Raw genomic sequence first — 56,823 nt, forward strand, 5'->3', positions numbered from 1 at the left:
GAGGACACCTATTTTCATTGCACTCTCTACTGTCATTCACTGTGGGAGACAGCACTTTAGGCACTCGAATAATTTTGTTAAATAGCAAAAATATCCAAATACTGTTGTCTTAAAAAACAACAATAAAAAAGCAATAAATACAGGCTAAAAGTTGCCGCAAGCCAAGACTTGCGGAGAGGTTGGCGGATACTGGTGTAGAAGATGCGCCACCCAGATCAGGTGCTTGGCCAGTAAAAGATGGGGAAATAAGACAGTGCAAGATGATATGAGCCTGGGCACCTTAAGAGGTGCCCAGGCTGGAAAGGCTACTGCTTGACTGTATCGGCGCTGGCCTGCTCGAGGAACAGATCGATATGAACCTGAGGCATACCGTCTAGGGTTCCACCAATCGGGGACGGACGCACTGCATTGCCAACAAGCACCAGGGCCTCTTCGACAGATACAGGCTCGCCCGGTTGCTGATAGATACGCTTGGCTTCATCGCTGCTCACGCCATCCGGAACGACGGGAGCGTAGCGCCAGAAGTAAATTGGTGTACCTGGCTCGATGCGCCAGCTTTCTGCGAGCGAACCCGCGTCGGCTACGTCGTAGCCGATCGCCTCGATGAAACGCGCCACAGTTTTCTTCGCCAGCGCGTCGTCGCCAGCGATTGGCAAAGCAGTTCGATCGATGCTGCCTTTGGGGCGGGCATTGCTCTGCATGTGGATCCAGCTGAGGTTATGCAACCCCTTGATCAGCTTCGCCCCGCGAAGGTGGCGCTGCATCAATTCACTAGAGGTAAGCTGAGCATCGTCGAGATCCTCCCGACGGAAACCACCCATACCCGGGTAATAGTTGGTCTGATCGAGTACAACCTTACCGACAAACTTGTCGGACGGCAGATTTTCGAAGGCCGCCAAAGGGATGGCGATAGAGACAATGTCTGCCGCCGCAATCGCTTCGTCGACCGTTCCTGCGCGTGCCAGTGGGCCGAGTTGCTTGACCAGTTCCAAGAGTGATTCAGGCCCGCGCGAGTTACTGATCACCACCTCGTATCCTGCAGCCACAGCAAGACGTGCGACGGCCTTACCTACCAGGCCAGAGCCGATGATTCCGATTGTTTCTGTCATTTCATGTCCTTCGTCGATGGTGAGCGACTGTCTGTTTCGAGACCTTGCATACAGCGCCCTTGGTGCATGAGGCAGAGCCGATGAGCGATTGCCGGCACAGGCGCAATAGCCGCATCACTCCTCCCTGCGACAGCCCCAATGGAAATTGGGTAGCCGTTGCGTGAGGGGCACTGTAAAGTTGCTCAATAGATCGATAAACCCCGCAAACAGACACAAACTGTTGTCCATGACCACATCAATTGACTTGCCAGAAATGAAGGTTTTCGCAGCCGTTGTCACTGACGGCTCATTCACGGCGGCAGCGGAGCGACTTGGCACTGACAAGGCCCGTATCAGCCGTATCGTCCGGCGCATGGAGGAAAAGCTCGGTGCCAGGCTGCTGACCCGATCGACACGGCGCCTGAGCGTGACCGAGGTGGGTCGCGACTATTTTGAGCGTGCCGTCAGTATCCTGACGGCTGCAGAAGCAGCAGAAGCGGCGGTTGCGCAGCAATCCAGAGAGCCCAAAGGGCTGCTCAAGATCACAGCGGGCTCAGAATTCGGGCCGATGGTAGTGGACAAATGGATCGCAGCATTTCTGCGCGTAGCCCCCAAGGTCACCGTCGAGGTGGAATACACCAATCGACTGGTGGACATCATTCATGAAGGATTCGACGTCGCGATTCGCGTAGGGACGCTGGAGGACTCGGGGCTCTCAGCACGAAAACTGGGCGAAGTCGTCTATGGGCTCTATGCCAGTGTTGATTACTTGGAAGAGAAACCCGCTCCGTCCGCTGTTAGTGATTTGAAACGTCATGATCTGATCATGAAAACCACTCGCGGCCGCGCCAACTGGTCTCTCGTCAACAGCTCCCAGACGGAGAAGATCGCAGTGCCTCCTCGCTGCGCGGTCAACAGCATGATCGCCGCGAAGAATCTGGTACTCGAAGGCCTTGGAATCGCCCAGCTACCTCGATTCATGGCTGAGCCTTACGTGACGGATGGGGCCTTGTCACCCGTGTTACCCGAGTGGGCAGAGATTCCAGCGCCGGTACATGCCGTATTCGCATCCAGCCGCTACATGGATCCCAAGGTGCGCCGCTTTGTGGATCTCTGTGTGAGTATGTTTGCCAGCAATATAAGCAGTACCAAGTAACAATGATCTACGGATCAGCGTGCCTGACCATCCATCCTTCTAGTGATCTGACGGCCAGGTAGCCAGCGCCTGCTCGATAACCATCTCCAGCATCTCCCGACTGAAGCCTGCCTTGGCCTGTACTGCCATGCCGTGGAGGACTGCACATATATACGCTGCCAATACCGCGCAGTTGGCCGTTGCAGGAAGGTCTCCCTCTCGCTGAGCTCGCTCGAAGCGCTCACGCAGAGCTGCTTCACCTGCGGCACGGGCGTCGATGAGCGCCTGGCGGATAGGCTCCGCATCGTCAGAGCCGGCGATCGCACCATGAATGCCTAGACATCCAGTGTGCTCTGGGTAACGGGTATTCAACTCGACCGCACTACGCAGGATGTGTTGCGCCACTCGGCGCGAACTCGGCTGTTCCAACGCTGCAGGGAAGAAAGCTAGGTAATGCGCGTAGTAGCGCTCGAGAGCGCGCAGGAAAAGCGCTTCCTTGTTGCCGAAGGCTGAGTAGAGCGCAGGCCGCTCAACGCCTGTCGCCTGCGTCAGGTCGGTATATGACGCACCTTCATACCCCTTGCGCCAGAAAACGGTAAGCGCAGCGTCAAGTGCCTGATCCACGTCGAACTCGCGATGACGTCCCATTTTCTGCCACCTCAGCCATTTCATAACGGTCAATATTAAATCTCTTGACGCACCAAGTCCAAAAACATAACGTTCGTTACCGTAACAACCATTACACAACCTAGAACATCACTAATCGATACGAGGTTTCATATGCAAAAGCCATTGTCAGGTAAGGTCGCGCTGGTTACTGGCGGCTCTCGCGGCCTGGGTGCTGTCACGGCCCAAGCGCTTGCTGAGCAGGGGGCAGATGTTGCAATCAGCTACGTGACCTCTGCCGACAAGGCAGAAGCAGTAGTGGCAAAGCTCAAAGCCAAAGGCGTTCGTGCCCTGGCGATCAAGAGTGATCAAGCCGATATGTCCGCTGCGAAGCCACTGATCGATGAGGTGCTCGCTCACTTCGGCAAACTCGACATCCTCGTCAACAACGCCGCTATCGCCGTACAGGGCAAGACCGTTGACGACCCAGCCCTGGACATCGAGAACCTCGACCGGCAATGGCAGATCAACGTCATGGGCTCGGTGGCGGTTACCCGCGCGGCCGCTCCTGCTCTTTCGAATGGCGGGCGGATCGTCTTCATCGGTTCCCTGCTCGGTACTCATGTGCCCTTCCAGGGTGCTGCCGATTACGCAGGTTCCAAAGCCGCTCTCATTGGCTATGCCAAGGGCGTCGCACGAGACCTGGGTGGTCGTGACATCACTGTGAACGTCGTCCAACCCGGCGTCATGCCCACCGACATGGCCTCAGAGGTGCTAGGCGATGATGGCGCGCCCGCCGCATTGCTTGACCTGCATCCAATACGCCGCATCGCTACGCTTGAGGAAGTATCAGCCGTGGTCTGCTTCCTGGCTGGCCCCAATGGCAGTTACATGACTGGCGGCGTGATTGATGTGGCGGGCGGACTGAGTATCTGACCCTCTAACCCGTCATCGGATGAACCTGGGCGATAGCGGCGCTTAATTCCGCCGCTGTCTCCCCATACCTGAAATGAAGCATATGACCACAATTGGCATCATCGGCGCTGGCGAAGTCGGCAGTCAGATTGCACGTGCCGCCATCGCGAGCGGCTACCAGATTGTCATCGCCAACTCACGCGGCCCAGAAACGCTCAAGGATCTGATCGACGAGCTAGGGCCATCCGCGCGCGCAGCGACGGCAGCCGAAGCCGCGGCACAGGGCGACTTCATCGTCATTGCCGTACCGCTCAAGCGAGTCAATGACATGCCGACAGCGGAGCTGGCCGGCAAGGTTGTGATCGACACCAATAATTATATGATCTGGCGAGACGGCCATTACCCACAGATAGACTCTGGCGAGAAAACTGCTCACGGACTGCGGCAGGAGCAGCTTTCAGAGTCCAAGGTGGTGAAAGCTTTCACCCATATCCAGGCACCTCGCATCACCCTATGGAGTCGTCCCAAGGGTTCACCGGATCGCCTTGCCTTGGCGCTTTCCAGCGACTTCCCCGAGGCAGCACAGTGGGTAGCGCACCTGTACGATCAATTTGGTTTCGACGCCGTTGATCACAGCCCGCTGAGCGAATCCTGGCGCAATGCACCCGGTCAACCGGCCTGGCGGCAAGACCGGCAGACCTTGGCCGAGCTGAGCGCCAATCTCGCCAAGGCAGATCCGGCGCTTACCACCAATGGTGGTTGACGCCTTCATTGTCCGTCTCTGCTGTTGCTACAGGTTGACTGGAGGTAGGCCAAGTCGGCGCAACCTCCAGCATTTACATACAAGTCTTAAGTGCCCTGCTTCTTGCGCTGGTATGCACGCCAGGTCATTGCCCAATGCTGCGGGTCGTCGATCGAGGCGCCTTTGAGTCGATGAATGGCCTGGTTATGCGGCGCGGTCTTGACGATCTCTGGGTTGTTGTAGGCTTCCTCGACGACATGCGCGAGTACCGCGATCCAGGTGTCTAGAGCCTCCTTGCCATACATCTCACCCGCCTCCGGCGTGAACGGCTCCGGTATCAACCAGGGGTGGTGACTGCTCCACATCGGGTCTATGCCGAAATCACTCATGCGGTTCTGTACATCGTGAACGTCTACCCCAGTGTCTTCCTTGAGTTGCTGGAGGCTGTAACGCGTCATCTCCAACCGCGGCGTGGTGGCGTCGGGGTGTGAACGGGTCACGCCACGAATGGCTAGCAGCCCTCGCTCCATGTAGTTGTTGGCCAACACCGAGATATCGGAGGCTTCGGCCATACCCTCGGCGCCCATGGCGCGAGACCAGGCGTAGGCCTTGAGGATCACCGGCACGTTGCCCCAGAACTCGCGAATCTTGCCGCTGCTTAGCGGACGATCGTAATCCAGGCTGTAGCGTTCCCCATCGAAGGCGACCACCGGTGCAGGCAAGAAGGGAGCGAGTTCTGCCGAGCAGCCATAGGCGCCGACTGCCGGCCCCCCTACTCCGCTCTTGGGCGCACCGAAGGTCTTGTGCAGCATGAACATGCAGGCATCGAAGCCGAGCTCACGTGCGCGAATCTTGGTCATCGCGCCATTGAAGTTGGCATGGTCGTAAAAACACAGGCCACCCGCCTCGTGCACGATACGCACCCACTCACGGATTTCCGGGTTGTACACGCCCATGTCGTCGGGATTGTTCAACATCAGCGCAGCGGTGCGCTCGGATACTGCGGCCTTGAGCGACTCGAGCGACGGATAGCCGTTCTCTTCGAGCATGAGGGTGATGACCTTGAACCCGGCAGCTGCTGCAGTTGCCGCGCTGCTGGGGTGGGTCTGGATAGTGGTGATGATCTCATTACGCTGCGCCAGCTCACCACGCGAAGCGTGATAGGCACGGGTGACGGCACAGCTGGTGTAAGCCGCGTCAGCACCACCACCGGCCTGGAAGATGAACTGATCCATGCCGGACAACTCTCGCAGGATGGTGTCCATGCCGTGCACGATCTCGAGAGAGCCCTGCAGGGTGTCTTCGTCCTGATAGGGATGTACCTCGGTCATCTCCGGGCGCCAGGCCATCGCCTCGTTGATCTGCGCGTTGTACTTCATGGTGCATGTGCCAAACAGGCTGATATTCATCATGCCCAGGGTCTGCTGCGACAGACGCAGGTAGTGGTACAGCACCTCAGGCTCGGACATTTCCGGAAGTGCCGGTTTCTTCGCACGGCGCATATTCGCCGGGATCAGACCATCGATGCTGCCGGAAACGGCCTGCACGTCCTTCTCGACCTCTGCGAAGACGATGCCACGCCGGCCGGGGTAGCCCATTTCCAAGATGACGGGTTCGTTCCAGACCGGAGCGTGGTATTCCCTCAGTGCAGTGTTCATTGTGCGATTACCTTTTTCAGTGCGTCTGTCAGACGCTCGATATCTGCCTGTGTATGGATTTCAGTGACGCAATACAGCGCGCTCTGCCCCAGCTCGGGGAAGTCTTGAGAGAGGTTGTTGGCGCTGATGGAAAATTGACCCACCCTGCCGATTGAAATTTGACCCAGGGCGGATTGCTGATTTTGTTACCAGCAACTGTGGATAAGTCTACCAGCGCAGCTGCTTTTGAACCCACTCCCTCGCTGTCCCAGTTCAGCTGTTGAAGACCTGCCACATGCAGCCATGCAGCAGGCCGTCGTCACCATGAAATCAGAACGACTCATCGTCCTCCGGTTCCTGGCCGCCCTTACGCTTTCGCTCCCGTGATTTGATCTTGGCCTGGGCCGCCAAGCTACTGTGTTGCAGGCGATAGGACTCGTTACCGGTTTCGACGATGTGGCAGTGGTGGGTCAGCCGATCCAGCAGGGCGGTGGTCATCTTGGCGTCGCCGAACACGCTCGACCATTCGGCGAAGCTCAGGTTGGTGGTGATCACCACGCTGGTGTGTTCGTACAGCTTGGACAGCAGGTGAAACAGCAACGCACCGCCAGCCTGGCTGAACGGCAGATAACCCAGTTCGTCGAGGATGACCAGATCCATGCGCAGCAGTGCCTGGGCGATCCGCCCGGCTTTGCCGTCGTGTTTTTCGCGCTCCAGCAGATTGACTAGATCGACCGTGGAGTAGAAGCGCACGCGCTTGCCATGCCGGGTGATGCCGGACACGGCCAGCGCGGTGGCTAGGTGGGTTTTACCGGTGCCTGGCCCACCGATCAGCACCACGTTCTGCGCGGTGTCGGTAAAGGCCAGGCTGGCCAGCTCGCTGATCAGGCGTGCGTCGGCGCTAGAGGCGTTGAAATCGAAGCTGGCCAGATCGCGGTGCATCGGCAGCTTGGCCATGTTCATCTGGTGGCTCACCGAGCGCATGGCGCGATCTGTGTGCTCTTGTTCCAGCAGGTGTTCGAGCAGCCACTTGGACGAGGCTGTGTTCGACTCACCCTGTGCAGTTAACTCCGCCCAGGCCGTGGCCATGCCGTGCAGGCGCAGCTCCTTGAGTTCCGCCATCAAATCACGCATGACCGACCTCCTCGGCCTGGCCACGCAGGCGGTCGTAGCGCGCCGTGTTAGCGACGGGGGCTTCCTTGAGCGACAAGTGGCTTTCGACGCTGGGTGGTGGTTCGGTCGCGGCCAGGCGCGCCACGACATTGAGGATGTGTTCGGCGCTCAGGCTGCCGCTTTCCAGTACCAGCTCAACAGCCACCAGCACCGCATCGAGCCCGGCGACCGGTACGGCAGCCAGAACTTGCGCCATGATCCGGTCACCGCCGGCATGACGCCCCAGACCGTGCTTAAGCTGACGCAGCGGCGCCGGCAGATCAGCAAAGGGCGCGCCGTTGCGCAGCGCACCGGGCTTGCGTTCGATCAGCGGGAGGTAGTGCTGCCAGTCATAGCTGACCTGGTCGCGATCCAGCAAGCGGACATGGCTGGCGATCAGCGCGTCGTCAGCCACCACCTCGATTCGCGTCGGATACAAACGGCTGCTGACCCACTTACCCGCGTACTCACACGGCACCGAGTAGCGGTTGCGCCCGACGCTGACCAAGCAGGTGCTGGAGACCCGCGCAGGCCGCTCGACGTAACCGTCGAATGGCGCTGGCACAGGCATCAGTTCAGCGCGCTCCAACTCCAGCACTTCGGCCACACTCAGACCGCTGTATTGAGGGTGCGTCAGCTCGTTCCAAAGCGCGCGGCAGCGCTGGCCCAGCCAGGCATTGAGTTCCTCGAAGGAGTGAAACTGGCAGTCCTGGGCGTCTAGCCAGATACGCCTGCGGCTGTCTTGCACGTTCTTTTCAACGATGCCCTTTTCCCAACCAGCGGCGACGTTGCAGAAGTCCGGATCGAACAGGTAATGCGCGCACATCACCGCAAAGCGTGCATTCACCGCCCGGCCTTTGCCCTTATTGACCTTGTCGACGGCGGTCTTCATGTTGTCGTAGATGCCCCGGCGCGGCACGCCGCCCAAGGCGCCGAACGAGCGTGTATGGGCGTCAAATAACATCTCATGGCCCTGGCTCGGATACGCCACAAGCCAGAACGCACGGCTGGCACACAGCTTCAGATGTGCCACCTGCATACGCCGGTAAATGCCGCCGACCAGCAAGCCTTCCTCGCTCCAGTCAAACTGAAACGCCTCGCCAAGAGCAAAGGTCAGCGGCACAAAGGCCTGCGACGCCTTGCCCTGTCCCCCTCGCCAGGCACGGATAAACGCGGTGAGCTGGCTGTAGCCACCGTCATAACCATCGGCTTTGATTTGCGCCAACAGCGCCTTGGCACTGCGCCGCTGTTGCTTGGGGCGCAGCGAATCGGCTTTTAGCGCCTGCTCTAGCGTGACGTGAAAAGGGCTGAGTTTGTTAAAGATCGCGCGGCGTTGGTACACCGGCTGCTTGGCCTCAGGTGCTCTGACCCACTTGCGAATCGTGTTGCGCGCCAGCCCGGTGCGCTTGGCTATCTCATGCAGCGACAGCTTGTCGCGGAAATACATCCGGCGGATTTTGCCCATCATTTCCATACTGATCACCCTGTGTTCTCCTGCTCAAAAATTGAGCAGAAGCAGTTGAACACCTGGGTCAGTTTTCAGTCGGCAGAACAGCCTCTACTGGGTCAGTTTTCGGTCAGCGGCAACAAGCGTGTGTTTACCCTTGGGTTTTAGGGTGAGCACACTCAACTCGTCCGGGCTGAAGGTACGGTCAACCGTGCTCTTCTGAACCACCTCGGCGAAGCTGATATTTCCGTTTGGCGTCAGCACGTAGCTGTTTTCGGTATCGCACAGTGCAGGCTCGACACCTTTGAGTTTTGCCGCAGCTTCAATGAGCGACTTACGCCCTGCAGCACCGGCCTGAGAAAGCGTTTTGAACGAGGTATTTACCGACCACGACCCACCCGTGATCATGACGCCCCATTTGGGATCCGTGTCCACGTGAACAATACTCACGTCTTCCCAACTGGCTCCCAGTTCGTCCGCAATGACACGGGCCAATGCCGTACCCACGTGCTGACCCATTTCTGCCTTGGTGATATTTACGACAACCTTACCGTTGGCCTCTATCTGAAACCAGATAGTGGGCGAGAACAGCTTCTGCTCCAAAGCTTCCTGCGCAGGCGCCGCCAGTACCGACAAGCCCGAACTGAATGCCATGACCAATGTGCCAGCCACCGTACCTACCAAAAAACTACGGCGCGACAACCCTCCAAGGTCAACGGCGGACTCTTTTTTATTGGTCATCATTTTTTCGCCTCCGCAACTTTCAGCGAATCCTCGGAGACAGCGTTAGATACTTGCGCCGAAGCCGCATGCTTAATGGCTTCTTTTATGCGACGGTAAGTCATGCAACGGCAAAAGTTGGAGCTCATGTGATTGACGATATCCTCATCACTTGGGTTGGGCGTGCGGCTCAGGAGCGTGGCAGCCTGCATGATCTGGCCTGACTGGCAGTAACCACACTGCGGCACTTGCTTTTCCACCCACGCCTGTTGCAACGGATGATTATCGGCAAGCCCCTCAATGGTCGTGACATTCCGCCCACGCGCCATTCCAGCAGGATATGAACATGATCTGACGGCAACGCCGTCAATGTGCACTGTGCATGCACCACACATTGCAACGCCGCAGCCATATTTGGTTCCCGTGAGCTTGAACTCGTCACGGATAATCCATAGCAAGGGCGTATCATCCTCGCCCTGCGAACTGACTTTCTCGCTATTCAGATAAAATTCAATCACTGCAACCTCCATGAGGGCACTAGAAAATGACAGCATCAAAATTATCCGGATTCTCCGTAGCTGGCGGATACACGAGAAACCTTATTTGATACAACCTCTATACAGACAAATACAAAACGCCCGCCAAACCAACAGCACAAGACCGGCAGGTCGAAAATAAAAAAGCCACCAGACAGGATACAAGAATACAGCAGAAGAAGATGACTACAGGCTCATTGCGCCGCAGCGCTATCTATAATTACACCTACACACACCAAAACTTTACACATAAGACTGAATTTCAATCTTGACCTGCATCGCCCTATTAACCATTCGCAGCGATGAGAAACTTGATTAGCATGCAGCCTTATTAAGAAGTTTAGTATTTCATTTTAATAAAAGTACCACACGCCGCACTCATGACAATGCCATATCTGCAATGATTTCGGACATACTGCCAGCTGGAGTTCGTGCAGCGATATGCACCTCAGCGGCACGGCCGACGGGCACCACGTGTCCTGCACATTGCCTTATGGTCGATCCGTAATCCGGCCACAGGCAACCGACTCATGCCAGACAGCACTCTTACGGCGAGTACTCGCTCGATCATGGCTAGCGGATACCTGTCAGTCAGCCAAATCGCCTACCACACCAAGTTGCCGGGGTAGCGCTCTCTAGCCCACTCCCGGATAACGTCGTCCACTTCAAAGGCTGCCATGCAACTCCAACACTCTTCGTGCATCGCTTCATCCAAGCGAGAAGCTGCATGGCGGGAACGCCGCTACCTGATGCTCTTGTCCAGGAATTCACGGATGACTGGGATGATTTCATCGCCATGAGTTTCCAGCGCGAAATGGCCCGTGTCATAGAAGCGAATATCTGCCTCGGGTATATCGCGCGTCCAGGCTTGTGCGCCTGCCGGCAGGAAGAAGGGATCGTTTTTCCCCCAGACGGCCAACAGCGGCGGCTGATACTCGCGGAAGAACTTCTGGAAGTCGGGGTACATCGCTACGTTGTTTGCGTAATCCAGCACCAGGTCGAGCTGGATTTCGGCATTTCCTGGCCGGGTAATCTGGAGCCCTTCCAGCGTGTAGCCATCCGGTGATACCGAACTCTTATCGGAGACCCCTTCCAGGTACTGCCATTTGATCGACTCAGGTGTTGGGAAGTCTCGCAGCGCCTCTCGGTTCTGTTGAGTAGGCTCACGCCAGTATTTCTGGATAGGCGCCCAACCGTCCCCAAGACCTTCCTCATAGGCGTTGCCGTTCTGGGAAATAATGGCGCTAACCCGCTCGGGGTGAGCAGCAGCCAGGCGCCACCCTACGGGAGCACCGTAGTCATGCACCACGAGAGCGTATTTATCGAGCTTGAGCTGCTCAGTGAACGCTCCGATAGTCTTCGCCAACTGGCTGAAGGTGTAGGAATACTCTTCCCTGCCCGGCGCTTCGGTGAAACCGAACGCGGGCAGGTCTGGCGCAATCACATGGTAGCGGTCGGCCAGCGCAGGAATCAGGTCACGGTACATGAAGGACGACGCCGCGAAACCGTGCAGCATCAGCACTTTTGGCGCGGCCGGATTACCGGCCTCACGGTAGAAGACCTTCACATTGCCCACCTGCTCATAGCGGTAGTGAACCTGCGTCTGTACATCATCGGCGTGCGCGACGCCCATCAGCAAAGCGGCCGCAAGGCCGGCAGCTGCAATGACTCTGGTATACATGATAACGAACCTCCGTAACCCTTAAAAATTGAATTTGAAGGTTACAAACTATTTGAGTAACCTGTAAACAGCCATTTATCAGTTACAGAACTTTTTCCCATGAACACAACGACGTCCCCCTCTACCGGCGCACTCTTCCTGGCCGACAACCTCGCCCTGGACTTCATCAACAGCGAGTACGGAATGAGCGAACAGCATCAAGACCACCTCGCCGATGACCACAGCGTGATGAGTTGGCTGCAGGAAGCAGGACTCTTACCCGAAGGCAAGCTACCGCCCCCGCCCTCAGGCTTGTTGACACTTGCCCGGCAACTACGGGCATGCGCCAGAACGGTGGTACACGCAGCGATGCAAGGGGCCGAGACAGACCTCCAGATAATCAACCAGATTCTGGAAACCGGCCGCCCCATCAAAGAGTTGACCTGGGACAAACAGGCGAAGGCGCTGCGAATCACTACCCGTCGCCGCGACCACAGCCCTGCAAGCCTCCTGGAGCCAGTGGCCGACGCGCTGGCGACTCTGGTCACCCACGATAAATTCGAATACGTCCGCCAGTGCGAAGCGCATGACTGCGTCCTGTTGTTCCATGACCTGACCAAGTCACACCGACGCCGGTGGTGCAGTATGGCGACCTGCGGAAACCGCATGAAGGTCGCCGCCTTCCGCTCCCGGAACAAGGTCTGACATCAACGGCGACAGCGGTAGGGTTGCAAGAACGGAGTCACCAGCAACATAAGCGCCCCTACAGCCACCAACAGCCACAAGGCCGACTGGAAGTGCCCCGCGCTGTCACGCAGATATCCCATGAGTAGCGGACCGGCAGCGCCGACCAGGTAGCTCTGCAACATCACAAAGGCAGTCCAGGCGCCCGCTTCTTCAGGTGTCGAAGCATTGTCCAGCGGCAAGGTCATACCCAGGGTAAAGGCACCTCCGGTACCAAAAGCCGCAATCGCAGCAGTCACCAGCGGCATGGTATCAGGCGCAACGGCCATCGCCAGGCTGCCCAGCAAGGCGATGCTGGAACTCGCGGCAAGCAACAGACGTCGATCATCGCTACGGCTGAGCAAGCCAAACACCGGGTTGGCCAGCATGAACCCCAGGGTATAACTGGCCAAGATCAAGCCTGCCGAACTGGCGCTCTCGCCACGCTCGATATACATCGGTGCCAACCAGGCAATCAGGGCGTAGAACACCAGGTTGTTGCAGGCGAAGAACAGTGCGATCAGCCAGGCCGTGGGATTGCGCAGCGGCATCCTGGGCATCTGGGTCGAAGCGGTAGAGACCGGCGCTCTCAGGCTCCGATGCTCGATGCCCACCCAGGCCATGATCGCCAGCAGTGCCGGCAGTACCCAGAAACCGCCCGCCCAACGCCAATCACCAATTAACTGATCGATCGGCCCGGTCGCCACCGCAGCGACTGTGCTGCCCAGACCGATGGCCGTTGCATAAATACCCATGAACAACGCGATACGATTCGGCGAGCGCGCCTTCACGTAACTGGAAAACAGCGTTCCGGCGACCGCGATACCCGCCCCGACTGCCGCAGTACTGGCAAAAAACTGCCCAATGGAGCCAGCCAGCGCACGCAAGATGATCGCGGCGCCCAGCACGATCAGCGCCAGCAGGATGATCCGGTCACGCCCAAATCGATGCGCCAGCCAGGGTGCGGGCAATGCCAGCAATCCCATCAGCAAGGTAGGAATCGCGGTCAGCAGCGAGGCCTGGGTATGAGTCAATCCCAGCTCATCGATGATGGCGGTCAGCAATGGCCCCATGGAAACGATGCCCGGGCGCAGCGTGAGCGCGACGAGCAGGATACACACGACCACTGCTGCGACTGACGGAGCACGAACGTCGCTGCCAGCCAAGGCCGGATACGCCAGACCCGGCGTAACATCGCGTTTGATCGGTACGGATTTGACAGACATGACGAAGACTTCCTACGCAGTGAGCAGTTACGCAGGCGTGTCCCCGTCCATTCGCGTCGAGGCCACGCCGGCAAATGTGAACGTCAGTCCGAATAGGTCGGGTAGTCCGTCAGGCCCTTCTCCGCGCCACCATAGACAGTGGCAGGATCCAGCGGGTTGAGCGGCCAGCCATTGGCGATGCGTTCGGGCAGATCGGGGTTGGCGATGAAGGGACGGCCGAATGCGATCAGGTCGGCCAGCCCCGCTTCGATCAGCCGCTCACCACGCTCGGCGGTATAACGACCGGCGTAGAGAATCTTCCCGCTGAAGTTCGCGCGTACGTCGCGGCGGAAGCTCTCGGGCAGATCCGGCGCGTTGTCCCAGTCCGCCTCGGCGATCGACACATAGGCCACACCTGCTGCCTCCAGCACCTTGATGGCTTCGATATAGGTGGTGTGCGGGTCCTCTTCGACCAGACCGATGTACACCCGATCCTGATCGGTGCCGGTGAACAATGGGGTGAAGCGCACACCAAGGCGATCCGCGCCTACGGCAGCGGCCACGGCGTCTACGATCTCGCGCAGGAAGCGCAGGCGGTTTTCCAGGGAGCCACCGTAAGCATCATCGCGCTGGTTGGAATGTGCGGAGATGAACTGGTTGACCAGATAACCGTTGGCTGCGTGAATTTCCACGCCATCGAAACCGGCGTCGATGGCATTGCGCGCCGCCTGGGCGTACTGCCCGACCAGATCGCGGATTTCAGCCAGCTCCAGTGCGCGTGGAAGCGACGGCTGAACCAGCTCGCCGACACCAGGGCCGGTCTGAATGAACGCCTTGACCTTCTGCGCCTGAATGGCGGATGGCGCCACGGGCGCCTGCCCGTCAGGCTGAAGCGCGTTATGGGAAACGCGACCGACGTGCCAGAGCTGGGCGAAGATCACGCCACCTTCGGCATGCACCGCTTCGGTCACCTTGCGCCAGCCATCGATCTGCGCCTGGCTGTAGATACCGGGCGTCCAGGCATAGCCCTGGCCACGCGGTTCGATCTGGGTGCCCTCACTGACCATGAAACCGGCACCGGCACGCTGGCGGTAATAAGTGGCCATCAGATCAGTCGCGATATCGCCTGGCTGGGCGCTGCGCTGACGAGTCAACGGCGGCAGCACGATGCGGTTCTTGAGAGTGATACGTCCCATGTCGATGGGGGTAAACAGAGCAGCGTGTTTCATGATTTCTATCCTGCTGTTAAGGCGACTGCACCTATCGACAGGCGCACGGCGCGAATGGACGCACCTGGCGCCCAATAGGCTTGATGAGTGGGAGTGCGGCCCCTCTGCTGGAGAGGCCGCTCAGGCGTTACTTCTTGATCAACACGGTTTTCGGGTTGGTGAACAGCAGGCGGCCCTCATGGCCGTGTTCAGTGCCGATACCCGATTGCTTGTGGCCACCGAAAGGAATATCGATGCCCTGGGTGTGGATCTCGTTGACCCAGACCATCCCGGTTTCCAGGCGATTGGCCACGGCCACCGCTGCCTGGGTATCACGCCCCCAGACCGAACCACCCAGGCCGAACGGACTGTCGTTCGCGCGGGCCACGACATCGTCGACGTCGTCGTAAGCGATGATCGGCACGATCGGCCCGAACTGCTCCTGCTGCACGATCATCGAGCTCTCTGGCGGGTTGTCGACCACGGTTACCGGGATGAAATAGCCAGGACGGCTCTCGTCTACCTCACCGCCCAGTGCCACCTTGTAGCCATTGGCCTTGATGTCATCCAGGAAGCTACGAACCTTGTCGTACTGCATCTTGTTCTGCACGGGGCCAACGGTCACAGCCGGGTCGAGACCATCACCCATGACCTGTTGCTGCGCATACTCGACGAACGCTGCCACGAACTCAGCGCGATAACTGCTGTGCACGTAGAGGCGCTTGATGCCCACGCACCACTGGCCCGAGTTACCGATAGCGCCCCAGTACAGCTGCGGGATGATCGCTTGCCAGTCGGCATCAGGCATGACGATTGCCGCGTCGTTGCCGCCCATCTCCATGGTCAGCCGCTTGACGGTGCCGGCAGCCGAACGGATGACATGCTTGCCGGTCTCGGTGGAGCCGGTGAAGCTGATCTTGGCGATATCCGGGTGAGCGGTCATTTGCGGGCCCAGTTCATTGCCACCTGAAACCACTGAAAGCACACCAGCAGGCAGCACGGACTGGGCAATCTGCCCAAAGCGCAAGGTGGTGAGGGGGGTGAATGGCGACGGTTTGATGACCATGGTGTTGCCGGTGATCAGCGCGGGCGCCACTTTCCACAGCGCCAGCAGCACCGGGAAATTCCATGGAGTGATCGCACCGACCACACCCAGCGGCGTGTGATGCAACTCCACGATGTGGCTGTCGTTTTCCTCGACGATTTCCACCGGGATACGCCGCGCAGCAATCTGGCGAATCCACGAGATCGCCTGGTCGACCTCCGGCTCGGCCATGGTGGTCAGCGGCTTGCCCTGTTCCAACGTCAGCAAGCGAGCCAGTTCATCGCGGTGCTCCAAAAGCGCATCGGCATAGGCATCCAGATAGCGCTGGCGCTGGTCATAGCTCAAGACCGACCAGGTCTTGAAGGCGCCCTTGGCAGCAGCGATCGCCGCCTCCAGTTGCTCAGGCGAACCCGACGGAGCCTTGGCGAATACCTCGCCAGTCGCCGGATTGAACACATCGAAATGCGCATCGGTAGCGACCAACTCACCGGCGATGGACAGGTAGTACGGGCCGTCGAAGACGCTGCTGGAGTGGGAATCTTTCATGACAGTAGACATAAGCCTATCTCCTTGAATCAAAATGAAAATTTATTGACTGAAATGATCAAGACAACTTTCTTCAGGCAGCAGAAATCCCGTCACCCAAAAGGCGACTGCTGCTGCGGTGTGGTTATGCGGTAGCGGGCGCGAAGGCGCTCAGAGCGGGCGCACAGTGCGCCCGCTCATTACTTGCACGGGTTCGTCTGAACCCTGCAGATTGCGCGAATCAAGCCAGCAGCTTGAGCAAGGCGTTGGCCGCGGACTCGGAACTGGCGGGGTTCTGACCAGTGACCAAGCGCCCGTCGACGACAGTGAACGGCTGCCAGTCGCCGGCTTTCTCATAGCGTGCGCCCAGTGCCTGGAACTCGTCCTCGATGAGGAAAGGCACCACGTCAGTCAGTTCTACAGCGGCCTCTTCGCTGTTGGTGAAACCCGTCACCCGGCGCCCCTTGACCAGCGGCTCGCCATCCACAGCCTTGACGTGGCGCAGCACGCCCGGAGCATGGCAGACGAAACCGATTGGCTTGCCGGCGCGCTCGAAGCTTTCGATCAGGGCGATGGATGTATCCGACTCCGCCAGATCCCACAGAGGGCCATGGCCGCCTGGGTAGAACACCGTGTCGAAATCCTCAGCCTTCACCTCACTGAGTTTCACCGTGCTGGCCAGGGCTTGCTGCGCGGCCGGATCGGCAGCGAAACGGTGGGTCGCCTCGGTCTGGAAATCCGGCAGATCACTCTTGGGATCCAGAGGCGGCTGGCCACCGGCTGGCGAGGCCAGCACGATATCGGCACCGGCGTCCTTGAAGACGTAGTAAGGCGCGGCGAACTCTTCCAGCCAGAAGCCGGTTTTATTGCCGGTGTTACCCAGCTTGTCATGGGATGTCAGAACCATCAGAACTTTCATGATCATTGCCTCATAGTGGGTATTGCATTGGTTTCGACCGACCCTTGCCGGTCATGGGTTCACTGGTTACCGAGAAGGTGTTGCGTCTGCTGCAGCGCCTCTTCGAACGCGTGGTGGGTACGGGTGATCTTGGTCAACACACTGGCCCCCAACCACAGGGCATAGAGCCTCAGTGCCAGCTGAGCGGGCGTAGCAACGATGGTTACCGTGCCCTCCTCCACGCCTCTGCTGATCGCAGCCTCCAGCCTCTCGACGATCTGCGCAGTACCGCGCTGAAGTGCCAATCGCATCGGTTCGGAAAGATCGGCGACTTCAGCACCCAACTTGACGGCCAGGCATTTACCGCACTCGACCTGACTGGTCTGGTTGGAGATCCACAGTTGCCAGTAACGCATCAGCGCGTCATGTGCGCTGGTTGCCGGATCCTGAAAAATACGATCCATGTCAGCCAAATAGGTCTCGAAGTAGTGCTCCAGCAGTGCCGTGCCGAACGCGTCCTTCGAAGCGAAGTAGTGGTAGAAGGACCCCTTCGGCACGCCCGCGGCATTCAGCACCTCATTCAGCCCAACAGCAGAAAAACCTTTACGGGCGATGATCGATTGGGCGGCGTCGAAAATGCGTTGCCGGGTCTGATTACTGTCAGTGGTTGTCATGGCTGCTTGTCTCAGTAGACCAGTCGTCTAGTTCGTTGGGGTCATGTTAGGAATCGCCACCGACAGCAGCAATGTCATATCCGCAAGGATTTAGGACATGCACGGCAAGCCGATTGCGCAAACCACTTAGCCCTCCGACAATCGACGCATGCCCGCAGAAAGGAAGTGATCGATGCATACCGTGGCGTTGGTGGTTTACCCGCAATTCCAAGCGCTGAGCCTGTCGGTCGGTTCTGTATTCGAGTGCGCCAACCTCCTGCATGGCGAGCCGGTCTACGGATTCGCTCTGGTATCCGAGACAGGTGGACCCGTGCTGTCGTCTCAGGGCTTCTCGGTCAATACCGAGGCGCTCAGCTTAGCTGGATACGACACCATCATCGTCAGCGGCTACCTGGAATTGGGTGAGCCCAGTCCCGAGCTGCTGACCTGCCTATCCAGTGTCAGCCCACAATCGCGGCGTATTGCATCACTGTGTACAGGCGTCTTCGTACTCGCCGAAGCCGGCCTATTGGAGGGCAAACGGGCCACGACTCATTGGCTGCATGTGCCCGAATTCAAGAAGCGTCATCCCACCGTCAGAATCGATGATGATCGACTGTTCGTGGTCGACGGGCAGATCTGGACAGGGGCAGGCATGAGTGCCGGAGTGGACCTCGCCCTGGCCATGGTGGAGAACGACCTGGGCCCTGACCTGGCCCGTCGCGTGGCCCGAAAGTTGGTAATCGCCCAACGCAGAGGCGCCGAGCAATCGCAGCTTTCGGCGCTGCTGGAGATCGATCCGAAATCCGACCGCGTGCAGCTCGCCATGGCCTATGCACGCGAAAACCTGCGCAGTGATCTGTCAGTGGAGGCACTGGCAGAGGTCGCGCGGCTCAGCCCCCGCCAATTCAGCCGAGTGTTCCGCGAGGAAACCGGAAAAACGCCGGCGAAAGCAGTCGAAAGCCTGCGATTAGAGGCCGCGCGCGTCATGATGGAGACGAGCCGTCACCCCGTAGAAGTGATCGCCCGCGAAACCGGTTTCGGCGACCGCGAACGTATGCGCCAGGCGTTTCTGCGCGCCTATGGCAAGCCACCGCAATTGATGCGAGATGAGCTGTACAAGACAGCCAGCGGGGCTGGCTGAACACACCTATTAGAACTCATTCACCAGCTGGGATATCTGCTGCCGCAATTTTCTCAGTAGCGCGCATTGCTCGTGGAAGCGTGAGCAGGAATGAGACCTGACTCCCGATAGCTGTCGATCAGCTCGTCGAACAGTTTCAGGTCGACGCGGGTTCGTGCAATCAGTTGAGCACCGGCAACCGCAGCGTAAATGGCGCCTGCGCGGCGCTCGACATTTTCCAGCCCTGCCTCAACTAATACCTGCGTCAGCCACTCCACGTTGATGTCTGCAAACGCCTTGACCTCTCGCTCGACTTCTTCCGGTAGATCTTCGTATTCCGCAGCCATGAAGCTGGCGAGGCAAAGTCTATTGCCGTTCTCCAACGATCGCCGAAAGAGCGACGGGTAAGCACGCAAACAGCCGAGCGGATCAGGATTCGACTCGCGGATGGATCGCAAGGCTTCGGCGGTGTCTCGCCAATAGCGTTCTGCAACCGCAGCGCCAAGGTCGGCCTTGCTCGCAAAGTGGTAGTAGATACTGGCGTTCTTCACGCCTACGGCCTCACCGATGCTGCGGAAATTGATACCGCTGTATCCATGCAACTGCGCCGCCGTTGTCGCAGCAGCCAGGATGGCTTCTCGAGCATTACCAGTCACGATCAACTCCTCGCACCTTCGATAGATCTTGGCAGTTTACTGTTGCGCTCCCTACCTGCCAACTGGAAGGTAGGGGTTGACAGAACATATTTCTTCGCACAACCTTTACCTACCAACTGATAGGTAGGCAAACCATGACCACTCCATTCCGTAACTCCGACATATCCGTTCTTCCTGTAATGAAAATCTACGACTGGTTCGATGGCCCGTATCCCGCTCGCGTGCGAATTGCCTTGGCGGAAAAAGGACTGCTTGACCGTGTCGAGTTCATCTCCGTCAACCTGTGGACGGGGGAACATAAGAAACCAGAGTTCCTCGCGATCAATTACTCAGGAACATTGCCTGTGCTGGAACTCGATGACGGCACGCTCATTGCCGAATGCACAGCGATCACCCAATACCTGGACATACTCGACGGCAGCCCCACGCTTACTGGGCAGACGGCGAAAGAGAAAGGCCTCATTCACATGATGACAAAACGCGCTGAAATCGAATTTCTCGATGCGGTCAGCGTTTACTTTCATCACGCAACGCCAGGGTTGGGGGCAGACGTGGAGCTGTACCAAAACCCTGAGTGGGGAAATCGCATGCGCGATAAAGCCACCAGAGGGATGCACTACTTCAACGACGTGCTTGAGCAACAGCCGTTCGTTGCCGGTGACACCTTCTCCATGGCAGATATTGCAGTGCTCGGGGGGATGATCTTCGCGTCATTGGTCAAGCTTGCCGTACCCGATGAATGTGCAGCCCTACGAGCCTGGCACGCCCGCATGCAAGTAAGACCAAGTGTCAGGGAGTGGCGAACGATGGCGGCGAACAACACACCGAGAGCATGAAAGCCAACGCATCAGCCCTGGTCGCCGAGCAGGCTTGGGGGGTCTGTGACTAACACAGACCCTTGCTGCTTGGCTCGATTGCCCTATCGCCGCGCCCTCTCTGATGCTCGAGGAGGTGCCAGATGAGCAAGGGTGTGATGACCTACCTTCCGCCTCACGACGGCCATCCAGGTATGGAGATCACTTGGGCTGCCGATTGCAGAGAGGCATTCGACCAAGGCGTGAAGCTGGCCCAGACCTGGCTCGATAACGCCCGCAGTGGATGGCTCTGGGCAGTGATGATCGCGGAGCGCGATCTGCTGCCCTGCGCCATTGAGAGACGAGCATTCGAGGTGGGTTTCCTGAGTCGTATCCACCAGCGTATGTGCTCGCATCTTCGCTGCGGTGAGCAGGCCGAGATCTATACCGCGGGTGATTGCTTTGGCCACAGAAAGACCCTGACGCTCGCCGGAGCAAGCTGTCAGGGCTGACCTGAGCCATGGCAAATGCCAATGAAGTGGCCTGTTTACACAGACCAGGAAGGAAGGTTCTGAGCTAACGGAGTGCATGGGGTCAGCATCCTGCCTGTTCGCACTTCGTTAGCCCAGAGACCGGAGAATATTTCGGTAGCGGCCGTCTGCCAATCGTTTTGATGGGGCACTGGCTATAAGTGGCGGCCAGTCTCGTTACTTTCTCGTTGTTGGAGCAAGCCACATCCGCAGTTCTACTGCTCACCAACAACGGCTCTGGGCGTTTTAGGTCGTACCGATAGAGCCTGCGCGCTGCGCTTGCTGGTGGCGCCTGTGAGACAGGTGAAATGGCGGTCTTGCTGTTTCCTCTCACCCTATCAGGGCGTTCTCGCCGTCAAGGGCTGCATGCGCTTCGCGCATTTGCGGCAAGGCCGGCTATCGCCCCCTGACTGCTGCGCTGCGCCGTGCTGGGCCGGTTCCGGGCAATTCCGCCCGAGCAACTGGAGCACGATCATGTCGCAGCTTTCTCTCGCCTTTGACACTTCCCTGATGATTCGCGACGAACAAGGTCGCTATCTGCCTGCCACTGCTGAGCAGATCCTGGATGCTGCTTGCAAGGTGATCGATCAGAAGGTTCAGCGAGGTGCAGCCTTCACGTCTTCGGAGCTGGTCAAGGAGTACTTGATCGCGAAGCTGGGTGGCTTTGAGCACGAGGTTTTCTCAGCACTGTTTCTGGATGCCAAGCATCGCCTGATCCAGTACGTAGAGATGTTTCGCGGCACCATCGACAGTGCGTCTGTGTACCCGCGCGAGGTAGTCAAGGAAGCACTGCGCCTGAATGCGGCTGCAGTGATCTTCGCGCACAACCATCCAAGCGGAATTCCAGAGCCAAGCCATGCTGACAAGGTGCTCACACAGCGCTTGAGAGAGACCCTAGAGCTAGTCGATGTCCGCTCGCTGGATCACATCATCGTGGCAGGCCAACGCACTGTATCTTTCGCTGAGCTTGGGTTGCTATGAACCAGGGGGCTAAGCCCCCCTTTTTGCTGCGCCCGGTCAGGCGTGCGCAGCGTGTTCAGCCGGCTCCTCATCCTTGGCCGCCAGCCCCACCGTCCAGTGGCCGCCGTTTTCTTGGATCAGATGCAGCAGGTCGTAGGTTCTGATCATGTCGAGCAGACCAGAATGGCCGTAGGCGTTTGGCGAAAATGCCGGATCGGTACGTTTGAGGTACTGCCCAAGGGCGCTCAGGGTGACCTTGCCTTCACTGGTTCCGCCTGCAAGCAGAGATACGGCATCCACCACAAACCTTGGTCGCCGCTTGACGACCGGTTTGCCGGGTTCAGGCTTAGTGGTTTCCTGCTTGCAGCTCGACTCAGCCTTGGTCGCAGGCTTCTCGGTATGCTCCGCAACAGGCTCCTGAAAGTGCTCCTCGCGGCGCCACTCAAAGAACTGGTCGCTGGCGTTGCGCAGTGCATCGGGAGTCTTGGGTTCACCGACGATGCAGACCGTAGCGCCACGCTCTCTAAGCTTGCGGCACAGGTAGGCGAAATCGGAGTCGCTGGTTACCAGGCAGAACGTATCCGCACGGTGATCGAAGAGCGCTTCCATTGCATCCAGGGCCAAGGCGATGTCGGAAGTATTCTTGCCGGCCGCATATTGGTATTGCAGGCATGGTGTGAAGGCCAGACGGACGAGAGCCTCCTGCCATTTGTTGGCCAAGGTCCCGTGATTACCATACCCCCGTCTCAGGACGACGCGACCGAACTGGGCGACCACACGTAGGGCATGCTCCAGAATCTCGGGCGATACGTTGTCGCAATCCACCAAAACAGCTACACGCGTTTCTCCAGCCGGCGTGAAAACTCCCATCCCTGCTCCTTTTGATTGATCCCGGTTACGCCAATAGCATCACGGCTACTATCAGCACGGCAATCACGGATTGCAGCAAATGACTCCGACCAAGTGTCCAGTCGGCACTGTACAAACAAGCCGAGCTAGGTGCTTCTGGTCACTCATTTTGCTCCGGCACATAGATCATCCGCCCGTCAGCCAGACGGTAGGTGACGCCTGCTTTGGTGCCCTGCCCTTCGCCAATCGCACCGCTGGACTCATAGCGTTTCAGTTCCTGACCATCTTTGACCAGCATGCGCATATCCATCTCGCCAGGGTTCTCGATGACCACTACCTTGTCCTGGCTGAAGGGATTGAGCGGGTTCTGCACGATGACCACCATCAGGATACCGATCACGACCAAGAACAGATCGATGAGGTTGACCATCGAGATGATCGGATCGTCCGCCTCGTCATGCTCAAGAAATCGCATCATCCCTGCTCCTGTGCACGCTCGACAGTACGCAGCTCCTGAAGTAACCAGCGGCGGCGGACGGTGAGGATGAAGAAGGTGATACTGGCCGCGACCAAGGCAACGATCACCGAAGAAAAGGCCACCACCATGTTCTCGCCGATGCCCTGAGCATCATTGCGGGTCAGCGCCAGCAGTGCCGGTCCCATCGGGATCATGGTTGCCACGAGACCGAGCATCGGTGCACTGCGTGAGATGATACGTAGCCACTCCAGTTGCTTCATGATCCATAGCTCCAGGTCATCACTGGTGCCCCCGTGTTTGTGATGCCAGGCAGCTAGCTTCGAGTGGTAGCGACCGCTGTGACGCTGCCAAGCCTCCAGTGCAAACGAGCCAAAGGCGAAGCACGCATACGCCAGCGAGGCGAGAATCAGCAGCATTACCGGAACCAGAAAGAGCCGGGTGATTTCGTAGATGCTGGTTTCGAGACCATTCATGGTGTGAGTTCCGTCATTCGAGAATTTGTAAGGCCTTGCCGAATGGCACCAGCCAGGAAAAAACCGAGCATCGAGGCAAAGCCCAACCACAGCAGCCACTGAGGTTGAGTCTCTCCAGTCGCTGGCATTACCTCTTCAAGCACCCGCCCAGTGACGACTTGGGTCGCGGCGCCGGTTGATTGCGTTGGTGAAGTCTGAGCCTCGTTGTGCATGCCGAAGCCGGCGGCCATCTGTTCGAGGAACTGCCGAGTAAGCGCTTCACCGACTACGCCGGCTTCAGTGGCCGCGAGCTGCTGACGACGCTCCACCAGTTCGCGCCGGGTCTGCTCGCTGGCATCCCAGTAGCCCTTGCGGATGGCCTCGATCAGGCGCTCGATGAGCTGGGCCTGGGCCTTGGGGTTGTGCTGCTCGAACCAGGCATCGAGGCCCAGCTCGCGCTTGTCCATGACGTAGGTGTCATGGATCGCCTGCCATTGATCGTCACGCACCATGCTGCGGTCGGTCGCTTGCCAGCCCCAGAGGTTGTTGACCAGATCGAGCATCTCCAGCGTGCCGGCGTAGCCCTCCTTCTCCATCTCACCGATCCACTGCGGGTTCAGATAGCGGCCCCGCAGCTCAGTGGCCAGGAACTGGGCTGCCACTGTGGTGCGCGGAGCCGTTTTGCGCAGGTCGGAAATGTAGAGCGACGGGCTGGTGCCATCGAGGTGCCGGACGGCGGCTGACAGACCACCGAGGAACTCGAAGGGATGGTCCGTCGAGAGCAGGCCGTTGAGTTCAGATGAGCGTGACATTACGGCTGCCTGTACCCCCTTGAGCTGCTCGGCGAACAGGTTGCCAGCCTCCAGCTTCACCCCCCAGGATTGAGCCCCGTAGCCGTACTGCAGGCGCTCTAGGAATTGCTTGCCGAGCGCGGCATCGTCCTCCCAGGTGGTCGAATCCAGTGCCAGTTGAGAAACACCGGTGCCGTAGTCCCCTGGCTCGTTGCCGAACACGCGCAGGCTCGACAGCTGCCGCGCCTGATCGGCGGGCATGCCCTGCTCTTGCTGCAGGCGCATCGCCAATGCCTGGCTGTTGGCGGCAATCACGTTGCCGGGCTCATCCAGCGCGGCCAAACGATCCGCCGCGTCGGCCAGTAGACGCATGAAACCGTCGAACTGGTCGCGGTATACGCTGGTGACCTGCAACACCGCATCGATTCGCGGGCGCCCCAGTTCAGCAGCCGGAATGATGTCCAACGCTACCACGCGGCCACCGTCGTCCCACATCGGGCGCAAGCCCATGGCGTGCAGAACCTGGCTTTCGACGACGCCCAGGTGCCGCAGCGCTTCCGATGACCAGAGGCTGAACGCCAGCTTCTGCGGGGCCTGGCCCTGGTGCTCGGCCTCGTACTGGGTGATCAATTGCTGCAGGGCCTCTCCGCCTGCGGCATAGGCCGCCCGGGTCGGCACCTTGTCGGCCTCGAAGGCATAGAGGTTGCGGCCGCTCGGCACCTCGGGATTGCGGATCGGATCGCCGCCCGCACCTGGCGCGACGAAGCGCCCGGAGAGACCGGCCAGCAACGCCTCCAGTTCCTGGGTATCGGCGAGGTGACTGTCCAGTTCCAGGCCCTTGGCGATCAGCTGTCGCAGCACGGCAGACTCGACTTCGTCGAGCGACTGGCCGTCCCGCAGGTAGCGCTGCAGGGTCTGATAGGGAAGCGAGGCCTGCAGCTCGCTGTAGTCCGCCGCGAATACCTCGTCGGAGTCCAGCCCCAGCGCCTGGTAATACGGTGTGCCCAACTGCTGCATCACCGTGAGCAGACGGTGCTCGGCCGAAGCCGGCTTACCGAAGGTATGCAGGCCGAGCGGCGTGGCGCCCCGTGCCAGTTCGTGCAGGTGATCGTGCAGCGCGGCGAAGAACGCAGGGAAGTCTGCGAACATGGATGCTTCGTCCCAGCCGAGGTCGGCCTGCATGTCCATCTCCAGCACCGCCGCACGAATCTGCTCGGCGGTTTTCTCGCGCACCGCGCCTTCGTCCAACTGCTGGTACTCGTGGATCAGGTGGTGCAGGTCGCGCAGCTCATCGTAGAGCCCGGCCGGCGCGAAGGCCGGGGTCTGGTGGCTGATGGTCACGGCCCGACCACGGCGCTTAGCCTGGATAGCCTCGCCGACATTGTCCTGGATATAGGGGTAGAAGACCGGCAGGTCGCCGACTGCCAGGAACGGGTAATCCTCGGCGGACAGGCCACGGTCCTTGCCGGGCAGCCATTCCTGCGTGCCATGGGTGCCGAAATGGATCAGCGCATCCACACCCACGCGCTCGCGCACCAACTGATAGGCCGCCAGGTAGAGGTGATCCGGCGGCACCTTGCTGTCGTGGTAGGATTCACCCGGCCGGCCGGCCCTTGGTGGCTGCGGCAACAGTAGCAGCTTGCCCAGGTGCAGCGCCGGGATTACGAACTGCGGCTCACCTTCGACCTCGCGTAGGGCCCAGTGCTGCGCCGGGTCACCCCAGCGTGCGCCCAAGGCATCCCGCGTGACCTGCGGTAGGTGGGCGAGCCAGGCCTGGTAATCCTTCAATGGCAGGGTCTCGGCCAGGCCATCGCGCAGCAGGTCGCCGAGGGTTTCCGGGCGGTAATAACCCGCCAGCAGCCGCTGGGCGCTGTCGATCAACTGCTGCTCGGTAGTGGCTGGCACGTCATACCCTTCTCGCCCCAACGCCGCGCTCAGTGTTGCCAGGCTGGCCGGCACATTGAGGTGGGATGCCGCGACATTGCGTTCGCCGTCCGGGTGGTTCCAGAACATCAGCGCCAGGCGCTTTTGCGCCACTGGCAACTGACGCAGACGGATCAGACGATCCAGCTTGCCGAGCAAGGCCTCGGCCTGCCTGGCCATCAGCGCCGGCTCGCCCTCCTCCAACGCGGTGATCACCAGCGGATCACTCATGCCCCAGCCTTCCGGCACGCTGAGAAAGGCCGCCGCCGAGCGCGCGGCCATGCCGCTGGGTTCGGCCTGCCAGTGCTGCTCGTCGCCGCCGCGATGACCAAAGGTCTGCAGCACCGGCACACCGAGCTGCAGAAACTCCTTCTGCCGCGCCGGGCCATTCTGCATGTGCTGCATGTTCACCAGTGCTCGGATATCGGCCTCGGCGAACAGCTCGGTCAGGGCATGCGGATTGGCATCGTCGAACCAGAACACCAAAGGCACCTGACCACGGCGCTCGCTACGCGCGATCAGGTCATCGATGGCGCGCACCTGGGCATCGGCAATGGCGCCGCGGTGGATGGCGAAGGCCACACGGGGCGCATCCGCAGCCCAGCGTCCCTGGCCCCAGGCGAGGTACTCAGCCAGCGTGGCGAAAGGTCCCGGTGCGGCCGGATGGTAGAACCCGGTATTGGGCAGTGGAACAGGCGCCGGCAGATCATCGAACGGCTGCCCCGCCTTTTTGCGCTGCACCAGAGTGAATAGCTGTCTGAGGTTGGCTTCGCCTCCATTACCGTAGTAGCCGATCAGGCGCATGGCCACGGGCGGGGGCAGGTTGCCGTAGGCCGGCGCACCGCCGCCGATACGAATCCATGGGACTGGCAGGCGCTCCAACACATCGCCCAACCGTTGCTGCACCGCTGCGACATCGGAAGGCCGCGGCGTGTCCAGAATCAGCAGATCGACCGCCGTCAGCCACTGCGCATCGGGCGCCTTTTCGGCGCCGCTGTGCAAGCTGGTGAAGCCGACACCTTGTTGCTGCGCCCAGCTGGCTAGGCGCGCATGTTTGCCGGGAAGCACAAAGTCGCTGCTGAGCATCCGCACTTGTGCCGGTGCGGAGGCTGCAGCGTGCAGGCTCCAGAGCAGGCAGCAGAGTATAATCATCAACCCCCGCATCAGAACGTCGCCACCAACCCGATGTGGTAGGTGCGCCCAGGCTCGGCATAAGCGAAGTGGTCATTCTGATCGGCGAGTCGCTCGTCACCGATGTTCTCGATGCCGCCGCGCAAGGTCAGGTTGCGACTCAGCTTCTGGCTCAGCTCCAAGTGCCACAGGCTGTAGGCCGGCAGCGAATAGGCGACGTTGCTGCTGTAGGTGATCTGGCTGCCGACGTACTCGGTGCGCAACTGGGCATCGAAGGCGGATGTCGGGCTCCATTTCAGCACGCTGTTGGCCAGGTGCCGCGAACGATCGCCGAGGCGCTGGCCGACGGTCCGGTTGCGGGCATCCAGATAGGTGTAGTTGAGGTCCCAGCGCAGCCCTTGTGCCAGGTCAACGCCACCGCCCAGCTCGATCCCGCGAATGCGGGCCCGCTCGACGTTCTCGTAGTTGCGTAGCTCGCGCCCCCGAATGCCGCAATTGGCCACGCACACGGTCTGGATCAGGTCCTCCACATCGTTCTCGAACAGCATGCCGCTCAGGGACCAGCCGTCCGCCTGATAGTCGGCGCCCAGCTCGTAGGCGGTATTGGTCTCCGGTTGCAGCTCGGGGTTGCCGACGATGGTGAAACGGCCACCGCCGCCGGTCGCGGAATACTCTGGCGACAGCTGCTTCAGGCTCGGTGCCTTGAAGCCTTTACCGACACCTGCGCGCAGGGTCAGCTCATCGTTGAAATGATGCAGCAGGTAAGCGCGTGGGCTGCTCTCCCAGCCGAACTGCTCGTGTTTGTCGAAACGGCTGCCGAGAGTCAGCGACCAGTCTGAATTGAAGGCGATCTCGTCCTGCAGGAAGACAGCACGGTGCAGGGCTTGTTCTTCACCGTTGAGGTTGACCGAACGGTCTTCCAACTCTTCCTTTCGCCACTCGCCGCCGACAGTCACGCGGTGCATCTCGAACAGAGGCACACTCAGGCTGCCGTCTACCACGCTGTCGATCAGGCGCTGCGGGTTGCTAGGCGCCGTCCCATCGCTGCGCGAATTCGTGCGATCGAGTTGGTTACGGTAAGCGCGGACCTGGCTGCTGCCCCACTGCCAGTCACCGGAATGGGCCAGGGACCAGCGCTCACGCTCAATGACGTCGGTGGACTCATAGTCGCGCGAGGCCGGGCCACCAGTTTCGGTATTGCGCCAGCGCCGCTCACGACCGCTCTCGTAGCCAAGGTCGATGCGCTGTGCGTCGTCGGGTGTCCAGGTGAGCGTGGCCCCGCCGCTGTTGCCATTGCGGCCTTCGAGTTCGGACAGGTTGCGCCTATCGGCGTCGGGGGTTTCCTGCTGGCGCTGGGTTTCGGCATTTAACGCCAAGCCCAGCACGCCCGGCAGCAGCGGACCGCTGACATACCCGCCCACCTGGTGCGTTTGCCCACCCTGGCCGTCCTCGCGCACGCCACCATCGACGAAGCCGCTGCCCAGCCAGGTGTCGGTCGCCTTACGGGTGATGACGTTGACCACGCCACCTAGCGCCTCGGAACCGTAGAGCGAGGACATGGGACCGCGTACCACTTCGATGCGTTCGATGGCTTCGACCGGCACCCAGCCCAAGTCGAAGTCGGAGTGCGCGATGGCACCGGAAGACGGGCTGATTCGCTTGCCGTCAATGAGCACCAGCGTGTGCTCGCTAGCCATGCCGCGGATGCTGATGCCACGCCGGCTCATACCAACGCCGTTGAACTGCAGACCTTCACTACCGCGCAGCGCTTCTTCCAGGTTGCGCACCGGGCGCTTGCTCAACTCCTCGGCAGTAATGACGCTGATGCTCGCCGGCGCATCCTTAAGCGTACGCTCGGTGCTGGTGGCACTCACCACCGTCGAGTTCAGTTCCAGCACATCCGCCAGGCTGGTGAGCGGGAAAAGCCCAAATGCGAGCAAAGACAGAGGACGGCGCTGCGCGAAGCTGCGCATCTTCAATACAGGCATGGTGATCCTTCCAGTTGTATGTCGTGCAAGCGATCTCGCACGACTGGTGTAACGGTGCACTTCGGTCCCGAGGGGTTGATATCAGGGGAACGGGGCCGTGTTAGGCGGCGACATTGTGAAGATGAATCGATTAAAATGCTACTTTATAACATAACACTTTATATGGAGACGGCTTGCAACCGGCAGACCTGCGCGTGCGCATCGCTGCTTACTCAGCTTTGGATCTGCTCGATGAGATGGTCGTGCTCTATCGCCGCGCCCTCTCTAATGTTCAAGGAGGTGGCAGATGAGCAAGGGTGTGATGACCTACCTTCCGCCTCACTTCGGCCATCCAGACATGGAGATAGCCTGGGCTGCCGACTGTAGAGAAGCATTCAACCAGGGTGTGAGGCTGGCCCAGACCTGGCTCGACAACATCCGCAGTGGATGGCTCTGGCAGTGATAATCGCGGAGCGCGATCTGCTGCCCTGCGCTATTGAAAGGCGAGCTTTTGAGGTGGGTTTCCTGAGTGGTATCCACTAGCGTATGTGCTCGCATCATCACTGCGATGAGCAGGCCGAGATCTATATCGCGAGTGATTGCTTCCACAACAGAAAGACCCTGACTCTCGCCGAAGCGGGTTGCCAGGGCTGACTTGAGCCATGGCAAATGCCAATGAAGAGCCTGTTAAAACAGACCAAGAAGCAAGGTACTGAACTAACGGAGTGCAGAGGGTCAGCTTGCTGACTGTTTGCACTCCGTTAACCCAGAGGCCGGAGAATATTTTGGTAGCGTCCGTCTGCCAATCCTGTTGATGGGGCACCGGCTACAAGTGGCGACTCTCCACCTCGTATATGCCCTCGCCAGCATCAACTACAACAGTCACTCACCCGCTGTCGCAATCTGAATCCAACTCCAGCCCATCTAACGGGATTGGACTTGTGCGGTTTGCGCAAAAACGCGGAGCGTACGATGCCCTCCCGAAATTCGATCATGAGAATTTTGTGTTCATCACGCAGAAAATCAGTTTGCCTCACGACCTAGTGACATTGAGAATTTCTCCATACAGATCTTAAAGCTGACGAAGCAGCTCTCCGGGCTCGGCTTCGCCCTGTTTTTTTTGGAGAGCGTCGATGCTCAGCGCCCCAAGCTGAGCCTACTTGGTGGCGCAGACAAACTGCTGTTGCATTCCTGCAGCGCACCTTGTTCAGGCGAAGTGATGGAAGCGATCACGGCGTCCGGCATCGACTACACCATCTTTTTCTACACCCCAAACATCCCCCGGCAGAAGGAATACCTGCTGCGCAAGGACGATAACATTCGCTTCGCCGAGCAGCATGGTGTGCCGTTCGTAGACACCGACTATGACACCGACAACTGGTTCGCTCGTGCCAAGGGCATGGAGCATGAGCCGGAGCGCGGTATCCGCTGCACCATGTGCTTCGAACGCACCGCGTTGTACGCCTATGAGAACGGCTTTTCGGTGATTTCCAGCTCTCTGGGCATCTCGCGCTGGAAGAACATGCAGCATATCAATGACTACGGTCAGGGCTCTTCAGCCAAATATCCCGGAATTAGCTCCTGGGATTACAACTGGCGCAAAGGGGGCGGCGCAGCACGGATGATCGAGATCAGCAAACTTGAGCGTTTCTACCAACAGGAATACTGCGGTTGCATCTATTCGCTGCGCGACACCAACCACCACCGCAAGGCTACAGGCCGCGACATCATCCGGATCGGCGTGCTGTACTACGGCGATGACGAGCCCCATCACAACTGACCGCCAGCCGCACAGTACGACTTCCCATCCAAGAGCAAGCCAAGGAGCAGGCTGGTGAGGAAGCTCGCCAAGTCATTCGGAACGTCAGAAAAACGCCTCAGTGTCGCCCGATTCTATGCGCGGGTCGTGGCGAGGGGATGCCTACATCTATATGGGCGAGAAAATGATTAGCTGATCCGACTTGATGTCTTCAAGCAGAGCAAACAGCAGCTACAACGCCAGTGAGCGCACCTCCATATCGTGAACGAAGTTAATGATGAGGTGAAATAAGATCAGTTCCGCTCAATCAGTACGCTACATAGAATGCAGTACTCCTTGCTGCAAGCAGCATAGAAAACTACCAATTTGAAAATTCCTGAAGCGCCAGAAACGAACTCAGGGCTAACTTGAATATTAGGTCAGATCGAGATGAATCAAGAACTTACATTTGCCGTCAAGAGCATTCGGTTTGATGAGAACTACCAGCCATCAGACAGTACCCGCCTGACTACAAATTTTGCCAACCTGGCCCGTGGGCAGCATCGTCAAGAGAACCTGCGCAACGCGCTAAGGATGATTGACAATCGCTTCAATGCCTTGGCGCATTGGGACAATCCTCTGGGTGATCGTTACTCCGTCGAACTGGAAATTATCTCCGTCGAGATGAATGTCGGCGCCGCGGGGAATGAAAGTACCTTCCCTGCGATTGAGGTATTGAAAACCAGCATTTTCGATAAAAAAACCGACAGACGTATAGAGGGAGTTATCGGCAATAACTTCTCCTCTTACGTTCGGGATTATGACTTTAGCGTGCTGTTGCTGGAGCACAACAAAAGCCAGCCAAAATTTGGCATTCCGGACGGCTTTGGTGATTTGCATGGAAAGCTTTTCAAGCATTTTGTGAACTCTGAAACTTACAAGAAGAGCTTCAGCAAGCTGCCTGTTATCTGCCTCAGTGTGTCGGATAATAAAGTCTATCGTCGCACTGAGAATCAGCACCCTGTACTTGGGTTTGAATACCAACCCAATGAGTCATCCTTGACGGAAAGCTACTTCAAGAAGATGGGCTTGCAGGTTCGTTACTTCATGCCTTCCGGCAGCGCTGCGCCCTTAGCGTTCTATTTCTTTGGTGACTTGCTCAATGACTACACCGCCCTTGAATTGATAAGTACCATCAGCACTATGGAAACGTTCCAAAAAATTTACCGCCCAGAAATCTATAATGCCAATGCTCCAGCCGGACAACGTTATCAGCCGAACTTGAAGAATCAGGATCACTCGTTGACTCGCGTGATTTACGACCGCGAAGAGCGTAGCCGTCTGGCCATTGAGCAGGGCCGATTTACAGAAGAGCACTTCATCAAGCCTTACCAATCCGTTCTTGAGCAATGGTCCGCTAGCTGCGGCCTCTGATTAACCAGAATATAAGGTTATCTATAATGAAGAAGTTATTGCCTACGTCGACAGCCGGCAGCTTGCCCAAACCCTCCTGGCTTGCACAGCCAGAGACGCTTTGGTCACCTTGGAAATTGCAAGATGAAGAGCTGACTGAGGGTAAGCAGGATGCGTTGCGCTTGTCGCTACAAGAGCAACAACAAGCGGGTATCGATATCGTCAGTGACGGTGAACAATCGCGCCAACACTTCGTAACCACGTTTATTGAACACCTCGACGGCGTCGATTTCGAGAAGCGTGAGACCGTTAGAATCCGCGACCGCTATGACGCTAGCGTGCCATCGGTTGTGGGAGCGGTAAGCCGCTCAAAACCTGTGTTTGTTGAAGATGCCAAGTTTTTGCGTCAGCAAACCAATCAGCCTATCAAGTGGGCCCTGCCTGGCCCCATGACCATGATCGACACGCTTTACGACGGGCATTACAAAAGCCGTGAAAAGCTGGCCTGGGAGTTCGCCAAGATTCTCAACCAGGAAGCCAAGGAGCTGGAGGCAGCAGGCGTTGACATCATCCAGTTCGACGAACCTGCATTCAATGTGTTCTTCGACGAAGTCAATGACTGGGGTATTGCTACGTTAGAACGAGCTATCGAAGGACTGAAGTGCGAGACAGCCGTACATATTTGCTATGGCTACGGCATCAAGGCCAATACTGACTGGAAGAAGACCCTCGGGTCGGAGTGGCGCCAGTATGAAGAAATCTTCCCCAAACTGAAGAAGTCGAATATCGACATCATCTCGCTGGAGTGCCAGAACTCTCGCGTGCCGATGGAGTTGCTCGAGCTCATTCGTGGAAAGAAAGTGATGGTCGGTGCCATTGACGTGGCAACCAACACCATCGAAACCCCAGAGGAAGTGGCCAACACGCTGCGCAAAGCACTGCAGTTCGTCGATGCCGACAAGCTCTGCCCTTGCACCAACTGCGGTATGGCGCCGTTGTCTCGCCGAGTCGCCAGAGGCAAGTTGAATGCACTGAGTGCCGGCTCAGAGATTATCCGCCAAGAGCTCTCTGCCTAAGCGCTGAGCTAACACTGGATATGCTGGGTGAAATATGGCCTGTCGTAACTGATCGACTGGCCATATTCAAGGCATTAATGCTTGAAAAGAGCAACCCACCTCGGGTTCTCTCCAGCACTTTCGAGTAATACCTAATATTCAGGCTTTACCATGTCACTCCCTTGCAATGCTATCGAGCCATTGCGCTTTCGCGAAGCGCTCGGACACTACGCATCCGGTATCACGGTCATTACATCGCTCATCGATGATGAGCCGCTTGGCTTCACTTGCCAGTCGTTCTACAGTGTGTCGATGAGCCCGCCACTGGTCTCATTCAGTGTAATGGCCAACTCATACAGCTACCCCAAAATTCGCCGGGCAGGTCGATTTGCAGTCAACATCCTCTCAGGTGAACAGATCTCGATTTCCAACACCTTTGCTCGACAAGGCGCTGACAAGTGGAACGATGTAGAGTGGCACGCATCACCACTGGGCAATCCAATCATTGACAATAGTCTGCACTGGCTAGATTGCGAGATTCACGCCGAGCATGTCGCCGGCGATCATCTGATCGTGATTGGTGAAGTGAAAGCGTTGCGCGTTCAAGAAAATGTAGCTGCACGTCCTTTACTGTATTTTAAAGGGCGATATTGTAATCTTTCGATGCCTACCGAATAAACTGTAGCCTTGGGTAAGAATGACAATATGCACCCGCAAAGCTACGCCACTAGGCAAGCAACTTGATCTGCTCGAAAGTACCTTTTTACGAGAATAACACCGAAAACGGCTGCCGATATCACTGAGTAGATCGCGGCGCCCTCAACGAAGTGAAACCCCTTCATCAATAGACAGAATGCCCCTTATACCACGGCACACCTAATGATGATTACCCAGCCAATCAAAAATATACTGAAACCAATCCAGCACCTAACTTTAATTACACAAGGCACAAAACAACATTTGACACTGACCTCGGAAGATTTTTTTGTACTCATGCATTCTCCAACGGAATAACACCGCAACCTCTATAGTAATTACCAGCCCTGAGATACAGCCGCCTCAAAGCACTAGTCAGCCCCACCTATGGCGGGGCTGACTCGTATATGTGGCTTTGCTAAGGTTTGGGAATAACACGCCCGCTACGATCGAGAATGACTCCTGGCAGGTCATGGCTCAGCGTCTCGCGCTCTCGATAATGGATCACCGAGCGAATGGCTTCGCCACGTTTGAGCAAGTCAAACGCGTGATTCAAGGTTTCATGATCCATGTTGTGCGTGATGTAGGGATCGACGTTAATTTCTCCGCGCAGCCACTCATCGACCATTCCAGGGAGTTCCGAGCGCCCCAGAACGCCACCAAATGCGCTACCTTTCCAGACCCGGCCGGTAACGAGCTGGAAGGGGCGCGTGGCGATCTCTTCCCCAGCACCGGCTACGCCGATGATGATGCTCTCGCCCCACCCCTTGTGGCAGCACTCCAGGGCGGCTCGCATCAACTCCACATTGCCGACGCATTCGAAAGAGAAGTCCACACCGCCATTGGTCATGTCGATAATGATGTTCTGCAGCGGCTCGCGATAATCCCTGGGATTCACGCACTCCGTTGCTCCGAGCGACATAGCCAGTGGGAACTTGCCAGGATTCACATCAATCCCGATGATACGACCGGCACCTTGCAACACAGCGCCTTGAATCACTGCCATTCCAACAGCGCCAAGGCCAAAAACGGCAACAGTGTCACCTGGACGGACTTTGGCGGTGTTGCGCACAGCGCCGATACCGGTAGGAATCGCACAGCCCATGATCGACGCTTTGGCCAAGGGTGCAGCTGGGTCGATCTTGGCCACTGCAATTTCCGGCAGCACGGTGTACTCGCTAAAAGTAGATGTCCCCATGTAGTGGAAAATCGTTTTCCCCTTGTAAGAAAAACGACTCGTGCCATCCGGCATCAGACCTTCGCCCTGAGTCTTGCGAATCGATTGGCAGAGGTTGGTTTTCCCTGACTTGATAAAGGGACAGTTCGGATCTTCCGGGGTGTAAAGGGGAATGACATGGTCGCCTGGCTTGACAGAGGTAACGCCTCTGCCAACGTCTTCAACGATGCCCACCCCTTCATGACCCAGGATGCAAGGAAACTTCCCTTCCGGGTCGCGCCCGGAGAGGGTAAAGACATCCGTATGGCACAGGCTTGTGGTCACGATGCGGACGAGTACCTCGCCGTCCTTTGGCCCCTCTAGATCGACTTCTTCGAACTCCAGTGGCTGGTTGGGGCCCCCAGGCGATAGCGGCACGTGTTTTCATTGGGTTTTCTCCGTTATGTTATAACGTCATGCACGATACAGCCCTCGATAACGCCTGCCAGTCCAAGCACGGAAGGTTGGCCATATTCATTCGCAGTCTGTCCGCTAAACACCGTTAAGGAACCGCCAATGAGGCTCAACGACGCACCAGCCTCTCATCGCATACACATCATCATTTATCCAGGATTCAAATCGCTGGAGGCTGTAGGCGCGCTTACAGTTTTCGATTACGCCAATGCGCAGCTGAAGAACAAAGGTGCCCCTCCCCTCTATGACATTCACCTGATAGCCCCCGAACAGGGGCCGGTTCAATCCGATTCGTTGATAAAGCTGGATGCCCAAGCCCTGCGTGATGGAGGGCTCCCACGCACAGCCTTAGTCGTCGGAGCTCGGGATATCGGTCCGGCGGTGCATCAAAATCGCGTTATTGTCGATTGGTGCAGGCATGCAGCAGGACGCATAGAGAGGCTGGTAGGTGTCTGCTCCGGCGCGTTCTTCCTCGCGCAGGCGGGCGTCCTCGATGGCCTGGACGCAACGACCCATTGGAGCGTGGCCAGCAGGCTGTCGACGGAGTTTCCGGCCATCAACGTCAATGCCGATGCCATATTCATTCAGAACGGACGCATCTGGACATGTGCGGGTGTATCGGCAGCCATTGATCTGAGCCTGGCGCTGGTCGAACAGGATCTTGGCCAGGACTTGGCCTTGAGCATTGCCCGAGAGCTGGTCGTCTATCTGAAACGACCAGGCGGTCAGTCTCAATTCAGTCAGCACCTCGACAGCCAGATGACGCCGCACGCAGGGATCAGGAGACTGCAGCTGTGGATACTGCAGAACCTGGACCAAGAGCTCAGCCTTGAAGCACTGGCTGGTCAGGCGAACATGAGCGGTCGCAATCTGCGACGCGTATTTCAGCGACAGACTGGGCGCTCTCCTTCTGAATTCATCGAACAGGCACGACTTGAACGCGCAAGACGTTTGCTGGCCGATAGCGATAATGCTTTGAAACGCATCGCAGCCCAGTGTGGTTTTAGCTCGGAAGATCACATGCGAAGAGTGTTTCAGCGGCATCTGGGCGTTACCCCGAAAGCCTATCGCGAGCAATACGAGGCTCGTTGAACGAACGTTTGCTTACGCTTCGGAATTAGCCTAGCTCCGGCATGAGATCAATGAATAGTTACCGCCCCGCCAGGAATGATGGCTTACACCCATCAAATGAAATGTTATAACGTATGCATATCTGTAATGTAACTGAGATCCACGATGCGAACTTTCCGGCTGCGAGAAAATGGCCACCCTGGGCAGGTTAAATCCGGCCCCACCTCTGCTCACCGCGCCACCTTGCGCACCGCCACTCGGCGCCCGGTAAACCTGGACATGCGGACAACGCGGTGCCACAGCGCAGCTGGAATTGGAGTCGATAGATGATCACCTGTCGAAACCTGCAGTGGGGGCCGGCCGGCCGGCCACTGACGCCCCCTCTCGATCTGCACCTGCCGCGTGCGAGCCTGACGGCCGTAATTGGCAGCAATGGATGTGGAAAAAGCAGTTTGCTCAAGGTCATCGCAGGTATCGAACGCCCCCTCAGCGGCCAAATCGAACTAAGCGTTGCGCACCGGGGCGGCATTGCGTACCTGGTGCAACAACAAGCCCTGGATCGGCAGTTTCCAATCAAATTGCAAGATCTGGTCAGTGCCGGCCTGTGGCGCAGCACTCTCGGTCGCCCGCAGCGCCGCGAGCGATTACAACAGGCGTTGCGGGACTGGGACTTGGAGCATCTGCAACAGCACAGCCTACGGGCGCTTTCCGGTGGTGAACTGCAACGTGCCCTGCTCGCCCGTTTGAGCCTGACCGATGCCCAGTTGCTACTGCTCGACGAACCAGAAGCAGCCCTTGATGAGTCTGGCATCGCCCTGCTTTGGCAGCACATACAACGTTGGCAGGCACAAGGCCGCACCCTGCTCATCGTCAGCCATGCCCTCGACAGTCTGAATCAACGCCTGGGGAATGCCCTACTTGTAGCAGCCAGCGGCTGCCGATATGCCCCTATCAGAGAGTTGCTCACACGCCGCTCCGGACTGGAGAAGGTGGCCTGAACATGGAGCTGTTGTGGAGTCCATTTGTCGAATTCGCCTTCATGCGTCGCGCCCTGATCGGTGGTGTGGTCCTGGCCGCCAGCGCCGGACCGCTGGGTGTGTTCCTGGTGCTGCGCCGCCTGAGCCTGATGGGCGATGCGATCGGCCACGGCATACTGCCCGGCGCCGCGCTGAGCTTCTGGCTCTTCGGCCTGAGTCTGCCGGCGCTGACCATTGGCGGCCTGATTGCCGGGCTTGGCATGGCCGGCCTCGCCGCCTGGGTCACGCGCCGTACCGGCCTGCGCGAGGATGCCAGCCTGGCCGCCATCTACCCCATCTCGCTGGCCAGTGGCGTACTGCTGCTTGGGCTGGCCAGCAAGAAACTCGACCTCTTGCACTTGTTGTTCGGCTCGGTGCTGGCGGTGGATCCACCGACCCTCGACGGCATGCTGCTGGTGTCTAGTGTCAGCCTGATCGTGCTGGCGCTGATCTACCGCTGGCTGGTGATGGACAGCCTCGACCCGCTCTTTCTCGCCAGCGTCAGCCGCTTCGGCGCAGTCGCACACGGCCTGTTCCTGACCCTGGTGGTGCTTAATCTGGTGATCGGCTTTCAGGCGATCGGCGCCCTCATGGTCGTCGGCCTGATGATGCTCCCGGCCGCCGCCACACAGTTCTGGAGCCGCAACCTCCCGGTTATGTTGCTGCTAGCTGCACTCGTTGGCGCCACCTGCGTCTGGCTGGGTTTGTTGCTCTCCTACTACAGCAACCTGCCGAGCGGCCCCTGCATCGTACTGCTCGCTGGTCTTGCCTATGGCGGATCCGTTCTATTCGGACCACACAACGGCCTGCTGCGCCGCCGCCCGCGTCTCTACCCACTCACTGAGGAAAAACCATGCGCCCCCTAATTGCCCTGTTGCTGCTGAGTCTCGCCTTCTGCGCAAATGCCCAAGACAAACTCAAAGTCGTTACCAGCTTCAGCATTCTGGCCGACATGACCCGGCAGATTGGTGCAGAGAGAATCGAGTTATATAACCTGGTGGGCGCTGATGCCGACGCACACGTCTACCAACCCACCGCGCAGGACGCCAAGGCGGTGCGTGGCGCCGATCTGATCATCGCCAACGGCCTGGGCTTCGAGCCCTGGCTTGATCGCCTGATCGCCAGCAGCGAAGCACCCGGTACTCGCATTGACGCCAGTACCGGTGTATTACCGCTGATGATCGACGAAGACGGTCATCAGGTGGCCGACCCGCATGCCTGGCAAAACCTGGCGAATGCCGAGATCTACGTGCAGAACATCGCCAAAGCACTCACCCAGGCCGATCCGGAGAATGCCGAGCATTACCAGGCCAAGCGCGACGCCTATCTGGCGCAGATCCGCAACCTGCTTGTTGAAGCCAAGGCAGAGTTGGGTCAATTGCCTTCGGCGCAGCGCACCATCATCACCAGCCATGACGCCTTCGGTTACCTGGGCAAGGCCTATGGCCTCAACTTTGTTGCGCCCCAGGGCCTGAGTACCGAAGACGAACCCTCGGCCGCAGAAGTAGCCGCGATGATCCGGCAAATCCGCGCCGACGGCGTGAAAGCCGTTTTCGTCGAAAATATCCGCGATCCGCGCCTGATCCAGCAGATCGCCGCCGAGGGCAGTGCCAAGGTTGGCGGTACCCTGTATTCCGACGCACTGGCCAGCGAAGGCCCTGCCAGCACCTACCTGGGAATGTTCAAGCACAATTTGGACACCCTGCTGGCGGCTCTGCGGCAATGAGCTTGTGGCTCGAACTGGAGCAGGCCAGGCGCGGCGACTGCCGCCCCTTGAGCGAGGTGCTCGATGCCATGCCCTGGAATGCCGACGGCTTGGTTGCGGCCATCGCCCAGCGCCACGACGATGGCGAGGTATTGATGCTGGCCTGGATGAATCGCACCGCGCTGGAAGAAACCCTAGCCAGCGGCCGGGTCTGCTACTGGTCGCGCTCGCGCCAGCGACTATGGCGCAAGGGCGAAACCAGCGGCCATCGTCAACGCCTGGTCAGCGCGCACCTCGATTGCGACGGTGACGCCCTGCTGCTCAAGGTCGAGCAACAGGGCCCGGCCTGCCATACCGGCCGACCCAACTGTTTCTACAACGACCTCGACGGCGAACAGCTGCGCGTGGCCGTGAGCGGCCCAGCATGAAGCGCCTGGCCATCGCCCTGGTGCGTTTCTACCAGTACCTGATCAGCCCGCTGCTCGGGCCGCGCTGCCGCTTTCACCCCAGTTGCTCGCACTACGCCGTCGAGGCACTGGAAAAGCATGGCCTGCTGCGCGGCCTGTGGCTCAGCCTGCGCCGGCTGTTGCGCTGTCATCCCTGGCATCCGGGCGGCTACGACCCGGTGCCCGAACCCTCGCCGAAGGAGCGAACATGATCCGCAAGAATCCGTCCGGCCACCTGCCGGTCATCGCCGAGTCCGCCTACGTCGACAAGACCGCTATCATCTGCGGCAAGGTGATCATTCACGACAACGTCTTCGTCGGCCCCTACGCAGTGATCCGCGCCGACGAGCTGGACGCAAGCGGCGACATGCAACCCATCGTCATCGGCGCCAACTCCAATATTCAGGACGGCGTGGTGATCCACTCCAAGTCCGGCGCGGCGGTGACTATCGGCGAGCACACATCCATCGCCCACCGCTCGATCATCCACGGCCCGTGCAGCGTCGGTAACCGGGTGTTCATCGGCTTCAACAGCGTGCTGTTCAATTGCGCCGTGGGCGACGGCTGCGTGGTGCGGCACAACGCCGTGGTCGACGGCTGCGACCTGCCGGCTGGCTTCCACGTCACGTCCACCCAACGCATCGGGCCGAAGACCGACCTGGCCAGCCTGCCGCGTGTCAGCGTCTCGGCCAGCGAGTTCTCCGAAGACGTGGCGCGCACCAACATCGATCTGGTGCGCGGCTACAAAGCCCTGCAGAACGAGTTCTGAGCGTGCTGATCCGTAACGCCCGTTTGGTCAACGAAGGACGCGTGTTCGAGGCCGACCTGCGCATCCGCCATGGGCGCATCGACGCTATCGCCAGCAGCCTGCCGCACCAGCGCGGCGAAGCCTTGCTCGATGCCGCCGGGCAGTACCTGCTGCCCGGCATGATCGACGATCAGGTGCACTTTCGTGACCCCGGCGCACCACACAAGGCCAGCTTCGCCAGCGAGTCGCGCGCAGCGGTGGCCGGCGGCATCACCAGCGTCATGGACATGCCCAACACCAACCCAGCGACCCTGACGCTGGAGGCGCTAGCGGCCAAGGAGCAACGCGCCGCCAGTTGCTCGCGGGTCAACTACGGTTTTCACTTCGGCGTCAGCCACGACAACCTCGACACCGTCGCCGCGCTCGACCCCAGCCGCGTGGCGGCGGTGAAGGTGTTCATGGGCGCCAGCACCGGCAACATGCTGGTCGACGACCTGCCAGCGCTGGAACGGCTGTTCCGCGACTGCCCGACCGTGCTGCTGACGCATTGCGAGCACACCCCGCGCATCCGTGAACGCGAGGCGCAGTGGCAGGCGCGCTACGGCGACGACATCCCCGCCGCAGAGCACCCGGCGATCCGCGACGCCGAGGCCTGCTACCAGTCCTCCAGCCTGGCGGTGAGCCTGGCGCAGCGTTATGGCACGCGTCTGCACGTGCTGCATATCACCACCGCGCGCGAACTGAGCCTGTTCCAGCCAGGCCCGCTGGCCGGCAAACAGATCACCGCCGAGGTCTGCGCCCATCACCTGTACTTCGATGACAGCGACTACGCGCAACTCGACCACCTGATCAAGTGCAACCCGGCGATCAAGACCCAGGCCGACCGTGACGCACTGCGCCAGGCGCTGCTATGCGGGCGTCTGGACATCATCGGTACCGACCACGCGCCACATACCCTCGAAGAAAAGCAGCGGCCCTACCTGCAGGCGCCATCCGGCCTGCCGCTGGTGCAGCACGCCCTGCCGTCATTACTGGAGCTGGTAGCCGACGACCTGCTGCCACTGCCCCTGCTGGTGGAAAAGACCAGCCACGCCGTGGCCCAGCGTTTCGCCATCGAGCAGCGCGGCTACCTGCGCGAAGGCTACTGGGCCGACCTGACCCTGATCGAACGCTTGGCCGAACCGCGTCCGGTGGCGGCCGACCCGATCCTCGCCCACTGCGGCTGGACGCCGTTCCAGGGCCGCGCCTTCCGCCATGCCGTGCGCAGCACCTTCGTCTCCGGGCAACTGGCCTGGCACAACGGCCAGCTGCACAACGATTGCCAGGGGCTACCGCTGCGCTACCAGCGCGGCTGAGCGCCCCGTTAACCGACCTGATCAGAGAACCGACATGCCCAGCATCACCCTGCCCGATGGCAGCCAGCGTCACTATGCCCAACCCCTGAGCGTGGCCGAGGTCGCCGCCGATATCGGCCCCGGCCTGGCCAAGGCCGCCCTGGCCGCGCGCGTCGACGGCCGCCTGGTGGACACCAGCGCACTGATCGACAAGGACGCCCAGCTCAACCTGATCACCGCGCGCGACCCCGAGGGCCTGGAGCTGCTGCGCCACTCCTGCGCGCACCTGCTGGCCATGGCGGTCAAGCAACTGTACCCCAGCGCCCAGGTGACCATCGGCCCGGTGATCGAGGACGGTTTCTACTACGACTTCGCCTTCGAGCGACCCTTTACCCCGGATGATCTGGCGCTGATCGAGGCGCGCATGGCCGAGCTGGCCGCCGCCGATCTGCCGGTCAGCCGCCGCGAACTGCCGCGTGATGAAGCCATCGCCCACTTCGCGGCGCAGGGCGAGCACTACAAGGCCGAGCTGATCCGCGACATCCCCGAAGGCGAGGTACTGTCGCTTTACCGCCAGGGCGACTTCGAAGACCTCTGCCGCGGCCCGCACATTCCGCGCACCGGCCATCTGCAGGCGTTCAAACTGACCAAAGTGGCCGGCGCCTACTGGCGCGGCGATGCGAAGAACGCTGCGTTGCAACGCATCTACGGCACCTGCTGGGCCACGCCGAAGGAGCTCAAGGCCTACCTCACTCGCCTGGAAGAAGCCGGCAAACGCGACCACCGCAAGCTCGGCACCCAGCTCGACCTGTTCCACTTCGACGACTGCGCCCCCGGCTCGGTGTTCTGGCACCCCAAGGGCTGGACCCTGTTCCAGCAGTTGATCGGCTACATGCGCCAGCGCCAGGACGCTGCCGGCTACGTCGAGGTCAACACCCCGGACGTGATGGACCGCAGCCTGTGGGAAACCTCCGGGCACTGGTTCAACTACCGCGACAATATGTTCACTACCACCACCGAGGACGAACGCGTGTTCGCCCTCAAGCCGATGAACTGCCCCGGCGCCGTGGCGCTGTACGCCCGTGGCCTGAAAAGCTACCGCGACCTGCCGCTGCGCATGGCCGAGTTCGGCAAGGTGCACCGCTACGAGCCATCCGGCGCACTGCACGGCCTGCTGCGCGTGCGCCACTTCACCCAGGACGACGCGCACATCTTCTGTACCGCCGCGCAGATGGAGCAGGAATGCGCCGACACCATCGCCCTGGTATTCGCCATCTACCGCGACTTCGGCTTCAACGAGGTGGCCGTGAAACTCTCCACCCGCCCGGCCAACCGCATCGGTAGCGACGCCACCTGGGATCAGCTGGAAGGTGCGCTGTCCGGCGCGCTGCAACGAATGGGCATCGACTACCAGCTCAACCCCGGCGAGGGCGCGTTCTACGGGCCCAAGCTGGAGTTCGTCCTGCGCGACGCCATCGGTCGCGACTGGCAATGCGGCACCCTGCAGGTGGACCTCAACCTGCCGGAGCGCTTCGACATCAGCTACATCAACGAACAGGGCGAGCGCGAACGTCCGGTGATGCTGCACCGCGCCCTGTTCGGCTCACTGGAGCGCTTCACCGGCATCCTCATCGAGCAGTACAGCGGCCTGTTCCCACTGTGGCTGGCGCCGCAGCAGGCCGCCGTACTGACCATCAGCGAAGGGCAGAACGACTACGCCCGCCAGGTTCTGAGTCGCCTCAAGCGCGCCGGCCTGCGCGCCGCCGTCGACCTGCGCAACGAGAAGATCGGCTACAAGATCCGCGAAGCCACCCTGCAGAAAGTGCCCTACCTGCTGGTGATCGGCGAGCAGGAAAAGGCCGAAGGTCGCGTCACCCTGCGCAGCCGCGCCGGCGACAACCTGGGTACTCTGACGCTGGATGAACTGGCCGCACGCCTGAGCGCGGAGGCGCGTATGCCCGGCCTCGACGGCGCCTGAGCCAGACACTGCCGCCTGCGCAATGGCCCTTGCCCTTGCGCAGACGACGGAATCGATGAATGGTTGGCTTTCGATTAGACGCAGTGCTCAGCCGCAGCTAGCTTGAAAAAGCTATCTGAAAAGGTGAGTGACCATGAGTGACTGCAAACAGCACCAGAACCATGAACATCAGCATCGGCCGGGGTGCGGCCATACCGCCATCGAGCATGACGGGCACGTGGACTATCTGCACGATGGTCATCTGCATCACATGCACGGTGATCATGTCGATGAGCACGTGCTACCGGTGAGCGGCGAAAATCCGCAGCGCTGCACACCACAGCACCAGTGCGCTGGGCACGCCGCCGACCATGTGCATGGCCCAGGCTGCGGCCACGAAGCCGTGCCACATGGCGACCATGTGGACTACCTGGTAGACGGACATCTACATCATCCGCATGGTGACCACTGCGATGACCATGGACCGGTGAAAGTAATCAGATGATAACTGCTCGGCCTCAGTGTAGGGCCGCTACCCTCTGGCCCTTATCTCGGATGGGTTAATTCCAAACTGCTTACGGAAAGCCGTCGCAAAATGACTGGCATTGGCATATCCGAGATCTGATGCCACACGCATCACAGACCCTTCGCCCGCCAATAGCCTGCTGCGGGCTTGCGCCATCCTTGCCTGTTGAAAGACTCCGTAGACGCTGTTACCGAAAACCTGGCGAAAGCCGCGAGTCAGCTTGGGCAAGCTCATCCCGGCTTCCCGAGCCAATTCGGTCAGGCTTGGCGCTTTGCCCAAGTCCTCTAGCAGACGCCCTCGGGCACGCATCAGACGCTGACGATCTGTATGCCTGACCCGGCAAACACATGTCGCATCCCGGCGCGCCTCCATGAAACAGCACCAACATGAAGACCGACTTCGTGCTGGACGCCCTGGAGCAGGCACTGTATGCCCGTCAGCCACATCGTACGGGTGGTCTGATCCACCACAGCGATCGTGGCAGCCAGTACGTCTCGATTCGCTATACCGAGCGGCTGGCAGAGGCCGGCATCGAGCCCTCAGTTGGCAGCAAGGGCGATAGCTACGACAACGCCTTGGCCGAAACCATCAACGGGCTGTACAAGGCCGAGCTGATTTACCGTCAATCACGGAAGAGCCGTGAAGCTGTTGAGATGGCGACTTTGAGATGGGTGCACTGGTACAACCACCAACGCCTGCTGAGCTCAATCGGATATATCCCGCCTGCGGAGGCTGAGGCAAACTTCTACCAGCAGCAAGCAGGTCAGGCCATAGCGGCCTGACTTAAACGAAACGGCCTCCACGAAACCCGGGGTGATTCAGTTGGTGACTTGATCATCCTCCTCGCGTCCCCCAGCAGCCCCGATGTCTGGCTCCGAACACCGTAGCTACGGGGTAGCTCAACCTTGTGACGATACCCGCAATCAACTAAACGACGGCGCATATACGCAAGTGACTTAGCCATACACGCAGTGGCAGAGCCCGATCCGATGCGCTCGACCTATCTCAGCGAATCGCTTTAGGCTTGGCTACTGAGCTGACAAGATCAACTGGCCCAATCTGACCAGACGGGCCAGTCCCTGGGATCAGTCAAAACTCCAAGAAAGCCCTACCTTGATGCCAAACACGCCGGAGTCACCTTCAGTCAATGGACTATCCGAGATGTCGCTTGGCAGCCGCTGATAACTGGCCTCAGCATTGAGCAGCCAACGCTCACCGAGCGGTTTCGATATCCCTAGTGCCACACCAGGGATAAAGGCACCACCGGGACGGTAGCGAGCCACACTACGTGCCTCCTCTTTACTGAGGGTGCCGTAGTAATAGTCAGCGAGCTTGTTCGACAGGTAACTCATCTTCAGCGATGGCGTCACCTCCGCGCCCGCCACCGAGAACGGGTAGCCATACTCGAGCGACAGCTCGTATCCGTCACTGGCCCCACTGACATCGCCGCGGGCGGTGGCCTGCAACTCGCCGGCCGCACCACGCCATGTGCCGCGCAGGCCCAGGTCCAGGCCATCGTCACGATCCTCTAGCAGATCGCGATCGATACCATTTTCGAGCAACTCTTCACGACCGAAATCGTCAGCATCAATACCATCGAAACGTCCCGCCACGATGGCATCCAGGCCAAAACCATCACTCTCGTAGAGGTGCACGCCACCCGTCAGCCCCCGCACAAAAAAACGTTCGCTCTCGTAATGCACCAGCGGTAGCAGAGACACGGAGCGATCTTCCCCGGCATAGACACCCTGCGAGGCGGATAGCCCGATACCGATGGAGCGAAATCCGGATTCATCGGCCTGAGCAGCAAACGGTAACGCGAAGGCGAGAAGCGCCATATGGCGTTGTTTCATGGTGTAAAGCCTCTGATGGGGAAGCCGAAAGTTCTCTGAAAGGCCTAAGGTAGACGGCCTTCAGCACAGATCACGGCGAATATAGTTAGGCAACAAATCAGAGTAAATCTGTACGATTTTCATCCATATATGCTCAAGATTACGGCCCTCAGCTGACTCCTGCTTCGGCGACAAGCAACGCTCGCTGCCCTTTCATGCCCCCATGCAGAGCCATTGCACTTGACTGAACACGATCTGTGAATCACCTGTTTCGATATCGGCCATTGAAGGCGCAGGCTCGCCTGCCTGATCGTTCATACACCGGAAAATCAGCCGATTTCACCTACACGTTCAGCAGTGAGAATGAGATGCCGCGTCCGAGAACGCTCTACGAAAAGCACATCGACTCCCATACCGTCTGCAAGCTGGATGACCAAGGGCATGTGCTGCTGTACATCGATCGGCAGGTCGCCAACGAGTACACCAGCCCCCAGGCGTTCAGCGGCCTAAGGGATGCAGGAAGAAGCGTCTGGCGGCCCGCTTCCGTGCTGGGAGTGGTCGATCATGTCAACCCGACCGCGCCTGATCGGGTAGCTGCAATGCCGGACGCAGGTGGCGCACTGCAGGTGTCTTACTTCGCGGACAACTGCAGAGACTTTGGTATCGAGTTGTTCGACGTATTGGACAAGCGCCAGGGCATCGAACACGTCGTCGCCCCCGAGCAGGGTTTCATCCTGCCCGGCATGGTGGTTGCCGCGGGCGATAGCCACACCACTACCTACGGAGCTTTGGGTGCATTTGGCTTCGGCATCGGCACCTCAGAGATCGAACACCTGCTAGCCACCCAGACCCTGGTTTACAAGCGACTGCGCAGCATGCTGGTCAATGTATCTGGCGAACTGCGCCCCGGCGTCACGGCGAAAGACATCATCATGGCGCTGATTCAGCGCATCGGAGCCTCCGGCGCGACGGGGTATGCCATCGAGTTTGCCGGTCCCACCATCGATGCCCTGAGCGTCGAGGCGCGAATGACCATCTGCAACATGGCGGTCGAGGCCGGCGCACGCGGGGCATTCATGGCCCCTGATGAAAAGGTCTACGCCTACCTGAAGAACAAGCCACGCGCCCCCAGGGGCATGCTGTGGAATCAGGCTTTGGAACGATGGAAGGTGCTACATACAGACCCCGGTGCGCGATTCGACAGGGAGGTGCAACTCAACGCGCAGGACCTAGCCCCCATGGTCACCTGGGGAACCAGCCCCGACCAGGCGGCGCCGATCGATCAGCGGGTACCGGACCCAGCCCTGGAAAGCGACCCGATCCGTCGCCAGGATCTGCAACGAGCCCTGCGCTACATGGGGCTGGTACCGGGCACGCGCTTGATCGACATCCCTATCAGTCATGCGTTTATCGGCTCCTGCACCAATGCGCGAATTGAAGATCTGCGCGAGGCGGCACAGATGGTCGCCGGTCGCAAGGTTGCACCGCACGTCAGGGCGATGATCGTGCCAGGGTCGACACAGGTGCGGGATCAGGCCCAAGCCGAAGGCCTGGCCCAAATTTTCCAGGACGCAGGCTTCGAATGGCGACAGTCGGGCTGCTCCATGTGTCTGGCAATGAACGATGACGTGCTGGCGCCCGGTGATCGCTGCGCGTCGAGCACCAACCGCAATTTCGAAGGCCGCCAGGGCGCCGGTGCACGCACCCACCTGATGAGCCCGGCCATGGTGGCGGCTGCGGCCATCAGTGGCCATCTGACCGATATCCGTATGCTTTCGCAGGAGACCTGAAATGCAGCCATTCACTATCGTCAGTGGTGTTGCCGCCCCCCTTCTCGCAGCCAACGTCGACACTGACGTAATCATGCCCAAACAGTTCCTCAAGGGCATCGACCGCAAGGGGCTCGATCGCGGTGTGTTCTACGATCTTCGCCGCTTGCCCGACGGTTCTTCGAACCCGGATTTCGTTCTCAATCAGCCGCCGTGGTTACAAGCCAGCTTTCTTGTGGTCGGGCCCAATTTCGGCTGCGGTTCCAGCCGTGAGCACGCAGTGTGGGGCCTCCAGCAGCTGGGCATTCGAGCGCTGATCGGTAGCAGCTTCGCCGGCATCTTCCATGACAACTGCCAACGCAACGGCGTCTTGCTCATTCAGCTGAGCGAGGCGCAAGTACTCGACATCGGTAACCAGATCGCCCACCCCGAGTACGCGCGGATCACTATCGATCTTCCCCAGCAGAATGTGCTGCTCAGCGATGGCAGGACCGTACACTTCGAAATCGAAGGCCTGCGCAAGATTGCCTTGTTGCAGGGTCTCGATGCCATTGGCAGCACGCTGCAGCGCGGCTCGCAGATACGCGCTTTCGAGATCAGGCACCATCTGGACAACCCCTGGTTGGTCTGACGGGACCTGCCCGAGCCTTGGCGATGAATCGCCAGGGCCCGCGCATTCAGTTGCCCAGTAGCGTCATGTTGAAGTAGCGCTGCAGAAACTCCACGCAGACACGCAGCTTTGCCGAGTCGGCCAAGCGGGTCGGATACACCGCCCAGACGTTCGCGCTCTGGGTGTATTCAGGCAGCACCCTAACCAGCCTGCCCTCCTCCAGCAAAGGCTGAACGTCCCACAACGAGCGCAGGATGATGCCCAGATCATTCAACGCCCATTGAAGGACGATCTCGCCATTGTTCGACGACAATTTGCTACCGACTCGGACGACCTCTTCGCCCTCGACGTTGCTCAGCCGCCATAGACCGAACGGATTGCTGCGCTCCTTGATAACCAGGCAGTCATGGTGGCCGAGCTCACTGATTGTTTTTGGAAGACCACGCTTTTGCAGGTAGGCGGGCGTTGCGCAAAGTACGCGTTGATTGCAAGCCAGCTTGCGGCCAATGTGATGTCCGGGAAGATCGTCTCCGACACGAATCTCGAGGTCGAACCCCTCGGCGACGATATCGACCACCCGATCGAAAACGTCCAGGCGCACCTCGAGCTCCGGGTAAGTGGATGACAATTGCGCGACGGCAGGGGCGACATGGTTGCGACCGAAACCGAAGCTGCTACAGATGTGCAGCAGTCCGCGCGGGACATTTCGCACCGTCGTCAACTCTCCGACGAAATCATCCATCTCATCGAGAAAACGAGTTGCCCAGCGTTTCGTCTTCTCTCCTGCCTCGGTCAATGCGATGGACCTGGTATTGCGGTGTAACAGCCGCGCCTGCAGAGTTTGCTCCAGAATACGCAGACGCTTGCTGATGAAGGCGGGCGAGACGCCCAGGTCCCGGGCCGCAGCGGCGAAGCTGGACTTGCGGATGACAGCGAGAAAGACCCGCAGGTCCTCGGGCAATGGTGAACTGCTACGCGTGGTCATTCACTCCTGCCTGTGCGTGCGGGGGGAACCGAAGAAAAGAAATCGTCACGCCATCACGCTGGGCGGCCTTCAAAGGTGCTGGCCGAGTGCTGCGGACAAGACAGCGGCCTCATTCTCGATAATCTCCCGAACGACGCCCGCCAACTCACTGAAACGCAGTACGCCGTGAATGATGCCTGGCAGCACCACTAGCGAGGAATCCACACCGGCGGCCTCGAGCTTGCGTTGCAGCTGGATGTTTTCATCCACGAGCGGGTCCAGTTCACCGACGACCAGTCGAGTCCTGGGCAGGCCCTGCAGCTCGGCGTGCAAGGGCTGCACTCGCCAGTCGCTTTCACCCCTGCTCAGATAGCTGTGCCAGTACATGCGCATCGAGTCGGCCGACAGCCCATAGCCACCAAAACCACCGAAACGGCGCCACGAAGGAGCGCTCGTATCCGTTGAGTAGACGCCATAGAAGAGCAGCAACTGGCGCAAGGCAACACCCTGGTCGCGCAGCGAGAGCGCGGCGCCCAATGCCAGGTTGGCACCGGCGGAATCCCCGCCGAGGGCAAACTGACTCACTGTCCGGCCTGCTATCGCCTGTGCCTCGATGACCTGTTGGGCAATCGAGAGTACTTCTTCGAAAGCCGTTGGGAACGGATATTCGGGCGCCAACGCGTATTCGATCGACAGCACCGCTACACCGCTTGAGCGCACCAGCTGCCGCAGCGGCGCATCCCATCCGGCCAGCGAACCATGACGAAAGCCGCCGCCGTGGCAATAGAACAGCAATCCGGCCGGATCCACGCTGTCGGGCCAATAAAGCTTGCATGGCACCAGACGCCCATTGACCGGAAAGTCGACGAGCAACTCGCACGTCAAAGGCTCGCTGGTCGCTGCCACGAACAGGCTAACGCGCTCAAGATAATCGCGAACGCTGCCAACGTCAGTCTGTGCAGGCGGTTCCAGCCCGGCAGCCTTCAGGCATGCGGCAACCCTCATGACATCAGGGTGCGCCGAATGGACATTGCCCCCGGCCTGTGTGTTGTGCACGTCGTTGTCAGCAGACATGGCTGTTCCATCTCCAGCTAAAACCCTTTCTGCTTGGTCATCGCCTCGAAAAGGACATCGAAGTCCTTCTGTTGATCGAGCGTAGACACGAAACCCAATACGGCTTGCTCAGCGACCTGATCCAGATGCGTAGCAGCCATTCTCCGGAACTTGTTCTCGAAATCTTCCGTGGTCATGGGCGTCTCGACAGATCCCGGTCCGGTAAAGACCTCACTGACAAGCACGTCGCCATTACACAAGGTAAGCGTCACCCGATTGGCCAATTGCCTGGGAAACAGCTGAGTGATCTCCGGATCCTCGACAACGATTGTCTTTGCCATGAGTGTGGTGACCAGTGGATCGGTAATCTTCTTCATCGAATAGGATTCGATGCTGATGTCTCCATCGATCAACGCGCGAACGACGTTGTAAGGCAGACTGTGATCAGCGGTTTCCCTCGTTTGAGGTCGCCATTTTTCATCTCCGTCAGCCAGGACTCGCTTGTTGAATTCCGATGTATCGATGCGAATGGACTCAACAGCGAACAGGTCATCCAGCCGCTTGCTGAGCTCGATTCCAGCCCATACGGCCGTATGAAGCTCGCCATTGGTGGGGAACGTCTTGGTCAGTGAGCGCTTGATAGCAAAATCGTCATTGTCCCGAGTAGCAAAAGAATCGACATCCAGCGAGAACGCGCCCGAAACCTGGTTAAAGAACCCCATCTCGCCTTCGAAGACGGGTGCAGGACCGGTCATTCCGTGCCGCGCCATCTGTGCGGCGAATATCGCGTTTCGTGCCGCGTTTGCGGCGGAGCAGCCCTTCCAGTCAGACAAGGCCCCCGAGCGAACTTGTCGCATCGCCAGATGCCCGCTGAGGGAGATATTGATGGCCTGCTCGGTCTGTCGAGCGTCAAGCTTCATCAATTTGGCGGCGGCGGCGGCCATCGACACGTTGATGTAGTTGACGTGATCCCAGCCCTTCTTGTTCAGACTCGCAGCATCCTGCAAGCGCATCTGGATTTCGTAGGCCAGGATGATCGCCGCGATCAGAGCTTGTCCATCAGCCCGCTCTGCCTGGGCAACCGCTATGCAGGCCGGAATGTTGTCACTTGGATGCCCGGGCTCAAGGCCCATGTAACCATCGTTGTAATCCAGAAAACGGACCATGACGCCATTGGCGAAAGCCGCGCATTCTGGAGTTGTTTGTAGTGACGTCCCGAAGACACTTGAATTACCGGGCACCGATGCCGCGTAGGCCAGGCATGCCTGAACTGGGCTGGCATCGTAGGCGCCCAGGATGCAAGCGAGACTGTCCAAAACACGATTACGTACGAGAGTAATCAGGTCGTCCGAAAAACCGCTGGTTGAAAATTGATAAGCATACTCAGCGATGCGCTGAGCAAGGGTTGTGTTTGACATTGCTTCCTCGCGAAGCAAACAAAAAAAGACAACCACCCCGCTCTGAATGCACGGGATTGCAGAATCGCTGAGGAAACCTACCTCTGACTCTGCAACTTAGCGGGGTGAGTGTTTGGGCAGCTTAGCCCACGACCACATCCAGCAGCCGCACATACTGCTGGCCGGCATGCATGTCGCGCTCGACCATGCCCCCCTGAGGCGTCTGCCTGGGGTAGGAAATCTTGATCATGTCGAGCTGGGGAACCGGGATACGTTTGATCAGGGCAGCATCGGCGCCGTATAGCTGCGCGAATGCCTCGACGGACAGGGCCTCGCTGTCATGGTAACGCTCGAAGTTTTCACGCCCGTCAAAGAAGATGTCGAAGGTAATCCAGAAAGGCCCGGCCTGTTTCGACCTGATGTAACGACAAACTTCGCGCAACTTAGGCATGGTGCTGCTCCTCGCTCTTGGCTTCGACTGCCAGGTCCAGCCATTCGGTGCTGACCAGTTCGAAGGGATCGTCCAGCTTCACCACATGGTTCAGCTTGAACTCGTAGATCTGGCCACGCGGGATGTCGGCGGGCGTGAAGGCGAAACCGTAAGAAGGCAATTCCTTGCCCATGATGCTGGGGTAATGGAAGAAATAGGGATTGCAGGCGTGGGCAATGGCATTGGCCAGCTCCTGGGTGTCGGCCGTAGCGACGAAGAGAATGCCCAGCTCGGGTGGCGTCGGGGTGCCGGCAGGCGGCTTCATCCCGGTCACGGCATTCCAGCCGTACATGCGCAACGAAATATGGAATTCACCAAGCTCCTCGGCAGGTATGCACTGGCGTGCCCGCGCATACAGCGCTTCGAGAAAGCGATCATGAAAACCATCGATATCAGCCAACACGTCAGGGTCTTGTACCCCTACCAGCATGATGGTCTGGTACTGCCCTGCAGCGGCGCCCTCCAGCTTCATGGTGTACGGCTTGGGCTCCCAGCGCGACCCCGTCACCCTGACGGCACGCTCGCTGCACATGCGATAGTCGGCCTGGCTCACGTCCAGAACCCCGCCAGGTTCGGTCAGACGGTAAGGGTCGCTGTTCTCGTACAGCATGTGGCCTGACACACTCTGGGGCGTACAGCGGTTGGTCAGGCTCAGCGGCTCGACCTCGAAGCCTTCGCTATCGATGCTCAGCAGTACACCAGCGCCCGCCACCGGATTTTCCGCGCATTGCAGGCCGCACTCGGAGATCTTCCCCGCATGCCATGACGGCCCCCAGGGCGCGCCCTTCCAGATGGGAAAGGCGGCGATGACAGCCGTATCGGTCGCACGGCCCGCCAGGACGATATCCGCACCGCCTTCCAGAGCCGCGACGAAAGGCTCGACCCCCAGGGCAGCGACAATGTGCTCGCAGGAGTCGATGGTCGCATCATCCAGCGGTTGCGACGGAGCCAGCGGGGAGATACGCCCTTGCGCGTTGAGCTGCTTGAGCCTGGCCTTTTCCTGCTCGCAGTGAATCAACGCGATTTTCGGTGCGATATTCAACTCTCGCGCCACCTCAAGCACGATGTCGCGCGTCCAGGCCAGATTGAGATCGCCTCCCGCCTGGCCTGAGGTGCCAACGATGATTGGCACCCCGGTAGCAGCCTGTGCTCGCATCAGAATCGTCAGGTCACGCTTGACTGCACCGCGGTTGTTCTTCGACTTGCCCAACGCCAGATAGGCGGCGCCGCTATCGGTCGACCCGGCATCCGTGGCGATGGCCTGCGCGCCCCGCTCCAGACCGAAAGTGATTTCCTCTTCGCGAACACCTGCGCCCAATGATCCGCAGGGCACGATTATCTTGATCGTGTCTTTTATTGGCTGACTCATAAAATCCTCTCTACTTGCAGTTGTCGATCTCAGGAAGCTGAGTAAGTCGAACTGAAAACCTGGCAGCCTGGCGGCGGCTCTTCCCCACCTAGGACTGAAACGACACAGTTGGCCGCGACCAGATTGGTGCGCTGCAGTCCCTCATGCGTCGAAGCGCCGGAATGGGGTGTTGCAATAACGTTCGGCAGGCGCACCAGTTCGTTCGTCACCCAGGCCAAACCCGGGTCGGATTCGCTTTCGAAAACGTCGAGCCCAGCGCCGGCGATTCGGCCTTCATTGAGTGCCTCGAGCAGTGCCCGGTCATCGACAAGGCCACCGCGGGCGGTATTGATCAGGAAGGCACTGCGCTTCATGCGCGCCAACCCCGTGGCATCTACGAGGTGCTTCGTGGCAGGCGTTAACGGCGCGTGAAGCGAAACGAAATCACTGCGCTGCAGGAGCGCATCGAGCTCGACATATTCGATATTCATCGCCTTGCCGTACGCGAAGGTCGGTCGAGGCGTCGAGACCAGAAGGGTCGTTTCGAAACCGCGCAGGCGCTTGACCACGTGCTGGGCAATGCGGCCCAGACCGACCAGGCCGACGGTTTTGCCGTACAGGTCATGACCGATCAGAATCGAACCGGGCCCATCTATCAGCTGTTGCTGGGACTCGCGGAAACGGTGAGCCGTGGCGAGCATCAACCCCAGGGTGCGGTCCGCGACACTTTCTTCGTTTCCCCCGGCCGCGATGGTCACGACCTTTCCCGATCTGCACGCCGCGTCGACATCGACCCGCTCATAACCCACCCCCCGCCGGGCAATGACCTTGAGCCTCGGCAGGGCCTGGAGAAGACTTGACGTCACATTGGCATGGCCAACGATCCAGGCGTCTGCCTCAGCGAGCACTGCAATCAGCTCCTCTTCCGTTGCAGCAGCATCCGATTTGCCGTTTGGCAGCATTGCCAACACCACCGAACAGCCCTGCGACTCCAGAAACCCGATGGTCGCTGCGTCAAAGAACTTGGGCGTGACAACCACGACTCGTTTATTCACCGACACGGGACTCCCCCTTGAACTGATAAATTTCCAGGAGTCGTCGACTAGAAGGCATAGTCGACATACACCCTGATTTCCTTCCCGTTCACCACGTTATTGGGCTGGGCCGATACCAGCGCGACGAAGTCCTGATCGATCCAGTAGCGGGTATAAATCACCCCCACCGATACGCCCTGATAATCCTTTTCTTCGAATCGATAGTTGAGTCGATACTCCGCCTGACTTTCAGTGACATCGGTGCGCATGCCGGAAAAGGGATCATCGGCATCGAAACGACCGCGTTTGAACAACGCCATGATGTTGAACCCATCCAGTGGAATGCCCGCGAGAGACTTGCCATCGAATTCATACTTGCCGGCCAACTGCCAGGTCGTTTCGCCATCGTTATTGAAGTCATTGCCCGAGCGCGTCCAGGCGTCCATCAGGCCGTCGACGTTTTCACCGTGATCGAAAAAGGCGTAACCGAGCATGCCGTTACTTAACTCAGCTCTGGTTTTCGAATAGGACAGGCCGAAGCTCCAGTGATCGATCTGCAGGCCGAGGTTGAGATTCAACCAGTTGGCCTTGTCGTCATAACCGGCATTTCCGCTTAGCCAATCGCGCTCCCAGATATCGCCGTCGCGGCGAAAGTCGTAATACTGAGTTTCGAAGATCGCCCCGCCCCGCTCGCCAAGAGGCGCACGGAGTGTCAAGGTGTAACTGGTATTACGGTTGAAGTCCTTGGCCACCCCCTGAGCGAACTTCAAGGCAAATAGCTTGGCGTCATATCCGATACTGAATGTCTGGATGTCATCGATCTCGAAACCGCCGTTACTACGAATATGCTCGAAGTCTTTCCTATCCCGCGGCGACACTCTGTTGAAATAAGCGCCATCGACGCTCAACACGCCAGGCAACGGCCCGATGTCCAGTCCTTCGATCTGCAGCTGGCCCCTCGTACCCTGCAAACTGCCAGGTACTGCACGGGTGTCGAGAGTAACTACCGTGCCTGCATCGAACCGCCCACGCCCGGTTTGAAGCAAGGCAGACCAATTCTCTCCGACATGGCGGAGCTTGATATTGGCCTGACCCAGTTTTGCGAAACCTTCACTTTCACCCGAGGTATCGTCAAAAAGATCGCGGTTCTCCGGGCGCGCATCGAGTTTGGCCACCCCATACAAAGAGGCATCGAAACCTATACTGTCAAGCCAATAACCGGAGTTGTAATCCGCCACCAGGCCTAACGCTGTTCCGCCGAGACGATCACCGAACGGAAACCCGCCAAAGCGGTCGATCAGGTCATTTTCAATTCGGGTGTCGATATGCACGGCACGCATATAAACGTTGAACTTTCCATCATTATTTGTTCTGTCGTAATCATGAATATTCGAAGCACCCGCATTTTCAACAACCAGCGACATCAGAGCAGAACTCAACAG

Annotated in this window: 54 protein-coding genes and 3 pseudogenes (2 of these 57 cut by a window edge); 25 read left to right on the forward strand and 32 right to left on the reverse strand. The window is 59.2% G+C overall.

Features of this window, described 5'->3' with window-relative positions:
- Together JWV26_RS23820 and JWV26_RS23825 are read right to left on the reverse strand one after the other, a co-directional pair.
- A protein-coding gene (locus JWV26_RS23820) for an NADPH-dependent F420 reductase (protein WP_206417968.1) crosses the window boundary here: on the reverse strand, positions 1-18 show its 5' end (the start). It extends 681 nt beyond the left edge of the window; only the first 18 of its 699 coding nucleotides appear in the window; it begins with the start codon at positions 16-18; its stop codon lies off the left edge, out of view.
- Positions 19-305: 287 nt separating this feature from the next.
- Entirely contained in the window at positions 306-1,109 is an 804-nt protein-coding gene (locus tag JWV26_RS23825) for an NADPH-dependent F420 reductase (protein ID WP_206417969.1), read from the reverse strand.
- Between the two features lie 226 nt (positions 1,110-1,335).
- Here JWV26_RS23825 and JWV26_RS23830 point away from each other — a divergent pair, with 226 nt between their 5' ends.
- Entirely contained in the window at positions 1,336-2,244 is a 909-nt protein-coding gene (locus JWV26_RS23830; protein WP_241201247.1) for a LysR family transcriptional regulator, read from the forward strand.
- A 39-nt stretch (positions 2,245-2,283) separates the two neighbouring features.
- Here JWV26_RS23830 and JWV26_RS23835 read toward each other — a convergent pair whose 3' ends face one another.
- Positions 2,284-2,871 (reverse strand): TetR/AcrR family transcriptional regulator, encoded by a 588-nt coding sequence (locus JWV26_RS23835; protein WP_206417970.1) that lies wholly within the window; start codon positions 2,869-2,871, stop codon positions 2,284-2,286.
- A 132-nt stretch (positions 2,872-3,003) separates the two neighbouring features.
- On the opposite strand from JWV26_RS23835, the gene JWV26_RS23840 reads away from it, so the two are divergent.
- Entirely contained in the window at positions 3,004-3,765 is a 762-nt protein-coding gene (locus JWV26_RS23840) for an SDR family NAD(P)-dependent oxidoreductase (protein WP_206417971.1), read from the forward strand.
- Between the two features lie 73 nt (positions 3,766-3,838).
- Positions 3,839-4,507, forward strand: coding sequence for an NADPH-dependent F420 reductase (locus tag JWV26_RS23845; RefSeq protein ID WP_241201248.1), 669 nt, complete (start codon positions 3,839-3,841; stop codon positions 4,505-4,507).
- A gap of 86 nt (positions 4,508-4,593) precedes the next feature.
- Here the strand turns inward: JWV26_RS23845 and gcvPB are convergent, their stop codons facing one another.
- From gcvPB to JWV26_RS23875, 6 genes are all read right to left on the reverse strand, one after another.
- Positions 4,594-6,144, reverse strand: a complete 1,551-nt coding sequence (gene gcvPB, locus JWV26_RS23850) for an aminomethyl-transferring glycine dehydrogenase subunit GcvPB (protein WP_206417972.1) — start codon at positions 6,142-6,144, stop codon at positions 4,594-4,596.
- A gap of 309 nt (positions 6,145-6,453) precedes the next feature.
- A complete protein-coding gene (gene istB / locus JWV26_RS23855) occupies positions 6,454-7,257 on the reverse strand; it encodes an IS21-like element ISPst3 family helper ATPase IstB (RefSeq protein ID WP_013983804.1) in 804 nt (267 codons plus the stop codon).
- Positions 7,250-8,749 (reverse strand): IS21-like element ISPst3 family transposase, encoded by a 1,500-nt coding sequence (gene istA / locus JWV26_RS23860; protein ID WP_125836939.1) that lies wholly within the window; start codon positions 8,747-8,749, stop codon positions 7,250-7,252. Before istA ends, istB begins: the two co-directional genes overlap by 8 nt.
- 84 nt (positions 8,750-8,833) lie before the next feature.
- Positions 8,834-9,466 carry a molybdopterin cofactor-binding domain-containing protein gene (locus JWV26_RS23865; protein ID WP_206417973.1) on the reverse strand — a complete coding sequence of 211 codons (633 nt, stop codon included), beginning with the start codon at positions 9,464-9,466 and terminating at the stop codon, positions 8,834-8,836.
- Positions 9,463-9,960, reverse strand: coding sequence for a (2Fe-2S)-binding protein (locus tag JWV26_RS23870; protein ID WP_420890305.1), 498 nt, complete (start codon positions 9,958-9,960; stop codon positions 9,463-9,465). Before JWV26_RS23870 ends, JWV26_RS23865 begins: the two co-directional genes overlap by 4 nt.
- A gap of 760 nt (positions 9,961-10,720) precedes the next feature.
- Positions 10,721-11,659 carry an alpha/beta fold hydrolase gene (locus tag JWV26_RS23875; RefSeq protein ID WP_420890284.1) on the reverse strand — a complete coding sequence of 313 codons (939 nt, stop codon included), beginning with the start codon at positions 11,657-11,659 and terminating at the stop codon, positions 10,721-10,723.
- A gap of 99 nt (positions 11,660-11,758) precedes the next feature.
- On the opposite strand from JWV26_RS23875, the gene JWV26_RS23880 reads away from it, so the two are divergent.
- On the forward strand, positions 11,759-12,343 hold the full coding sequence (locus JWV26_RS23880) for a CGNR zinc finger domain-containing protein (protein ID WP_206417974.1): 585 nt from the start codon (positions 11,759-11,761) through the stop codon (positions 12,341-12,343).
- A gap of 2 nt (positions 12,344-12,345) precedes the next feature.
- Here the strand turns inward: JWV26_RS23880 and JWV26_RS23885 are convergent, their stop codons facing one another.
- From JWV26_RS23885 to JWV26_RS23905, 5 genes are all read right to left on the reverse strand, one after another.
- Positions 12,346-13,587, reverse strand: coding sequence for an MFS transporter (locus tag JWV26_RS23885; RefSeq protein ID WP_241201249.1), 1,242 nt, complete (start codon positions 13,585-13,587; stop codon positions 12,346-12,348).
- Positions 13,588-13,670: 83 nt separating this feature from the next.
- Entirely contained in the window at positions 13,671-14,795 is a 1,125-nt protein-coding gene (locus tag JWV26_RS23890; RefSeq protein WP_072425536.1) for an alkene reductase, read from the reverse strand.
- Between the two features lie 127 nt (positions 14,796-14,922).
- On the reverse strand, positions 14,923-16,377 hold the full coding sequence (locus JWV26_RS23895; RefSeq protein ID WP_174892497.1) for an aldehyde dehydrogenase family protein: 1,455 nt from the start codon (positions 16,375-16,377) through the stop codon (positions 14,923-14,925).
- A gap of 208 nt (positions 16,378-16,585) precedes the next feature.
- Complete coding sequence (locus tag JWV26_RS23900) at positions 16,586-17,263, reverse strand: type 1 glutamine amidotransferase domain-containing protein (RefSeq protein ID WP_074916768.1); 678 nt, start codon at positions 17,261-17,263, stop codon at positions 16,586-16,588.
- Positions 17,264-17,322: 59 nt separating this feature from the next.
- A complete protein-coding gene (locus JWV26_RS23905; RefSeq protein WP_074916728.1) occupies positions 17,323-17,916 on the reverse strand; it encodes a TetR/AcrR family transcriptional regulator in 594 nt (197 codons plus the stop codon).
- A gap of 172 nt (positions 17,917-18,088) precedes the next feature.
- On the opposite strand from JWV26_RS23905, the gene JWV26_RS23910 reads away from it, so the two are divergent.
- Positions 18,089-19,039 (forward strand): GlxA family transcriptional regulator, encoded by a 951-nt coding sequence (locus JWV26_RS23910; RefSeq protein WP_206417975.1) that lies wholly within the window; start codon positions 18,089-18,091, stop codon positions 19,037-19,039.
- A gap of 53 nt (positions 19,040-19,092) precedes the next feature.
- Here the strand turns inward: JWV26_RS23910 and JWV26_RS23915 are convergent, their stop codons facing one another.
- Complete coding sequence (locus JWV26_RS23915; protein ID WP_206417976.1) at positions 19,093-19,674, reverse strand: TetR/AcrR family transcriptional regulator; 582 nt, start codon at positions 19,672-19,674, stop codon at positions 19,093-19,095.
- A 134-nt stretch (positions 19,675-19,808) separates the two neighbouring features.
- Here JWV26_RS23915 and JWV26_RS23920 point away from each other — a divergent pair, with 134 nt between their 5' ends.
- The 3 genes from JWV26_RS23920 (at position 19,809) to radC (ending at position 21,979) form a co-directional block, all read left to right on the forward strand.
- Positions 19,809-20,510: a glutathione S-transferase gene (locus JWV26_RS23920; protein WP_206417977.1), complete on the forward strand. Its 702-nt coding sequence runs from the start codon at positions 19,809-19,811 to the stop codon at positions 20,508-20,510.
- 122 nt (positions 20,511-20,632) lie between these two features.
- Positions 20,633-20,980: a LasR-specific antiactivator QslA gene (locus tag JWV26_RS23925; RefSeq protein WP_003108588.1), complete on the forward strand. Its 348-nt coding sequence runs from the start codon at positions 20,633-20,635 to the stop codon at positions 20,978-20,980.
- Positions 20,981-21,472: 492 nt separating this feature from the next.
- Entirely contained in the window at positions 21,473-21,979 is a 507-nt protein-coding gene (radC, locus tag JWV26_RS23930; protein ID WP_206417978.1) for a RadC family protein, read from the forward strand.
- A 36-nt stretch (positions 21,980-22,015) separates the two neighbouring features.
- On the opposite strand, the gene JWV26_RS23935 is transcribed toward radC, so the two are convergent.
- The 5 genes from JWV26_RS23935 to JWV26_RS23955 all read right to left on the reverse strand — a co-directional run bounded on the left by JWV26_RS23935 (position 22,016) and on the right by JWV26_RS23955 (position 29,555).
- Positions 22,016-22,828, reverse strand: a complete 813-nt coding sequence (locus JWV26_RS23935) for an NYN domain-containing protein (protein WP_206417979.1) — start codon at positions 22,826-22,828, stop codon at positions 22,016-22,018.
- A 139-nt stretch (positions 22,829-22,967) separates the two neighbouring features.
- On the reverse strand, positions 22,968-23,282 hold the full coding sequence (locus tag JWV26_RS23940; RefSeq protein WP_206419263.1) for a DUF2149 domain-containing protein: 315 nt from the start codon (positions 23,280-23,282) through the stop codon (positions 22,968-22,970).
- A complete protein-coding gene (locus JWV26_RS23945; protein WP_206417980.1) occupies positions 23,282-23,758 on the reverse strand; it encodes a MotA/TolQ/ExbB proton channel family protein in 477 nt (158 codons plus the stop codon). The genes JWV26_RS23940 and JWV26_RS23945 overlap by 1 nt, the downstream gene beginning before the upstream one ends.
- A complete protein-coding gene (gene cobN, locus JWV26_RS23950; RefSeq protein WP_206417981.1) occupies positions 23,755-27,615 on the reverse strand; it encodes a cobaltochelatase subunit CobN in 3,861 nt (1,286 codons plus the stop codon). Before cobN ends, JWV26_RS23945 begins: the two co-directional genes overlap by 4 nt.
- Positions 27,615-29,555, reverse strand: a complete 1,941-nt coding sequence (locus JWV26_RS23955) for a TonB-dependent receptor domain-containing protein (RefSeq protein WP_241201324.1) — start codon at positions 29,553-29,555, stop codon at positions 27,615-27,617. Before JWV26_RS23955 ends, cobN begins: the two co-directional genes overlap by 1 nt.
- A 352-nt stretch (positions 29,556-29,907) precedes the next feature.
- Here JWV26_RS23955 and JWV26_RS24660 point away from each other — a divergent pair.
- The 5 genes and pseudogenes from JWV26_RS24660 to JWV26_RS23980 all read left to right on the forward strand — a co-directional run bounded on the left by JWV26_RS24660 (position 29,908) and on the right by JWV26_RS23980 (position 34,433).
- Positions 29,908-30,092 (forward strand): annotated as a pseudogene (locus tag JWV26_RS24660) (LasR-specific antiactivator QslA).
- Between the two features lie 676 nt (positions 30,093-30,768).
- Entirely contained in the window at positions 30,769-31,329 is a 561-nt protein-coding gene (locus JWV26_RS23965) for an epoxyqueuosine reductase QueH (protein ID WP_241201251.1), read from the forward strand.
- Positions 31,330-31,737: 408 nt separating this feature from the next.
- Positions 31,738-32,721, forward strand: coding sequence for a DUF1852 domain-containing protein (locus JWV26_RS23970; protein ID WP_206417983.1), 984 nt, complete (start codon positions 31,738-31,740; stop codon positions 32,719-32,721).
- 26 nt (positions 32,722-32,747) lie between these two features.
- Complete coding sequence (locus JWV26_RS23975) at positions 32,748-33,776, forward strand: methionine synthase (protein ID WP_206417984.1); 1,029 nt, start codon at positions 32,748-32,750, stop codon at positions 33,774-33,776.
- A 150-nt stretch (positions 33,777-33,926) separates the two neighbouring features.
- Positions 33,927-34,433 (forward strand): flavin reductase family protein, encoded by a 507-nt coding sequence (locus JWV26_RS23980; RefSeq protein WP_206417985.1) that lies wholly within the window; start codon positions 33,927-33,929, stop codon positions 34,431-34,433.
- Positions 34,434-34,869: 436 nt separating this feature from the next.
- Here the strand turns inward: JWV26_RS23980 and JWV26_RS23985 are convergent.
- Positions 34,870-36,055 (reverse strand): annotated as a pseudogene (locus JWV26_RS23985) (S-(hydroxymethyl)glutathione dehydrogenase/class III alcohol dehydrogenase).
- Between the two features lie 128 nt (positions 36,056-36,183).
- Here JWV26_RS23985 and JWV26_RS23990 point away from each other — a divergent pair.
- The 9 genes from JWV26_RS23990 (at position 36,184) to thrS (ending at position 44,379) form a co-directional block, all read left to right on the forward strand.
- Positions 36,184-37,173 carry a GlxA family transcriptional regulator gene (locus tag JWV26_RS23990; RefSeq protein ID WP_206417986.1) on the forward strand — a complete coding sequence of 330 codons (990 nt, stop codon included), beginning with the start codon at positions 36,184-36,186 and terminating at the stop codon, positions 37,171-37,173.
- Positions 37,174-37,478: 305 nt separating this feature from the next.
- A complete protein-coding gene (locus tag JWV26_RS23995; protein ID WP_206417987.1) occupies positions 37,479-38,150 on the forward strand; it encodes a metal ABC transporter ATP-binding protein in 672 nt (223 codons plus the stop codon).
- Between the two features lie 2 nt (positions 38,151-38,152).
- A complete protein-coding gene (locus JWV26_RS24000; RefSeq protein WP_206417988.1) occupies positions 38,153-39,034 on the forward strand; it encodes a metal ABC transporter permease in 882 nt (293 codons plus the stop codon).
- Positions 39,022-39,894, forward strand: a complete 873-nt coding sequence (locus JWV26_RS24005) for a metal ABC transporter substrate-binding protein (protein WP_206417989.1) — start codon at positions 39,022-39,024, stop codon at positions 39,892-39,894. Before JWV26_RS24000 ends, JWV26_RS24005 begins: the two co-directional genes overlap by 13 nt.
- Positions 39,891-40,301, forward strand: coding sequence for a phosphoribosyl-AMP cyclohydrolase (gene hisI, locus JWV26_RS24010; protein WP_206417990.1), 411 nt, complete (start codon positions 39,891-39,893; stop codon positions 40,299-40,301). Before JWV26_RS24005 ends, hisI begins: the two co-directional genes overlap by 4 nt.
- Positions 40,298-40,531, forward strand: a complete 234-nt coding sequence (gene yidD / locus JWV26_RS24015; protein WP_206417991.1) for a membrane protein insertion efficiency factor YidD — start codon at positions 40,298-40,300, stop codon at positions 40,529-40,531. Before hisI ends, yidD begins: the two co-directional genes overlap by 4 nt.
- Complete coding sequence (locus JWV26_RS24020) at positions 40,528-41,088, forward strand: gamma carbonic anhydrase family protein (protein ID WP_206417992.1); 561 nt, start codon at positions 40,528-40,530, stop codon at positions 41,086-41,088. Before yidD ends, JWV26_RS24020 begins: the two co-directional genes overlap by 4 nt.
- The gene (locus JWV26_RS24025; RefSeq protein WP_206419265.1) at positions 41,085-42,422 is read left to right on the forward strand and encodes a dihydroorotase; all 1,338 of its coding nucleotides are present in this window, start codon (positions 41,085-41,087) and stop codon (positions 42,420-42,422) included. Before JWV26_RS24020 ends, JWV26_RS24025 begins: the two co-directional genes overlap by 4 nt.
- A 34-nt stretch (positions 42,423-42,456) precedes the next feature.
- Complete coding sequence (gene thrS, locus JWV26_RS24030; RefSeq protein ID WP_206417993.1) at positions 42,457-44,379, forward strand: threonine--tRNA ligase; 1,923 nt, start codon at positions 42,457-42,459, stop codon at positions 44,377-44,379.
- A gap of 97 nt (positions 44,380-44,476) precedes the next feature.
- Here the strand turns inward: thrS and JWV26_RS24035 are convergent, their stop codons facing one another.
- The 3 genes from JWV26_RS24035 to JWV26_RS24620 form a co-directional block, all read right to left on the reverse strand.
- On the reverse strand, positions 44,477-44,644 hold the full coding sequence (locus JWV26_RS24035) for a hypothetical protein (protein WP_206417994.1): 168 nt from the start codon (positions 44,642-44,644) through the stop codon (positions 44,477-44,479).
- A gap of 15 nt (positions 44,645-44,659) precedes the next feature.
- Entirely contained in the window at positions 44,660-44,803 is a 144-nt protein-coding gene (locus JWV26_RS24040; RefSeq protein ID WP_206417995.1) for a hypothetical protein, read from the reverse strand.
- Between the two features lie 87 nt (positions 44,804-44,890).
- A complete protein-coding gene (locus JWV26_RS24620; RefSeq protein WP_338138741.1) occupies positions 44,891-45,256 on the reverse strand; it encodes a helix-turn-helix transcriptional regulator in 366 nt (121 codons plus the stop codon).
- A 5-nt stretch (positions 45,257-45,261) separates the two neighbouring features.
- On the opposite strand from JWV26_RS24620, the pseudogene JWV26_RS24050 reads away from it, so the two are divergent.
- Positions 45,262-45,666, forward strand: a pseudogene (locus JWV26_RS24050) (integrase core domain-containing protein); the annotation flags it as partial.
- Between the two features lie 303 nt (positions 45,667-45,969).
- Here the strand turns inward: JWV26_RS24050 and JWV26_RS24055 are convergent.
- Complete coding sequence (locus JWV26_RS24055) at positions 45,970-46,737, reverse strand: MipA/OmpV family protein (RefSeq protein WP_206417996.1); 768 nt, start codon at positions 46,735-46,737, stop codon at positions 45,970-45,972.
- 347 nt (positions 46,738-47,084) lie between these two features.
- On the opposite strand from JWV26_RS24055, the gene leuC reads away from it, so the two are divergent.
- Positions 47,085-48,506 carry a 3-isopropylmalate dehydratase large subunit gene (gene leuC / locus JWV26_RS24060; RefSeq protein ID WP_206419266.1) on the forward strand — a complete coding sequence of 474 codons (1,422 nt, stop codon included), beginning with the start codon at positions 47,085-47,087 and terminating at the stop codon, positions 48,504-48,506.
- Position 48,507: 1 nt separating this feature from the next.
- On the forward strand, positions 48,508-49,116 hold the full coding sequence (gene leuD / locus JWV26_RS24065; protein WP_206417997.1) for a 3-isopropylmalate dehydratase small subunit: 609 nt from the start codon (positions 48,508-48,510) through the stop codon (positions 49,114-49,116).
- A gap of 46 nt (positions 49,117-49,162) precedes the next feature.
- Here leuD and JWV26_RS24070 read toward each other — a convergent pair whose 3' ends face one another.
- The 7 genes from JWV26_RS24070 to JWV26_RS24100 all read right to left on the reverse strand — a co-directional run.
- The gene (locus JWV26_RS24070) at positions 49,163-50,080 is read right to left on the reverse strand and encodes a LysR substrate-binding domain-containing protein (protein ID WP_206417998.1); all 918 of its coding nucleotides are present in this window, start codon (positions 50,078-50,080) and stop codon (positions 49,163-49,165) included.
- A 69-nt stretch (positions 50,081-50,149) separates the two neighbouring features.
- Positions 50,150-51,133, reverse strand: a complete 984-nt coding sequence (locus JWV26_RS24075) for an alpha/beta hydrolase fold domain-containing protein (RefSeq protein ID WP_206417999.1) — start codon at positions 51,131-51,133, stop codon at positions 50,150-50,152.
- Between the two features lie 17 nt (positions 51,134-51,150).
- Positions 51,151-52,530 (reverse strand): MmgE/PrpD family protein, encoded by a 1,380-nt coding sequence (locus JWV26_RS24080; protein ID WP_206418000.1) that lies wholly within the window; start codon positions 52,528-52,530, stop codon positions 51,151-51,153.
- A gap of 121 nt (positions 52,531-52,651) precedes the next feature.
- The gene (locus tag JWV26_RS24085; RefSeq protein WP_206418001.1) at positions 52,652-52,960 is read right to left on the reverse strand and encodes a DUF4387 domain-containing protein; all 309 of its coding nucleotides are present in this window, start codon (positions 52,958-52,960) and stop codon (positions 52,652-52,654) included.
- Complete coding sequence (locus tag JWV26_RS24090) at positions 52,953-54,368, reverse strand: acyclic terpene utilization AtuA family protein (protein WP_206418002.1); 1,416 nt, start codon at positions 54,366-54,368, stop codon at positions 52,953-52,955. Before JWV26_RS24090 ends, JWV26_RS24085 begins: the two co-directional genes overlap by 8 nt.
- Positions 54,369-54,397: 29 nt before the next feature.
- Entirely contained in the window at positions 54,398-55,408 is a 1,011-nt protein-coding gene (locus tag JWV26_RS24095; RefSeq protein WP_241201254.1) for a phosphoglycerate dehydrogenase, read from the reverse strand.
- Positions 55,409-55,449: 41 nt separating this feature from the next.
- Positions 55,450-56,823: the 3' portion of an OprD family outer membrane porin gene (locus JWV26_RS24100; RefSeq protein ID WP_206418003.1), read on the reverse strand. 24 nt of this gene lie beyond the right edge of the window; only the last 1,374 of its 1,398 coding nucleotides appear in the window; its start codon lies beyond the right edge, outside the window — the gene reads right to left on this strand; it ends in the stop codon at positions 55,450-55,452.

Origin of the sequence: Ectopseudomonas toyotomiensis (assembly GCF_017167985.1) — a bacterium.
GTDB lineage: Bacteria > Pseudomonadota > Gammaproteobacteria > Pseudomonadales > Pseudomonadaceae > Aquipseudomonas > Aquipseudomonas toyotomiensis.

Excerpts from the sequence above, each read along its gene's own strand:
- JWV26_RS23905 (WP_074916728.1), bottom strand. The coding sequence starts at position 17,916 with ATGACAACCACTGACAGTAATCAGACCCGGCAACGCATTTTCGACGCC.
- JWV26_RS23875 (WP_420890284.1), bottom strand. The coding sequence starts at position 11,659 with ATGTATACCAGAGTCATTGCAGCTGCCGGCCTTGCGGCCGCTTTGCTG.
- JWV26_RS23890 (WP_072425536.1), bottom strand. The coding sequence starts at position 14,795 with ATGAAACACGCTGCTCTGTTTACCCCCATCGACATGGGACGTATCACT.
- JWV26_RS24020 (WP_206417992.1), top strand. The coding sequence starts at position 40,528 with ATGATCCGCAAGAATCCGTCCGGCCACCTGCCGGTCATCGCCGAGTCC.
- JWV26_RS24080 (WP_206418000.1), bottom strand. The coding sequence starts at position 52,530 with ATGTCAAACACAACCCTTGCTCAGCGCATCGCTGAGTATGCTTATCAA.
- JWV26_RS24070 (WP_206417998.1), bottom strand. The coding sequence starts at position 50,080 with ATGACCACGCGTAGCAGTTCACCATTGCCCGAGGACCTGCGGGTCTTT.
- JWV26_RS23900 (WP_074916768.1), bottom strand. The coding sequence starts at position 17,263 with ATGAAAGTTCTGATGGTTCTGACATCCCATGACAAGCTGGGTAACACC.
- JWV26_RS23990 (WP_206417986.1), top strand. The coding sequence starts at position 36,184 with ATGAGGCTCAACGACGCACCAGCCTCTCATCGCATACACATCATCATT.
- gcvPB (WP_206417972.1), bottom strand. The coding sequence starts at position 6,144 with ATGAACACTGCACTGAGGGAATACCACGCTCCGGTCTGGAACGAACCC.
- JWV26_RS24005 (WP_206417989.1), top strand. The coding sequence starts at position 39,022 with ATGCGCCCCCTAATTGCCCTGTTGCTGCTGAGTCTCGCCTTCTGCGCA.
- JWV26_RS23885 (WP_241201249.1), bottom strand. The coding sequence starts at position 13,587 with ATGTCTGTCAAATCCGTACCGATCAAACGCGATGTTACGCCGGGTCTG.
- JWV26_RS24620 (WP_338138741.1), bottom strand. The coding sequence starts at position 45,256 with ATGGAGGCGCGCCGGGATGCGACATGTGTTTGCCGGGTCAGGCATACA.
- JWV26_RS23925 (WP_003108588.1), top strand. The coding sequence starts at position 20,633 with ATGAGCAAGGGTGTGATGACCTACCTTCCGCCTCACGACGGCCATCCA.
- leuD (WP_206417997.1), top strand. The coding sequence starts at position 48,508 with ATGCAGCCATTCACTATCGTCAGTGGTGTTGCCGCCCCCCTTCTCGCA.
- JWV26_RS23965 (WP_241201251.1), top strand. The coding sequence starts at position 30,769 with ATGGAAGCGATCACGGCGTCCGGCATCGACTACACCATCTTTTTCTAC.
- leuC (WP_206419266.1), top strand. The coding sequence starts at position 47,085 with ATGCCGCGTCCGAGAACGCTCTACGAAAAGCACATCGACTCCCATACC.
- JWV26_RS23955 (WP_241201324.1), bottom strand. The coding sequence starts at position 29,555 with ATGCGCAGCTTCGCGCAGCGCCGTCCTCTGTCTTTGCTCGCATTTGGG.
- JWV26_RS23830 (WP_241201247.1), top strand. The coding sequence starts at position 1,336 with ATGACCACATCAATTGACTTGCCAGAAATGAAGGTTTTCGCAGCCGTT.
- JWV26_RS24090 (WP_206418002.1), bottom strand. The coding sequence starts at position 54,368 with ATGAGTCAGCCAATAAAAGACACGATCAAGATAATCGTGCCCTGCGGA.
- JWV26_RS23840 (WP_206417971.1), top strand. The coding sequence starts at position 3,004 with ATGCAAAAGCCATTGTCAGGTAAGGTCGCGCTGGTTACTGGCGGCTCT.
- JWV26_RS23995 (WP_206417987.1), top strand. The coding sequence starts at position 37,479 with ATGATCACCTGTCGAAACCTGCAGTGGGGGCCGGCCGGCCGGCCACTG.
- JWV26_RS23895 (WP_174892497.1), bottom strand. The coding sequence starts at position 16,377 with ATGTCTACTGTCATGAAAGATTCCCACTCCAGCAGCGTCTTCGACGGC.
- JWV26_RS24035 (WP_206417994.1), bottom strand. The coding sequence starts at position 44,644 with ATGATCACCGTGCATGTGATGCAGATGACCATCGTGCAGATAGTCCAC.
- yidD (WP_206417991.1), top strand. The coding sequence starts at position 40,298 with ATGAAGCGCCTGGCCATCGCCCTGGTGCGTTTCTACCAGTACCTGATC.
- JWV26_RS24075 (WP_206417999.1), bottom strand. The coding sequence starts at position 51,133 with ATGTCTGCTGACAACGACGTGCACAACACACAGGCCGGGGGCAATGTC.
- JWV26_RS23975 (WP_206417984.1), top strand. The coding sequence starts at position 32,748 with ATGAAGAAGTTATTGCCTACGTCGACAGCCGGCAGCTTGCCCAAACCC.
- JWV26_RS24040 (WP_206417995.1), bottom strand. The coding sequence starts at position 44,803 with ATGTCCGTCTACCAGGTAGTCCACATGGTCGCCATGTGGCACGGCTTC.
- JWV26_RS23835 (WP_206417970.1), bottom strand. The coding sequence starts at position 2,871 with ATGGGACGTCATCGCGAGTTCGACGTGGATCAGGCACTTGACGCTGCG.
- thrS (WP_206417993.1), top strand. The coding sequence starts at position 42,457 with ATGCCCAGCATCACCCTGCCCGATGGCAGCCAGCGTCACTATGCCCAA.
- JWV26_RS23865 (WP_206417973.1), bottom strand. The coding sequence starts at position 9,466 with ATGATGACCAATAAAAAAGAGTCCGCCGTTGACCTTGGAGGGTTGTCG.
- JWV26_RS23825 (WP_206417969.1), bottom strand. The coding sequence starts at position 1,109 with ATGACAGAAACAATCGGAATCATCGGCTCTGGCCTGGTAGGTAAGGCC.
- JWV26_RS23980 (WP_206417985.1), top strand. The coding sequence starts at position 33,927 with ATGTCACTCCCTTGCAATGCTATCGAGCCATTGCGCTTTCGCGAAGCG.
- JWV26_RS23940 (WP_206419263.1), bottom strand. The coding sequence starts at position 23,282 with ATGCGATTTCTTGAGCATGACGAGGCGGACGATCCGATCATCTCGATG.
- istB (WP_013983804.1), bottom strand. The coding sequence starts at position 7,257 with ATGCGTGATTTGATGGCGGAACTCAAGGAGCTGCGCCTGCACGGCATG.
- JWV26_RS23920 (WP_206417977.1), top strand. The coding sequence starts at position 19,809 with ATGACCACTCCATTCCGTAACTCCGACATATCCGTTCTTCCTGTAATG.
- JWV26_RS23935 (WP_206417979.1), bottom strand. The coding sequence starts at position 22,828 with ATGGGAGTTTTCACGCCGGCTGGAGAAACGCGTGTAGCTGTTTTGGTG.
- JWV26_RS23945 (WP_206417980.1), bottom strand. The coding sequence starts at position 23,758 with ATGAATGGTCTCGAAACCAGCATCTACGAAATCACCCGGCTCTTTCTG.
- JWV26_RS23880 (WP_206417974.1), top strand. The coding sequence starts at position 11,759 with ATGAACACAACGACGTCCCCCTCTACCGGCGCACTCTTCCTGGCCGAC.
- JWV26_RS24000 (WP_206417988.1), top strand. The coding sequence starts at position 38,153 with ATGGAGCTGTTGTGGAGTCCATTTGTCGAATTCGCCTTCATGCGTCGC.
- hisI (WP_206417990.1), top strand. The coding sequence starts at position 39,891 with ATGAGCTTGTGGCTCGAACTGGAGCAGGCCAGGCGCGGCGACTGCCGC.
- JWV26_RS24055 (WP_206417996.1), bottom strand. The coding sequence starts at position 46,737 with ATGAAACAACGCCATATGGCGCTTCTCGCCTTCGCGTTACCGTTTGCT.
- radC (WP_206417978.1), top strand. The coding sequence starts at position 21,473 with ATGTCGCAGCTTTCTCTCGCCTTTGACACTTCCCTGATGATTCGCGAC.
- istA (WP_125836939.1), bottom strand. The coding sequence starts at position 8,749 with ATGGAAATGATGGGCAAAATCCGCCGGATGTATTTCCGCGACAAGCTG.
- JWV26_RS24085 (WP_206418001.1), bottom strand. The coding sequence starts at position 52,960 with ATGCCTAAGTTGCGCGAAGTTTGTCGTTACATCAGGTCGAAACAGGCC.
- JWV26_RS23845 (WP_241201248.1), top strand. The coding sequence starts at position 3,839 with ATGAAGCATATGACCACAATTGGCATCATCGGCGCTGGCGAAGTCGGC.
- JWV26_RS23970 (WP_206417983.1), top strand. The coding sequence starts at position 31,738 with ATGAATCAAGAACTTACATTTGCCGTCAAGAGCATTCGGTTTGATGAG.
- JWV26_RS23910 (WP_206417975.1), top strand. The coding sequence starts at position 18,089 with ATGCATACCGTGGCGTTGGTGGTTTACCCGCAATTCCAAGCGCTGAGC.
- cobN (WP_206417981.1), bottom strand. The coding sequence starts at position 27,615 with ATGCGGGGGTTGATGATTATACTCTGCTGCCTGCTCTGGAGCCTGCAC.